The organism is Corallococcus sp. Z5C101001 (assembly GCF_007352635.1).
Taxonomy (GTDB): domain Bacteria; phylum Myxococcota; class Myxococcia; order Myxococcales; family Myxococcaceae; genus Corallococcus; species Corallococcus silvisoli.
Window position 1 is genome coordinate 1 of the sequence record NZ_VKLU01000005.1, and the last position, 57,671, is coordinate 57,671.

Here is a 57,671-nt window from a genome sequence, read left to right on the forward strand (position 1 = left end):
TCCGGTTCCACTCCTCCACCACCCGCCGCCTCTCCTCAGGCCCCATCCACTCCAGCTCCCCCACCCGCTGCTCTGGCTTCTCCACCAGCGCCTTCACCACCCGCTCGAAACCCTCCATCCACCGCTGCACTGTCCGCTCGTCGAACAGGTCCGTGCTGTACTCCACGGAGCCAGTGAAGCCGCCCGCCTGTTCGGTGAGGGCCAGCGCGAGGTCGAACTTCGACGCGTGACGCGACAGCGGATATGGAGCCGCTGACAGCTCTGGCACTGCCCACGGCGACGTCGGGGTGTTCTGCAACGTGAAGAGGACCTGGAACAGGGGATGACGGCCGAGGTCCCGCGCCGGCTGCAACGCCTCCACCAGCTTCTCGAACGGCACGTCCTGGTGCGCGTACGCCCCCAGCGTCGCCTCTCTCACCTGCCCCAGCAGCTCCCGGAAGCTCCTCCCCCCTTCCACCTTCGTCCGCAGCACCAGCGTGTTCACGAAGAAGCCGATCAGCCCCTCCGTCTCCACACGCTGCCGCCCCGCGATCGGCGTCCCGACGCTCACGTCCTCTTGCCCCGCGTGCTTCGCCAGCACCACCTGCCATCCCGCCAGCAACACCATGAACGGCGTCACGCCCTCACGCTTCGCCAGCTCCTTCACCGCCTCCGACACCTCACGCGGCAACCTCACGTCCAGGCTCGCGCCCGACGTCGAGGCCACGACAGGCCGAGGCCGGTCGGTGGGCAGCGCCAGGGCCGCCGGCGCTCCCGCGAGCCGCTGCCGCCACCACCCCAGTTGCTCCTCCAGCGCGCCGCCCTCCAGCCACTCGCGCTGCCACGTCGCCCAGTCCGCGTACTGCACCTCCAGCGCACCTTCCGACGGTGACTCGCCCTTCACCCGTGCCGCGTAAGCCTCCCCCACCTCCCTCACCATCACGCCCATCGACCAGCCGTCCGACACGATGTGGTGCATCACCAGCACCAACACGTGTTCACCTTCGCCCTCCTTCACGAGCAAGGCGCGCATCAGCGGCCCCGCCTCCAGGTCGAACGGGCGGCCCGCCTCCTCCGCGGCCAGCCGCGCCGTCTCCGCCTCCCGGTCCTCGCGCCCGCTCACGTCCACGTGAGTCAGCGAAACGCTTGCCTCGGAAGTGATGCGCTGGAACGGCCGTCCCTCCACCGCGCCGAACGTCGTGCGCAGGGATTCGTGCCGCTGGACCACGCGCGTGAAGGCGTGCTCCAGCGAGGCGACATCCAGCGGCCCCTTCAAGCGCAGCGCGGCCTGGATGTTGTACGCGGCGCTTCCCGGGGTGAGCCGATCCAGGAACCACAGCCGCTGCTGCGCGAACGACAGCGGCAGGAGTCCGTCGCGGCTCCGGGCCTTCAACGGGGCGAGGGCGTCGGAACCCGTCTCCCTCCGCGCACCCAGCGACGCATCCAGCCACTGTCCCAGCGCGGCCACGGTGGGGTGCTCGAAGAGCTCCCGGAGTGGCACGTTCACGGGGAACACCGCGTGCAACCGCGACATCACCTGGGTGGCCAGCAGGGAGTGCCCGCCCAGTTCGAAGAAGTCGTCGCCGCGACCCACCCGCGCCACGCCGAGCACGGAGGCCCAGATGTCCGCGAGCAGCTCTTCGGTCGGCGTCCTTGGCGCCTCGAAGGTGGAGGGCGTGTCGGCCTCCACCAACTCCGGCAGGGGCAACGCCTCACGCGCCAGCTTTCCGTGGGACGTGAGCGGGAACGCCGCGAGCGGCACGATCGCCTGCGGGACCATGTAGTCGGGCAGTCGCTCACGCAGCACGCGCCGCAACTCCCAGGGATCCACATGCGCGTCATCCCGCGCCGTCACGTAGGCCACGAGCCGCGCGTCCCCCGCCACCGTCCGCACCAGCACCGCCGCGTCGCGGACGCTGAGCTGGGCGCGCAGCGCGGACTCGATCTCCCCCAGCTCGATGCGGAAGCCCCGCAGCTTCACCTGGTGGTCGATGCGGCCCAGGTGGTCCAGCTCCCCCGTCGAGCGCCAGCGCCCCAGGTCACCCGTGCGATACAGCCGCGCGCCCGGGCGTCCGGAGAACGGATCCGGCACGAAGCGCTCCGCCGTCAGTGACGGCCGCTTCAGGTAGCCCCGGCCGGGTCCTTCACCGCCCACGAAGAGCTCACCCGGAACGCCCACGGGCGCCAGATCGCCTCGCGCGTCCAGCACGTACACCTGGAGGTCTGGGATGGGCACGCCCACGCTGCTGGGCTGCGCGCCGCTCGCGTCGTGGGCGGACAGCGGCCGGTAGGTGACGTGGACCGTCGTCTCCGTGATGCCATACATGTTCACCAGCCGCGGACGCGCATCACCGTGCCGGTCGAACCAGGTCTTCAGGCTGGAGAACTCCAGCGTCTCGCCGCCGAAGATGATCCACCGCAGCCGCGTCGGGGCACCGGGCGGCCGAGCGCCGTCCGCCTGCACGAACTGGAGGAACGCGGAGGGCGTCTGGTTGAGCACCGTCACCCCTTCCTCGACGGCCAGCGCGTGGAAGGCCTCGGGTGAACGGCTGACCAGATAGGGCACGACGACCAGCCGCGCCCCGTGGATGAGCGCGCCCCAGATCTCCCAGACGGAGAAGTCGAACGCGTACGAGTGGAACAGCGTCCACACCTCGTCCGGGCCGAAGGAGAACCACGGCGCCGTGGAGGTGAAGAGGCGCGTGACCTGGGCATGGCCAATCTGCATGCCCTTGGGACGCCCCGTCGAACCCGACGTGTAGATGACGTAGCAGCCGTTCTCCGCCGTCGCCAGCGGGGCCGGATCCTGCGTGGACTCGCCAGCGACGCGCGACCAGTCCGCGTCCAGCCGGAACACCGGGCGGTCCGCGGGCAAGGTCGCGACCAGCCGCTCCTGGGTGAGGAGCAGCGGCACGTCCGCGTCCTCCAGCATGAAGGCGAGCCGCTCCGCGGGGTACGACGGATCCAACGGCACGTACGCGCCGCCCGCCTTCAGGATTCCCAGCAGGCCCACCAGCATCTCCAGCGAGCGCTCCACGCACAGGCCCACGCGCACCTCGGGCCCCACGCCTTGACGGCGCAGGTGGTGCGCGAGCTGGTTGGCCCGGCGGTTCAACTCCCCATACGTCAACGAAGCCTGCTCGTACGTCACCGCCACGGCGTCCGGCGTCCGCGCGGCCCAGGCCTCGAAGCGCTGGTGCATGCAAGGCTCCCGGTCGAACACCGGGGCCCGAGGCTGTCCCCACGCGAGCACCTGCTGGCGCTCCTGCGCCGACAGCATGGGCAGGCTGTCCAGCCGCGCCTCCGCATGCGACACGAAGGACTCCAGCAAGGCGCCCAGGTGGCGCAACATCGCGTCAGCGGACTCCGGGGCGAAGCGCCCCGTGTCGTGCAGCAGCTTGAACTCCAGCTCCCGCCCCGGGACGACGACGCACGTGAGCGGGTAGTTCGTCCACTCGCTCACCACGAAGCCGCGGACCTCCAGGTCGCGCGCCCACTCCCACACCGCGGCGTCCAGCGGGTAGTTCTCGAACACCAGCAGCGCCTCGAAGAGCGACGCCCCCCGCGGCAACCCGCTCCAGCCCTGCACCTCCACCAGCGGGCTGAACTCGTACTGGCGCTGTTCGGCCTGCCGCTGCTGGAACGCCTGGAGCCAGGGCCCCAGCACCGCGTCCCCCGCCCCTCGGACGCGGACCGGCAGCGAGTTGATGAGCAGGCCGACCGTGGACTCCACGCCTTCGAGCTCCGGCGGACGCCCGGACACGGTCGCACCGAAGACGACGTCCTCCAGACCCGAGCAGCGCCCCAGCATCAGCCCCCACGCCGCCTGCACCAGCGTGTTGAGCGTGACTTGCTGCTGGCGCGCGAACTCCTGGAGCGCCGAGGTCGCGGTCGCGGACAGCGACAGCCGCCGCAACACGCGCGTGTCGCTGGAGCGGCCCACGCCCCGGTCCTCTGGCAACGGCGTGGGCTGGGTGAAGCCCGCCAGCGCCTCGCGCCAGTAGCGTTCGGCGCGGCCCAGGTCCTGCCGCTGGAGCCAGCCGATGTAGTCGCGGAACGTCGCGCCCTCCCCCTTCGGCAGCACCCGGCCCTGACCGAAGGCCTCGTAGAGGGCGAAGATGCGCCGCAGGAGCAGGCCCACGCTCCAGCCGTCCATCAGCAGGTGGTGGAAGCTCCACACCAGGTGGTGCACGCGCGCGTCCACGCGGATGAGCGACATGCGCATGAGCGGTGCCCGCGTGAGGTCCAACCCCCGCGCCCGGTCCTCCGCGCGAAGCTGGACGAGCCGCGCCTCCTGCTCCTCCGGCGGCAGGCCCCGCCAGTCCAGCTCTCGCCAGGGCAGCTCCCCGCGCGCGAGCACCACCTGCCGCGGGCGCTCCAGCCCTTCCCAGCGGAAGGCGGTGCGCAGCACCGGTTCGCCCGCCACGGCCTCCTGCCACGCGCGGTGGAAGGCCTGGACGTTGAGGGGCGCGTGGAAGGAACAGCTCACCTGTTCGAAGTACGCACCCGACTCAGGCGCCAGGATGCCGTGGAAGAGCAGGCCCTCCTGGAGCGGAGACAGCGGATAGACGTCCTCCACCGCCTCCCCCGGCGGCAGGATGCGCGCCAGCGCGTCGGACGAGAGACGCGCCAGGGGAAAGTCCGCCGGCGTGTAGCGCAGGGTCTCCGGGCTCGCGCGCAGGGCCACCAGCGCCCTCAACGTCTCCAGGCTCGCCCCGGCCAGCGCCTCCACCGTGGCGCGTTGGTGCAGGTGCTCGCTGTACGTCCACTCCAGGCGCAGGCGTCCGTCCAGCACCCGGGCCCCCACCGACAGCACCTCCGTCCGGGTCGCGTCAGGCGCGCGCGACAGGCCGGTGCTCCCGCTCGCGGGCTCCAGCAGCGTCATGCCCGCCGCCAGCCCGTCGAACTGTCCCAGGTAGTTGAAGGCCACCGCGGGCGCGGGCTGCGCCCCCAGCAGCCGTGCGACGTCATCCGTGCGCAGGTGGCGCAGCATCCCGTAGGACGCACCCCGGCCCGACACCGTCCGCACCGAGTCGCGCACGGCGCGCAGCAGGTCGCCCTCCGCCGCGTGGCCCGCCACGTCCAGCACCACCGGGTACGCGGCGGTGAACCAACCCACGGTGCGCGACACGTCCACGCCCGGCAGCGCCACGTCCCGGCCATGCCCCTCCAGGGTGATGCGCACGCGGCCCACGCGCAGGACCTGGCCCAGGGCGCGGGCGACCGCGGACAACAGCACTTCGTCCACGCGGGCGCGCCACGCCGTGGGCGCCTCGCGCAGCAGCAGCCGGGTCGTCTCCGCGTCCAGCTCCGCCGACACCGTCCGGGCGGAGGCCACGGTGTTCGTCCCCCCGGGACCCTCCAGCGGCAGGGGCTCCACCGGTATCCGCGACTGCGCCAGCCACGCCTCGGCGTCCGCGGACACCGCGTCCGAAAGGGCGTACGTCTCCAGCCGCTCCGCCCACGCCTTGAAGGACGTGGTGCGCGCGGGCAGCGCGGGCGCCAGGCCATCGCGCAGCGCCAGATAGGCGGCCTCGAAGTCCTCCAGCAACGTTCGCCACGACACGCCGTCCACCACCAGATGGTGGATGACCCAGAGCAGCCGCGCGGGCTGTCCCGCGCCCATCGAGAAGAGCACCGCCCGCATGAGCGGTCCCGCGCTCAGGTCCAGGCCCGACTGGACGCGGGTGGCCACCTGCGTGAGCCGCGCCTCGCGCGCGTCCTCCGCGAGGCCGGACAGGTCCTCGCGGACGAGGAACGTCACCGCGTCGTCCGGCGCGGCGTGCTGCTGCGACCAGCCGTCACAACCGGACGTGAAGCGCAGGCGGAGCGCGTCGTGGTGCCGCCAGAGCGCCCGCAGCGTCGCTTCGACGAGCCCCGCGTCCAGGGGTTCACGAGCGGAGAGGAGCACCGCCTGGTTGTAGTGCCCCGGCGAAGGAGACTGCTGCTCGAGGAACCACCGCTGGATGGGGGTGAGCGGCACCGTCCCCGAGACCGGTCCCGCATCCGGTGCGTCCGGGCTGGCCTCCAGCGGGGCGGCCGCGGCCAGATCCCGCAACCGCTGGTGCTCGAAGAGCTGCTTGGGCGTGAGGGCGAGGCCCGCGCGCCGCGCCTGCGCGACGACCTGGAGGCTGATGATGGAGTCGCCGCCCAGCTCGAAGAAGTTGTCGTCCGCGCCCACCCGCTCCACGCGCAGCACCTGCGCCCAGATGGAGGCCAGCAGCCGCTCCGCGGGCGTGGAGGGCTCCACGAAGGACGACGCCTCGCGCGCCGGGCGGCCACCGACCGCCGGAAGGGCGCCGCGATCCACCTTGCCGTTGGGCGACAGCGGCAACGCGTCCAGCACGACGAAGGCCGACGGCACCATGTGCTCCGGCAATCGCCGCCGGAGCCCCTCGCGCAGCGCGGTCTCGTCGGGACTGACGCCTTCGGCGGGCACCACGTAGCCCACCAGCCGACGCACGCCGGACGCCTCCTCGCGCACCGCCACCGCCGCCGCCTGGACGCCGGGCTGTGCGCCCAGCACCGCCTCCACCTCCTCCAGCTCGATGCGGAAGCCGCGCACCTTCACCTGCGCGTCCGTGCGCCCCAGGAACTCCAGGGCGCCGCCCTCCACCCACCGCGCCCGGTCGCCCGTGCGGTACAGCCGTGCGCCGGGCTCCGTGGCGAACAGGTCCGGAACGAAGCGCTCGGCGGTGAGCGCCGGGTGGCCCAGGTAGCCGCGCCCCACGCCCGCCCCGCCCACGTACAGCTCGCCGGGAACGCCCTCGGGCACCAACTCGAGCGCGGGAGACAACACGTACACACGCACGTTCGCGAGCGGCCCGCCGATGGTCACCCGCTCCGACGACAGCGGTCCGTCCGTCAGCGTGGCGCACACGGTGATCTCCGTGGGGCCATACGCGTTGATGAACCGCCGGCCCGGCGACCACCGCCGCACGACCTCCGGAGGGCAGGCCTCGCCCGCGGAGATGACCGTCTGGAGCGCGGGCAGCTCATCCGGGGACTGCTGCGCCAGCACCGACGGCGTCAGCGTCACGGTGGTGACGGCGTGCTCGGCCAGCGTCCGCGCCAGGGCGGGCCCCGGCAGGAGCGAGTCCTTCGGCGTCAGCACCAGGCACGCGCCACACAGCAGCGTGGAGAAGACCTCGCACACCGCGGCGTCGAAGCTGCTGGAGGCGAACTGCAACACGCGGCTGTCGGGGTGGACGCCATGCGCGCGCGCCACGGCCACGGCGGTGTTGCAGAGGCCACCGTGCGTCAGCAGCGTGCCCTTGGGGCGGCCCGTGGAGCCCGACGTGTAGATGACGTACGCCAGATGTCCGGGCGCGCCCGCGTCCTCCAACGGCGTGACGGGCAGCGCCGCCAGCCGGGCGGCGTCCTCGTCCAGGCACACGAGGTGGGCCCCCACCTCCGGCAGCTCATCCGCCAGCTCGGAGCGGGTCACCACGACGGGCACCGCGGAGTCCTCCAGCATGAAGGCCAGCCGGGAGCTCGGGTACGCGGGATCCAGCGGCACGAAGGCGCCCCCGGCCTTGAGCGTCGCGAGCATGGCCACGACCAGCTCCGGCGAGCGCTCCAGGCAGATGCCCACGCGCGTCTCCAGCCCCACGCCCTGCGCGCGCAGGTGGCGGGCGAGCGCGTTGGCCCGCGCATCGAGCTCCTGGTAGCTCACCGTGCGCCCCTCGAACAGCAGCGCGGGTGCGCCAGCGAAGGCCTCCACGGTGGCCTCGAAGCGCCGGTGGACGCGTCGCAGGTCCCCCGTCTCGAGCGTGGCGGAGTTCCACGTGTCCAGCAGCGTGGTCCGCTCCCCGTCCGTCAAGAGCGGCAGCGCGTCCAACCGGCCATCGGGCCGGGCCAGGGCCCCCTCCAGCAGCGTGCGCAGGTGCTCCTGCATCCGCGCCACCGTCGCCGCGTCGAAGAGGTCGGTGCTGTACTCCCAGAGGCCCGACAGGCCCTCCGGGGTGTCGCTGAAGGCCACCGTGAGGTCGAACTTCGACGCGCCCGGGTCGATGGACTCCACCCGCAGGGACATGCCGGGCAGGGCCAGCTCCGCGTCGCGCGCGTTCTGGAAGATGAGCTTGACCTGGAACAGCGGCGACGCGCCCAGGCTGCGCTCCGGGTTCAGGTCCCGCACCAGCTCCTCGAAGGGGAGGTCCTGGTGGGCATAGGCCCCCAGGGCCGCCTCCCGCACCTGCGCCAGGAGCGCCCGGAAGGCGAGCGCGGGGGCAGGGCGGGTGCGCAGCACCACCTGGTTGACGAAGAAGCCCACCAGGGCCTCCGTCTCCGCGTGGTGGCGGTTGGCGATGTCCGTGCCCACCAGCAGATCCGTCCGGCCGGTGTAGCGGTGCAGCAGCGCCTGGAACGCGGCCATCAGCACCATGAAGGGCGTGGCGCCCTCGCGCAGCGCGAGCTGGCGCACGGCCTCCGCCATGGCGCGCGGCAGCACGTGGGTGGCCTGGGCGCCCTGCGACGTGCGCACCTTCGGGCGGTGGCGGGCCACGGGCAGGTCCAGCACGCGCGGCGCGTCCCGCAGCTGTTCACGCCACCAGGCGAGCTGGGCCTCCCGCACGTCCCCCTGGAGCCAACCGCGCTGCCAGACCGCGTGATCCGCGTACTGCACCGCGAGCTCCGGCAGGCCGGACGCGCGGCCCTGCGTGAACGCCCCGTAGAGCGCCCCCAGCTCGCGGACGAGCACGCCCAGGGACCAACCGTCCGCCACGATGTGGTGCATCACGAGCACCAGCACGTGCAGGTCGTCCCGCAGCGCCAGCAGTGACATGCGCACCGGCGGTCCCTCGACGAGATCGAAGGGCCGCGCCGCGTCCTCGCGCGCCCACTCGCGCGCCCGGACATCGCGTGCGTCGTGAGCCAGGCCACGCAGCTCGACGTGGGTCAGCGCGCGTCCAGGCGGCGGAGAGACCCGCTGGACCGCGCCGTCCGGCGTTTCATGGAACGTCGTGCGCAGCACCTCGTGGCGCCGGAGGATCTCCGCCAGGGAGCGCTCCAGTGCCGCCGCGTCGAGCGCGCCCTCCAGCCACAGCATCGCGGGGACGTTGTAGAGGGCGTCGCCCGGCTCCAGCCGGTCGAGGAACCAGAGCCGCTGCTGCGCGAAGGACAGCGGCAGCGGCTGGGCGCGTGGCACCGGGACGACAGGGGGCCGCACGGTCTCCAGCCCCGTGCGGGACAGCGCCTCCAGCCGCCGCGCGAGCGCGCCCAACTTCGACGTCTCGAACAGCGCACGCAGCGGCAGGTCCACCCGGAAGACGGAGCGGATGTGGGACACCGTCCGGGTGGCCAGCAGCGAGTGGCCGCCCAGCTCGAAGAAGTCGTCCCCGGGGCCCACGTCGGGCACCCCCAGCACCTGCGTCCAGACGGAGGCGAGCAGCGCTTCGAAGGGCGTGCCCGGTCCGGAGGACTCCGCACGCACGGCCACGCCCAGCTCCGGCAGGGCGCGGCGGTCCACCTTGCCGTTGGCGGTGAGCGGCAGGGCCTCCAGCACGCCCACCGCGGAAGGAACCAGGTACGACGGCAGCCGCGCCTCGAGGAAGGCCTTGAGGGCGTCGGCGCCCACGCCGCTGCCGGGCGCTGGCACCGCGTATGCCACGAGGCGCCGCTCACCGGCCCCCGCCTCGCGAGCCACCACCACCGCCTCCATGACCGCGGGGTGCTGCTTGAGCACCGCCTCTACTTCACCGGGCTCCACGCGGAAGCCGCGCACCTTGAGCTGGTCGTCCTCGCGGCCCAGGAACACGATGGCGCCATCAGCCCCGAGCCGCGCGCGGTCGCCCGTGCGGTACATGCGCTCACCGGGCGCCTTCGCGAACGGAGACGGGATGAAGCGCTCGGCGGTGAGCTCCGGCCGGCCCAGGTAGCCCCGGCCCACCGTGCCGCCCGCGATGTAGAGCCCTCCCGCCACGCCTGGAGGCACGGGCCGCAGGCCCGCGTCCAGCACGTAGGCCCGGACCTCGGGCAGCGGCCGGCCCAGCGGCACGGTGACGGAGCGGGCCTCGCGCGCGATCTCCGACGCGGGCAGCGTGAGCACGCCCACGGTGGTCTCCGTGGGGCCGTAGTGGTTGAACACCGCGCAGCCGGGCACGAGCGAGCGCACCTGATCCACCAGCGCCCAGTCGGAGGACTCGCCGCCCATCACCAGCCAGCGCCGAGGCAGCACGCGCGCCGGAGACTCCGACGCCAGCAGGGCCCGCAGGTGCGAGGGGACGATCTTCAGCCCCTCCACGCCGTGCCGCTCGAAGTACGCGCCCAGCGCCGCGGCGTCGGAGGCGGTCTCCGTGTCCACCAGGTGCACGGTGCCGCCCCGCGCGAGCGTGGGGAACAGCGCGGTGTGGCCCAGGTCCGCCGCCAGCGTGGAGACGGACGCGAAGGACGCGCCCCTCGCCAGGTCCAGACGCCGCACGAGTCCGCGCACGTAGCGCACGATCTGACGGTGCTCGATGCCCACGCTCCGGGGCCGGCCGGTGGAGCCCGAGGTGAAGATGACGTAGGCGAGGTTGGAGGGCAGCGCGCCCTCCGAGGGCGGCGCGTCCGCGGGGAAGGACGCGAACGCGGTGTCCCCCTCCTCCAACAGCACGAGCGGACCCGCGTGACCGTCGAAGCGAGAAGCAAGCTCGCGGGTCGTCACCACGACGTCCACGCGCGCCTCGTCGAGCATCAGGCGCAACCGCTCCCCCGGGTTCGCCGGATCCAACGGAACATATGCGCCCCCCGCCTTGAGGATGCCCAGCAGGCCGCGCATCGCGTCGGCACGCCGGTCCATGCACAGGCCCACGCGCGAATCCCGGCCCACGCCCATCGCCCGCAGCGCGCCGGCGAGCTGATTCGCCCCCTGCTCCAACGCGCGGTACGTCAGCGACTGGCCTCCGCCCACCACCGCCACGGCGTCAGGCACTCGGGCCGCCTCGGCCTCGAAGAGCGAGTGCAGGCACGTGTCGTCCCCCGCGTCCAACCGCTCGTCCGGCCAGGCCTCCAGCACCGCACGCCGAGCGTCCGCGTCCAGCAGCGGCAGCGCCTCCACGCGCAGCTCGGGCCGCTCCGCCGCGGCCTCCAGCAGCGTGTGCCAGTGGCGCACCATCCGTTCGGTGCTCGCGCGGTCGAACAGCTCCGCGGCGCCCACCAGCGTCCCCGTGAAGCCCTCCGCGGTCTCGGACAGGTTCAGCGACAGATCGAACTTCACCGCGCCGGTGTCCAGCGGCATGGACCTCAGGGCGAGGCCGGGCAGCTTCAGCTCGGGCAGCGAGTCCTGCTGGAAGGCGAGCATCACCTGGAACAGGGGATGGCGGCCGAGATCCCGCGCCGGCTGCAACGCCTCCACCAGCTTCTCGAACGGCACGTCCTGGTGCGCGTACGCCCCCAGCGTCGTCTCCCTCACCTGCCCCAGCAGCTCCCGGAAGCTCCTCCCCCCTTCCACCTTCGTCCGCAGCACCAGCGTGTTCACGAAGAAGCCGATCAGCCCCTCCGTCGCCACACGCTGCCGCCCCGCGATCGGCGTCCCGACGCTCACGTCCTCTTGCCCCGCGTGCTTCGCCAGCACCACCTGCCATCCCGCCAGCAACACCATGAACGGCGTCACGCCCTCACGCTTCGCCAGCTCCTTCACCGCCTCCGAGAGCGAGCGCGGCAGGCTCGCCGTGACGGTGTGGGAACGGAACGTGGGGTTGACCGGCCGGGGCCTGTCCGTGGGCAGCTCCAGGGCCGCGGGCGCTCCCGTGAGCCGCTGCCTCCACCACCCCAGCTGCTCCTCCAGCGCGCCGCCCTCCAGCCACTCCCGCTGCCACGCCGCCCAGTCCGCGTACTGCACCTCCAGCGCACCTTCCGCTGGCGATTCACCCTTCACCCGCGCCTCGTACGCCGCCGCGACCTCCCGCACCATCACGCCCATCGACCAGCCGTCCGACACGATGTGGTGCATCACCACCACCAGCACGTGCTCGCCGTCCGACTCCTTCACCAGCGTCACCCGCATCAGCGGGCCCGTCTCCAGGTCGAACGGGCGCTCCGCCTCCGCCTGCGCCACGCGCGCCGTCTCCGCCGCCGGCGCCTCCCGCCCGCTCACGTCCACGTGGCGCAAGGCCACGGCCGCCTCGGAGGCGATGCGCTGCGAGGGAACGCCGTCCCGGCTGACGAAGGTCGTGCGCAGCGTCTCGTGGCGCCGCACGAGCGTGGCCAACGCGTGCTCGAGCGCCGGGATGTCCAACGGCCCCGCCAGCCGGACCGCGACGGGGATGTGATACGCGGGGCTGCCGCGGACGAGCTCGTCCAGGAACCACAGCCGCTGCTGGGAGAACGACAGCGCGGGCAGCGCCTCGCGGACCCGGTTCTTCAAGGGCGAGGGCCCCCAGGCGGCGGACCCCGCGCGCTGCGCGAGCACGCGACCGGCCAGCTCCGCCACGCTGGAGCCCTGGAGCAGCGCCTCCATGGGGACATGGACGCCCAGGGACTTCTCGATGTCGTGGCTCAGCTCCACGGCCGCGAGCGAATCCAGGCCGAGCCGGGTGATGGGCTCGGTGGAGGACACCTCGTCGGGCCGGACGCGCAACCGCGCCGCCACGCGGCCCCGCAGCCAGACGCCGAGCGATTCGGCCGTGTTGCCCGGAGCGAGCGCTTCGCCCTGGCCCGTCAAGGACTCGGCGACGGTGCCCTCGCTCCACTGCGCGACGGCGCGCAGCGACCCGTCAAGGAAGCCTTCACGGCAGGCGCGCCGCTGGATCTTCCCGCTGGAGGTCTTCGGAATGCTGCCCGGCTCCAGCAGGAGCAGCGCATGGGGTTGCAGCTCGTGCTGCTCGCTGAGCGCCTGGCGCAGCGCCGCCAGCACCACGGCCGGGTCCGTGCCCTCACGCAGGCCCGCCTCGTGGACGAGCACCAGCCGCTCCTCGCCCGCGACGTCGACGCTGAACGCGGCGCCCGAACCCGGACGGATCGCCGGGTGCGCGCGCTCGGCCGTCAGCTCCAGGTCCTGCGGGTAGTGGTTGCGGCCACGCAGGATGATGAGGTCCTTGCGCCGTCCGGTGACGTAGAGCTCGCCCCGAAGGACGAAGCCCAGATCGCCCGTGCGCAGGAAGGGACCGTCACCGTCGTCCGCGCGGCGCGCCTGGAAGGCCTCCTCCGTCTCACGCGGGCGCTGCCAGTAGCCCTGCGCGATGCTCTCGCCCCGGAGCCAGATCTCCCCCACCTCGCCGTCCGCGCGAGGCGTGCGGGCCTCGGGGTCGACGATGAGCAGCGACTGATCCGGCATCGAGCGGCCACACCCCACCAGCTCGCGCGCGCCCGGCGCTCCCGGCGCCACCCGCTCCGCCCGGAAGCGGCCCAGCGCCTCGCCATCCAGCGCGAGCGACTCCGCGCCCGCGCCCTGCTCCACGCCCGTGGCGATGAGCGTCCCTTCCGCCAGGCCGTAGCACGGGTACAGCGACCGGGCCCGGAAGCCCTGGGGACCGAACGTCCGGGTGAAGCGCTCCAGCGTCTCCGCCCGGATGGGCTCCGCGCCGCAGAACGCCACCTCCCACGAGGAGAGATCCAACCGCGCCCGGTCCTCCTCGGAGATGCGCCGCGCGCAGAGGTCGAACGCGAAGTTGGGGCCGCCGCTGATGGTGCCCCGGTGCTGGGAGATGGCCTCCAGCCACGTGAGCGGACGCCGCAGGAAGGTGATCGGCGACATCAGCACCGTGGTGAAGCCACCGTACAGCGGCTCCAGGATGCCGCCGATGAGCCCCATGTCGTGGTACGGCGGCAACCAGATGACGCCCGTGCTGTCGGCCCCCGCCCGGAAGCTGCGCCCGATGGCCTCCAGGTTGTGCAACAGGTTGCCGTGGGTGAGCATCACGCCCTTGGGCGTCCCCGTGGAGCCCGACGTGTACTGGAGGAACGCCAGCGTGTCCCGCCGCGCCACCGGGGCGCGCCACGCCTCCTCGGCCCCCGCCTCCAGGGCATCCGTGCCCACCCAGCGCAGCCCGCCCAGCTCCGGCGCCTGGTCCAGCAGGAAATCCTTCATCGACAGGATGAAGGACGTGGTCAGCACCACCGTCGCGCGCGAGTCCTCGATGATGGCGCGCAACCGGGGCAGCGTGCGCTCCAACCGCGACGGGTCCGGCGGATACGCCGGCACCGCCACCAGCCCCGCGTAGAGACAGCCGAAGAAGCCCGCGATGTAATCGAGCCCCGGCGGATACAGCAGCACCGCCCGAGCCCCAGGCTCTACCTCCGCGAGCGCCAGCGCGATGCGCCGCGCATGCAGCTCCAGCTCCGCGTGGGTCCACGACACCTCCACGTCACCGGTCTCACCCAGGAACGTGTAGCGGGACGCGCGAGCAGCCTCGGCGCTGCGTCGCTGGAGCAACTCCACCAGCGACTGAAACGGAGGGTGTGTCGAGTAATCCGGAAGAAGTGACGGGCTTGAGAAGACCGGGCTCATTCAACTGCAAGAAATAACTGTATTTCTGAGTTTCCTACAGAGGTTTTGATTCATTGATCAATGAGCCATCCGAGAAAACCTGGGTCGTTTCTTACTCAGCCGGAAAACAGCAGCCGGGTTGGTACTCGCGAGCCCCCAGCCCGTGTGTCACGGCGTCCTGAGCCGGCTCACGACGCGGCCAGCGAGTCCCGGGTGCCCCAGTCACTCAGGAGCCGTCCGGACTCGACGCGCAGCAGGCGGTCCGCCACGTCGAAGTAGCGATCGTCATGGGAGATGACGACCACGGCCTTGCCTCGCCGCTTCAGCTCCGGCAGCAGCTCCCGGTAGAAGACGGTCTTGAACGCCGGGTCCTGGTCCGCCGCCCACTCGTCGAAGAGGTAGATGGCGCGGTCCTCGAGCAGCGTCGTCACCAGGGCCAGCCGCTTGCGCTGGCCCTGCGAGAGCGCCGTGGTGGAGAACGCCTTCCCGTCCAGGCGGACCTTGTGCTCCAGCTTCAGGCGCTCCAGGAAGCCCTGCACCTGGGACAGCTCTCCGTCCATGCCCAGCAGCCGGTCGAAGAGGTGGAAGTCGGAGAACACCGCGGAGAAGTGCTGGCGGTAATGCTCCACCGTCTGGGCCGTCACCGGCTGGCCATCCAGGAGGATCTCTCCCTCCTGAGGCGAATACAGGCCGGTGATGAGCTTGGCGAGCGTCGTCTTCCCGCTGCCGTTGCCCCCCACGATGAACAGCAGCTCTCCCGGACGGAGCACCAGGTCGGCGGGCCCCAGGGTGAAGGTCTGGTCATCGTGCTCGCGCTGGTAGCGGTGGGTGACGCCCCTCAACTCCAGTGTCTGGAACGACGGCCGTGGCTCCACCGCCGCCTGCGCGTCCCGGGCTGACTCCGCGGATGACGACAGGGACAGGCCCAGGGTCTCCAGCTTCGCGTGCGACACCTGCCCCCGGGAGATGAGGGGCATGCCCTCCATCAGGGACATGAGCGGCTGCTGGAGGTAGAGCACCGCGAGCGTGTAGCCCACCAGGGAAGCCGTGTTCACCTCCGTGAGCTGGGGCAGGAGGAAGAGCAGCACGCCGATGACGACGAAGAACAGGAACATCCCCCAGCTGGAGCCCACCGCGAACGCCGTGGCGGCCCGCCGCTGGAGGTCCTTCACCCGTCCGGCCGCGTCCGCGACGACGCGGGACAGGAAGTCGTCGCGCCGCCGGGCATGCAGCTTGAGCTCCTTGATGCCGTCCGTCAGGCTCCGGAAGTGCAGCATCAGCTCGTCCTGCACCTCGCGCGCCCGGCGCATGTCGCGCAGCGCCCGCGCGGTGGACAGCCGGTAGGTGGCGATGCCGAGCACCAGGCACACGACCAACGCCAGCAGCAGCGTCCGGGACAGCAGCACCATGTAGATGAGGCACCCGAACACCGTGGACGCGTTGATGACCAGCCGCGGCAGCATCGCCATGGCGTTGGTGAGATGGAACAGGTCCTCGGTCAGCGCGGACAGCAGCCGGTGCGCGCCCTGCTCCTCCAACTGCCGCAGGGGCGCGCGGGCGATCTGCGCGCTCGTCTTCAGCCGCAGGTCGAAGAGCGCGTCCTGGTTGATCTGGCTGATCCACACCTGCGCGGCGATGCGCGACACCAACGCCACGGCGACCAGCCCGACGAAGAGCGCCACCTCCCGCGCCCCCTGGGCCTGCGCATGGGACAGGGTGCGGTTGATCATCGCGATCAGCCCGGCCCCGCAGGCGCCGGAGATGAGGCCGGACAGGACCGAGGCCAGGAAGCGTCCGCGAGACGCCTGGAACAACAGCGACAGCAGCTTCATGTGCCTTGCCTCGCACGCCACGCGTCCAGCGGACCCCGCGCGCCACCCACGGCTTCGATTGAGAGCGCGAACACGTCCAACGACTCCGACAACAGGTGCGATCCCAGCAGCTCCCGGGCCCCCGGGCTGTCCGGCCCCTGGCGCAGCACCCCCTGCGCCGCCAGCACCGTGAGGCCGTCCGCCACCAGGGGGTGACGCTCCGCCCCCTCATCCGTCGGAACCAGCTCGGACACCGCCGGCAGCCAGTCCCCCGTGGGAGGCGAGTCCGCCAGCGCCAGGGGGAGCAGGAGCGCCGCGAGGCGTGTCGGGTGGCCGAGGGCGCGTCCCTCTCCCTCCCAACGGTCCATCGCATCCCCCAGGGCGATCAGCTCATTCCACCCGGCGGCACCGAGCCGCGCGAAGGCCGGAAGCGTCTGCTTCAACACGTCCAGCTCCCGCATCCGCCGCAGGCAGAGTCCGGCCACGCCCAGGGCCAGGCACTCCAGCAGCTCATGGATGCGCAGCGAGAGCGGGCTGGACGGCAACGCGGCGACGCCGTCGCGCAACGCCTCCAACGTCCGGGGCTCCACGCTGAGGTCCCGCCGCGCGCCGATGCGCAGCGCCCGGTAGACCAGTGAAGGATCATCCTGGAAGCGCGCGGCGGGCTCGCCCAGGGACCGCAGCACGCGGCCGTGAACGTCAGCCACCCCGCCCACGAAGTCGAGCGTCCGGCCCTCGAACGGATCATGGAAGAGCGCGTTGACGGAGAAGTCACGCGAGGCGGCGTCCTGCGCCACCGTCCCCACGGGGACCTCGCGCGCCACCGCCACCAGGTCCGCGTCCATGGGCACCCTCGGCGTCGACGCGGGCGTGCGCACGGGGCGCAGCGTCGCCACGTCGAACCGCTTCCCACCCTGGAACACCAACGCCACGACCGACCCCCGGCCCCCCAGCAGCAGGCTCTCCTCGAAGAGGGCGTGGATCTGATCCGCCCGCGCGTCCGTGGCGATGTCGAAGTCCTTCGGCGTCCGCCCGAGCAGCAGGTCCCTCACGCACCCACCCACCAACAGGGCTTGGAATCCCCCGCCCCGAAGGCGTTCGAGGATCGCCAGCGCGTCAGGATCGATGCGCTGGGCATCAACATTCACGGACGAGGATGCGGCCTGGGACATGGATGGCGGGCTCTCTTTCGCGCGGCCCCGGGGTGGGCTCGGCGCGTTTTGAGCAACACACACGAACATCTTGAATTTCAAGGATTATTTATCATTCGAGACAGACTTGTCATGAACGTAATCCCTTAGGACGTGGATAAAAAGTTTAAACGGAATTAGTTCTCCGCGCTCGCTCGAGAGGCTGAACCGACATGCGCACCTTCCCCTTCTCCCTGTCCCTTTTGCTGACCCTGGCGGCGTTCAGTGGTTGCAAGAACGAAGACCCACCGGCGCCTACCTCTTTGAGGGCGACGATCCGCCGCACGTCGCACGGCGTTCCCCACATCCAGGCCGACGGGTACCGCGGCCTGGGCGCCGGCATCGGCTATGCGCAGGCGCAGGACGCGGTCTGTATCCTGGCCGACCAGTTCCTCAAGGTGCGCGGAGAGCGCGCACGCTACCTGGGCCGAGGCCCCCAGGACGCCTTCCTCGAGAGCGACTTCACCTACCGCGGGCTCGCGCTGAGGGCCCGCGCCGAGGCCACCTTCAACGAACAGTCCGCGGAGGTGCGCGAGCTCGTGCAGGGCTACGCCGCGGGCTACAACCAGTACCTCGCGGACGTGCCGGCGGCGCAGCGCCCCGAGGCATGCAAGGGCGCGGCCTGGGTGAAGCCCATCAGCGCGTACGATCTGCTGGCGTACCACCTGGACCTTTCGCTGTTCGACACGCTGGTGCCGTTGCTCGGATACGTGGGGAATGCGCATCCGCCGAGCGGCGAGGTGGGCAACCAGGCCCCGTACTCGCGGGGGCTCGCACTGCCGGCGCGGAAGGATGCGCTGGGCAGCAATGGCTGGGCGCTGGGCCGTGACAAGACGGCCAGCGGCCGGGGCATGCTCATCGCCAACCCCCATTTCCCGTGGGAAGGCAGCCTCCGCTTCCACGAGAGCCACCAGACCATCCCCGGCAAGCTCGACGTCTATGGCGTGTCCCTGCTGGGCGTACCGGCCATCAACATCGGCTTCAATCGCGACCTCGCGTGGACGCACACGGTGACGGCGTCGAGTCACCTCACGCTGTACCGGCTCAAGCTCGTGCCCGGCGACCCCACGGCGTACGTGTATGACGGACAGGTCCGGCACATGACGTCCCAGACCGTCACCGTCGACGTGCGCGGAGAGGGGGGCGCGATGACGCAGCAGACGCGCACCTACTGGCGCAGCCACTACGGCCCCCTCCTCGCGGGCCCGGGTGCCGACTGGACGCATGAGATCGCCTACACGGCGCGCGACGCCACGGAGAGCAACAACCTGTTCGCGGAGCACTGGCTGCGGCTGGACACGGCGCGCACGCTCGACGAGGCGGCCAGCGTGGAGCGCACCGTGCGCGGCGCGCCTTGGGTGAACACGCTCCTGGCGAGCGCGGATGGGCACACGCGCTACGTGGACGCGTCCCGAGTCCCCTCCCTGAGCCCCACCACCGTGGCGGCCTACCGCGCCTCGCTCGACACCACCCCGGACGCGCCCGTCTTCGCGGCGCTGGGACTCATCCTCCTGGATGGCAGCACGTCCCGCGACGAATGGGTGGGCCTGGACAGCGAGACGAAGGGCCTGGTGCCCATCAACGCCATCCCGCAGCTGTCCCGGACCGACTTCGTGATGAACGCGAATGATCCCGCGACGTTCACCAACCCCGCGGAGCCCCTGCTCAACCTGCCCTTCCTCTACGAGATCTTCGGGACGCGAGGCCGCATGAGCCCACGCTCGCACATGAACCTCACGCTCATCGCCGAGCAGGGCGAAGCCGCGGCGTCGGGGAGCGACGGGCGCTTCACGCGGGAGGAGGCGGAGCAGGCCATCCTGAGCAACCGCACCTGGGTGGCGGAGCAGCTGCGCGCGGCGGTGGTGCAGCGCTGCCAGGGCGCCGGGCCCGTCATGGTCGAAGGCAAGCCGGTGGACCTCACGGAGGCGTGCCGGTTGCTCGCGGCGTGGGATGGCCGGCTGGAGCTGGACCGCCAGGGCGCCATCGTGTGGCGTGAGTTCCTGAACCGCTTCAGCCGTTCGGACCTGGTGGACCAGGGCGTGCTCTTCGCACGGCCGTTCGATCCCGCCCACGCGGCCGTGACGCCGGCCGGGCTGGTCCCCGCGCCGGAGACCGGGGTGGATCCCGTGAACCAGAAGCTGGGTGAGGCGGTGGCGATCCTGAACAAGGCGGGCATCGCGGTGAACGCGAAGCTGGGAGAGGTGCAGTTCGCGCGCAAGGGCGACCACAAGGTGCCGCTCCACGGCGGAGCGGCCTTCGAGGGCGTCACCAATGTCGTCGGCTATCTGGGCGCGAACGCGACGCTGCTGCCCCAGTCCCAACCGCATGGCCCGCTGCTCTCCCCTGGAACGGGGCTCACGTCCGAGGGCTATCTGGTCGACTTCGGGACCAGCTTCCTGATGGTGATGGAGTTCACGCCCGAGGGTCCCCGCGCGAGCGCGGTCCTCACCTACGCGGAGTCCACCGACCCCGCGTCACCCCACTTCGCGGATCAGACCACGCTCTTCTCCGCCAAGCACCTGCGCCCCATCCTCTTCAACGAGGCGGACATCGCCGCGGATCCGAACCTCAAGACGACGGAGCTGCGGATCAACGCCACCTCCCGGCTCGAATGACCTCATCCGCCGGCAGGACTTCAAACCAGACACCGCCCCGCCCCCGTCGCGAGCCTCGCGGATGAGTCACCACGACGGGATGCGTCGTTCCTGGACGCATCCATCGTGCCCGCGACCTCGGCAATGTCTCACGGCGTGTGGGTGGCTCCGGATATCGGCAGACAGCTTCACTCATCTGTCGACATGCTATGACTCAGAGTATAAGTCCGACTGTCGCCGCGGGCCCAAGCGGGGACACCTCGGAAACCGAATGGCCACCATCCTCTTCGCTCCGCTTCCACTCGCTGGCCACATCAACCCCACCCTGAAGCTCGCGAAGGCGCTCCGGGCACGCGGGCACCGGGTGGTCTACTGCTCCCTGCCGGACATCGAGGCCGCGCTTCAGGGAGAGGGATTCGAGTTCATCCCTGTCTTCAGCTCCATCTTCCCAAAGGGCCTCGTGGCGGAGATGTCAGCCAAGGCGTCCCAGCTGCGCGGCCGCGAGCTGCGCCGCCTCGCGCGCGACCACATCCAGCGCCGCAACGCCGTGCTTCAAGCCGCGCTGGATGGTGAGTACGACCGCCTGCTCCAGGCGCTTCGACCGGACCTGGTCCTTTGTGATGACCGGGTGATCGACCTGTCCATCGTGTGCCATGGGCATGGGATCCCGGTGGCACGCCTGAACACCACCCTCCCCCAGCACCTGGTGCATCTGCTGCCGACGGGCGCAGGGAAGCCGCCGCTCAGCGGACTGACGACGGTGCTGCGCTGGCTCGAGTTCGTGCTCGGGCGTGTGGGGCTGGTGCCGCGCTTCCAGGAGTACCACCGGCGGCTGGCGCTCAAGCATGGCTGCCCGATGGAGTCCGTGGGTTTCCCCCCCTTCCAGCTTCCCCTGCTGCGGGACGTGGTGCTCTTCCCCAGGGAGTTCGCCACTCCCGAGACCCCCGAGGGTCGCGCGCGGGTGTACCACCTGGGGCCGTCCATCGATCTGGAGCGGCAGGAGCCGGAGTTTCCCTGGGAGCGGCTCCAGGACGACCGGCCGCTCATCTACTTCTCCCTGGGCACCCTGGCCTTGTCCGGCCAGACGCGCAGGGTGCTGGAGCTGGTGCGCGAGGTGGCCGCGATGCGGCCGGAGTGGCAGTTCGTCCTCGCCGTGGGAGCCCAGCTCGACCCGGCGAACTTCGACGGAGGTCCGGCCCGGATCGTGGCGGTGCGTCACGCCCCGCAGATCAAACTGCTGCGAAAGGCAGCGGCCATGATCACCCATGGGGGATTCAACAGCGTGAAGGAGTGCATCTATTTCGGCGTCCCCATGGTGGCGCTCCCGCTGAAGGACGATCAGCCAGACGTGGCGCGGATCCTCGTGCACCATGGGCTCGGAGTGCAGGGGACGGTGAAACACCTGACGTCCGGCGCCCTGCTCTCGCTCCTGGACTCCGTGGTGGGGAGCCCCCCCCATGCCCAGGCGCTCGCGAGGATGAGCCGCTGCTTCCGCGAGGCGGAGTCCACGGAAGCGGATGTGGCCACCCTCGAGCACTTCCTGTCCGGGTCACAGGCCGCGCTCGCCAAGGCGGGCTGAGACACCATCAAGGGTCACGCCACCTCCACCCGGGCCCCACGCTGTCCCCGCGCGAGGGTCTCCGCGGCCCGAAGTGAGAGCGCGATGATGGTGAGCGTGGTGTTGACGGCTCCCGCGCTGGGCAGGCTGGACGCGTCCACCACGTACAGGTTGTCGACCCCGTGGACGCGGCACTCTGGATCCAGCACGGAGGTCCTTGGATCCGTCCCGATGCGCGCGGTCCCGACCATGTGCCACGGCGCATCGAAGTGTTCCGAGGCATGAACCCAGCGAAAACCGGCTTTATGGAAGAGGGAGACGGCGGTCCGCCGCAGCTTCCGGTACGTCTCACGGCTGGGCTGGGGATTGTGGACCCGCGCGATCTGCTCATCGCTGAAGTCAAAGCCTGACTCCGCGGTCCCCACCGCCTCCGTCATCAGCAGACACACCAGACTCCGGCGCGCGACGAACTTGACGAACGGAGCGGTGAGCGGATGCACCTGTTGCCAGATGGGGATCTGCCCGGTCGCCTGGATGACCCCCAGCGGATAGGGCGAATCCTCAGACGCCTCGTAGAAGGCATTGATGGCGAAGGTCTTCTGATGGAGCTCCGGAACCGCGCGGAGTCCCACGAAGGGAAAGATGAAGCCGCTCGTATGTCCGGCCAGATAACGCCCCAGCGCACCGCCGGCGTTTCCAATGCCATTGGGATGAACGTCGCTCCGCGAGCGCCAGAGGAGCAAGGGTGACTCCTTGACTCCAGCGCTCACGACCACGACGTCCGCGTGCACCACGACCTCCTCGCTGCCGCGGCGGAGGAGGACGCCGGTGGCACGACGGCCGTCAGGGGTGGTGAGCACCTTGAGACATTCTGTTCCCGTGCAGAGCTCCACCCGGCCCGTCTTGAGGGCGGGCCTCAACGCCGCGACCTCCGCGTCCATCTTCGCGTCGCGATGGCAGTAGTAGCCATCGCAGGTCGAACACAGGACGCATCGGCCGTTGGGGCCCAGGTCCACGCCCTTGGGGATGTAGCCCACGGGAACGCCGCAGGCCCGGAGACGCTCCACCTTCTCCGCGATCCAGGGCTCGTGTTCGATGGGCCCGTGAGGGAAGGGCTTGGAGCGAGGCGGCTCGGTGGGATCTCCTTCGGGGGAACCGTGGACCGCGTAGAGACGCTCACCCTCGTCGTAGTATCGCTCGAGTTCGGAATAGGAGACGGGCCAGGCCGGCGACTCTCCATGCTCCGTGCGCTTCGCCCCGAAGTCGCTCTCTCGCAAGCGGTAGAGGGCCGCGCCATAGAACTTCGATTCGCCGCCCACGTTGTAGCGAATCCTGCGTCGCTGGTACTCGCCGATGAACGTCGTCTGCTGTCCGTCCCGAGTCGGTTCCGGCTTCAGGAAGTCGCCTTGCTCGACGACCAGCACCTTGCAATCACGGCGAGCCAACCCATGGGCGAGGGTGCTCCCCCCCGGGCCGCTTCCAATGACAATCACGTCGTACCCAGACTTGACCCAGCTCACGATGTCGACCTTCGCTTTGTGAAGTGTTTTCCAGCCGCGTGCTCAGCGAGCCGCGGCGCCGCCGCGCGCCCTTGAGACGGCCAACGCAAGGAGCTGACGACCCACCATCGGCATGTACCGCGGAAGCTTCGCGGGGTTTCTCAAGGCCAAGGCCATGCACTCCCCCCACGCTCCCTTTTGAAGGGGCCCCCGGAAGCGCGCGTCCTCCAGCTCCCCTTGCTTCCGGCCGCGATAGAGCCCCATCGCCTCGACGACCTGCCCATGCGCGTGCGGATCCAGGGAGCCCAGCAGCTCATCCGCCATGTCGAGGATGCGGGTCAGACACTTCACGGGATCCGCGGTCAGCGAATCCGCCCGGCTGCGGTAGCAGTACATCGCTTCGTGCGACACGACCATCTGGCCGCCCCCAAGCAGGCAGCGAAGCAGGAACTCGAAGTCCTCACCGGCCCTCAGGGCGGGTTTGTAGCGAAGCCCCCTGGCATCGAGGAGTGACTTGCGAAACATGGGTTTCAGGAACCCGTAGTCATCCACCGCCATCTTCAGCGCATCCACCTGGAACGGCTTCTCAATCCGTCCCCATCTCCGGGCCTGCGTCTGGAAGAAGGTCACCTTGGGGTGCGGCTCCCCTTCTGGGACCAGCAGCAAATCATCACAGACGATGGCCGCCTGGGATGTTTCAGCGAGCGCCAGCAGGCGCTCCAGACGCTGTGGCTTCCACCAATCATCGGCATCCAGGACGGCCACCCACTCACCCTGCGCGTGGTCGATGGCGATGTTCCGGCTCTGGGATGGCCCCTGGTTCTGCTCGTTCCGGAGGACGCGAATCCGGGCGTCCTGATACCGCTCGGCGACCTCCACGGTCCTGTCCCGCGAGCAATCATCGACGATGACAATCTCAAGGCTCGGGTGTGATTGCTCAAACACCGAGTCGATGGCGGCACCCAGATATGCCTCCACGTTGTATGCAGGGATGATGACGGACACGGATGGTTTCGTCATTCTCAGGTTCTCGATCTTCCGGTTTCCCCCGTTCTACCATCCTGATACCCTCCAGAGTCATGGCGAGAATCGTCTTTCTTCCCCTGCCGGAGGCCGGCCACATCCATGCGACCTTCGGGCTCGCCAGGCAGTTGGCGTCGCGCGGGCACGAGCTTCTCTACATGGCTCCACCAGACGGACAGACCTTCCTGCGCGGGCAGCCCTGGCCCTTCATCCCGGTGTTCGAAGAGGCGATGCCCCAGGGGCGTCAGGCGGAGCTGGACTCACAATTGGCCGCTCCCGATGTCTCCCCCCGAGCCCGCAAGGAGATCATCCGGGAAGTCCTCCACCGGCACGGGCTCCGCATCACGGAGGCGCTCTTCGGAGCCACGCTCGAGTCTCGCATCAGAGGGCTCGGCGCCGACCTGCTCCTGGTCGATGCGACCTTCCCTCTCCCGGTCCTGGCGGCCCACAAAGCGGGCGTGCCCGCGTTTCAGCTGTGCACCAATCTCGCGTTGAACCGGGATGTGTCGGTCCCACCGTTGAACTCGCACCACGTCCCGACGGGCGGCCTCGGCTCCAAGCTCCGGATCCGCCTCGCCTGGCAAGGGCAATACCTGCGCACGTTCCTGCCGTTCGAGGAGAAGATGCGTGAACGCCTCCGCGCGTTCTATCGCAGCCATCCAGGCGCACCTCCCGCCAACTTCAACACGCACCTCCAGATCGGCCCCCACCTCCAGGTCCCCACCCTGGTGATGAGCGCGCCCGAGTTCGACTTCCGTCGTGCGGCCTCGGACGTCCATTACCTGGGCCCCTGCGTGGATCTGGAGCGGGTGGAGCCCCCGCTCCCCATGGCATTGCCTCCGGGCGAGGCGCCGCTCATCCTGTGTTCACTGGGGAGTCATGGAGACCGGGTGCGTGGACACCATGCCTTCTTTCAGTCCGTCATCGCGGCCGTCGCGCGCAGGCCCCAGTGTCGACTGCTCATGGCCGTGGGAAAGCATCTGCGGACGGACTCATTCGGCCCACTTCCGCCCAATGTCACGGTGACGGATTGGGTACCGCAAATCGCCGCACTGAGACATGCCTCACTCATGATCACGCATGGCGGGCTCAACAGCATCAAGGAGTGCATCTGTCTGGGCATTCCGATGCTTGTGTATCCCCTCATGTTCGACCAGCCGGGCAACGCGGCCCGTGTCGTCCACCACGGGCTCGGGCTGCGGGGAGACATCCGGCAGGCCTCGGCGGAGCAGGTGGGCGCGCAGATCGACACGATCCTCGGCACCCCCGCCTTCCAGACCCGAACCCGTGCCATGCAACACACCTTCGTGGAGGCCGATGCCTCCAGCCGTGGCGCGAAGACGCTGGAGCAGTTGCTCCAACCCCCGCACCCGGTCCGGCCCAGCGTCCCGGAGCCGCTCGCGTCTTGAGTGGACCGCCCGTCAGGAGGCGCGATCCGTCACGGCCGGCTCGGAGGGAGGGACCAGCTTCCCGGCGTCGAGCCTGAGGATGCGATCAGCGACGTGGAAGTACCGGTCGTCGTGAGAGACGACCACCACCGTCTTGCCCTTGCGCTTCAGCTCCGGAAGGAGCTCCGTGTAGAACACCGCCTTGAACGCGGGGTCCTGGTCCGCCGCCCACTCGTCGAAGAGATAGATGGGACGGTCTTCCAGGTAGGCGGTGAGCAGCGCGAGCCGCTTGCGCTGGCCCTGCGACAGCTCCGTGGTGGAGAGGACGCCGGCCTCGACACGGACCTTCCGCGACAACTGGAGCAATGACAGATAGCTCTCGACCCGCGGGGCGAGCCCTTCTCCGACGAGTCCGAGCAAGCGCTCGAACAGGTAGAAGTCCGAGAAGACAGCGGAGAACAGCTGCCGGTAGGACTCCTGCGACGGCTCCGTCACAGGCTCACCATCCACGAGGATCTGTCCGGCCTCCGGCTGATAAAGCCCTGTGAGCAGCTTGGCCAGGGTGGTCTTCCCGCTGCCATTGCCACCCACGAGGAAGATCAGCTCTCCGGGGTGCAGTCGCAGATGAATGGGGCCCACGATGAAGTGCCCGTCCGACTCCTCGCGGTAATAGGTGTGGGTGACGCCCACGAACTCGACCGACTGGAAGGACTGGCGGACCAGCGCGTGGGTTGCCGGAGCCTCCCGCCCACCCGTCGCGAAGGAGTCGAGCGTGAGGCCCAGCTGTTGGACCTTCGTCCACGAGACCTCGCCCCGGCTCAGGATGGGCAGCGTCTCCATGACGGACTGGAGGGGCTGCTGGAGGTAGAGCGACGCGATGCAGTACCCCACCAGCGCCGAGGACTGCACCCAGCCCAGGCCGGGCAGCACGAAGATGAGCGCGCCGAGGAAGACGAAGGACAGGAGCATCCCCATGCTACCGGTCGCGGCGAAGACGTTGCCGATCCGGATCTGCAGGGTGCGCACGAGCCAGGACGTGGACTCGACCTCTTCGGTGAGGAACGCCGCGCGCCGGTCCTGGTGCAGCTTGAGTTCCTTGATGCCCTCCGTGATGCCGCGGAGCTGCTTGTAGAGCGCCCCCTGGTGCTCTCGCGTGCGCTGGAGGTCCGCGATGGCGCTGCGGGACAGGAGCCGGTAGCCCACCACGCTCAGCGCGACGAGGGCCAGGAGGCCGACGAGCAGCTGCCACGACAGCCACGCCAGGTAGACGAAGCAGCCCAGCGCGATGGCGATGTTGGTGAGGAAGCGCGGCAGCACGCCCAACGCGGTGCTGATGACGAAGAGGTCCTCGGTGAGCACCGTCATCACGTTGGGGATCCCGTGCTCCTCCAGGCGCCGCAGCGGCGTGGCGACGACCTGACGGGACAGGCGCATGCGCATGTCGAAGAGCGCGTCCCCGTTGAGCCTGTTGACCAGGGCCTGCGTCCCGTAGCGCAGCAGCAGCGTCAGCACGCAGAGCGCGACGAAGCCCAGGGCCAGGTCACGGCTCACCACCATCTGGGCCGCCAGCGCGTGGTTGATCAACGCGATGAGGCCCGCGTTGCTAGCGCCCGAGAGAAGCCCGCAGAGCGTCACCAGGATGAGGGACGCGGGAGACGTCCGGAACAAGAGGGCGAGGAATTTCATGGGTGACAGGCCCGGCAATCCTCGAAAACAGGGCCCGCGCCGGAATCTGTGAACAACTCTACATGAGTTCCCCACGACCGCCGCACACAGCTCGATTCACGGTGTTTCGAGGCGCGGAAAAAACAAAGGCCCTGGAGTCACCGGCTCGCACCGGAAACTCCAGGGCCTCTATTTGGTCGGGGCGACAGGATTTGAACCTGCGACCACTTGCACCCCAAGCAAGTGCGCTACCAGGCTGCGCTACGCCCCGAAAACCGCCGTCGTGAAACGGTGCGCCCTTATGCCCCCACACCATTCCGAGGTCAAGCAGGAGGTGAAGGGCGACGGTGGAAAACCTACTCCTCGCCCTCTTCCATTCCCTCGTCGAAGTCCTCGCCCCGGGCCTCCGCCGCGTCCGCCGCCGCCTCTTCCTGCGCGTCGATCTCCGCGTGGTTCTCCGGAGGCGCTTCGCCGTTCAGGGCGCTCTTCAACACCTGGCTCGGACGGAAGGTCAGCACCCGGCGCGCGCTGATCTCGATCTCCTTGCCCGTCTGCGGGTTGCGCCCCACGCGCGCCTTCTTCTGGCGCACCTGGAAGTTTCCGAACCCGGAGATCTTGATCTTGTCCCCGCGCTCCAGCGTCTCCTTCACGGTGTCGAAGACGAGCTCGACGATCTCCGCCGACTCCTTCTTCGAGAAGCCGACCTTCTCGTAGACCCCCTCGATGATGTCCGCTTTCGTCATGCGAGTCCTCTGGCACCCGTGAATGGCCGGTGAACGCGGGGCATGGTGTCAGCCTTCCCCGAACCGTGTCAACGTCCTGGTTTCACTCAGGAATTCAGGCGCGCAGCGCCGCCCCCAGCCGCTGGTTCACCTCCGTGATGATGCGCTGGTGGGCCGCCGTGACCTCCGCGTCGGTGAGCGTCCGCTCGGCCGAGCGGTACCTCAGCGCGTACGCCAGGTTCTTCTTCCCCTCGGGGATGGGCTTGCCCGTGTACACGTCGAACACCAGCGCGTCCTCCACCAGCGGGGCGCCCACCTCCAGGATGACCCGGCGCACCTCCTCGTTGCGCAGCTCCAGCGGCACCACCACCGCCAGGTCGCGCAGCACCGCCGGGTACCTGGGCAGCGCCTGCGCCTGCGGCACCAGCCGCGCCGCCGCGTACAGGGGCTCCGTGTCCAGCTCGAACACGAACACGCCCTCCGGCAGCCCCAGCGCCTTCGTCACGCGCGGGTGCACCTCGCCCACGTGGCCCAATACCGTCCCGTCCTTCAGGGACACCTGCGCGCAGCCGCGCGGGTGGTACGCCGGAGCCTCGGCCGGGGTGAACGCCACGCCCTCCACGTGCAGCGCGTGCAGGAGCGCCTCCACCGCGCCCTTCGCGTCGTAGAAGTCCACGCGCGAGTCCTTCTGCGTCCAGCTCCGGCTCCCGCCGCGCAGGCCCCACACCAGCCCCGCCACGCGCGGCACCTCGTGCGCGGCCGGGCGCATCCCCTGCCCGCCCTGCGCGTCCCGGAAGTACGCCCGCCCCGTCTCGTAGAGGCCCACCGACTCCACCTGGTGGCGCACGCTGCGCGACAGGTTCTCCAAGAGCCCCGGCAACAGGCTGGTGCGCATCACCGACTGCTCGACGCTCAGCGGGTTCATCAGCGCGATGGGCGCGTCCTTCCCGCCCAGCACCTCCAGCGACTTCGGCGCCACGAACGAGTAGTTCACCACCTCGTCCAGCCCCGCGCCGCCCAGCGCCTGACGCAGCCGGCGCTCGGCCTCCATCGACAGGGGCTCCGGCGCCAGCGTGTCCAGGCCGCGCGGCAGGCGCGCCGGGATGTTGTCATAGCCGTACACACGGGCGACCTCCTCCATCAGGTCCTCCTCGCGCTCCACGTCCACGCGCGCCCGGGGCACCTCGAACGTCGTCTGCCCCGCGCCCTCCTCCACGGACTTGAAGCCCAGCGCCCCGAGGATGCGCCGGACCTCCGCCTCCGGCACCGCCACGCCCAGCACCTTCTCCACCCGCGCGTAGCGCAGCGTCGCCCGGCGAGGGGCCAGCGGCTCCGGCTGCACGTCCACCCGGCCCGGCGCCACCGTGCCACCCGACAGCTCCGCGATGAGCTGCGCGGCCCGGTCCAGCGCCGGCAGCACCGCGTCCAGGTCCGCGCCGCGCTCGAAGCGGTGCGACGCCTCCGTGTGCAGCGCGTAGCGCTTCGCGGACCGGCGCACGCCGGAGCCGTGGAAGTGCGCGGACTCGATGACGATGCGCTTCGTGCCCTGCGTCACCTCGCTGTCCCCGCCGCCCATCACGCCCGCCAGCGCCTGCGCCCGGTCGCGATCCGCGATGACCAGGTCGTCCGCGTCCAGCGTGCGCTCCTTGTCATCCAGCGTGCGCAGCTTCTCGCCCGGCTTCGCGGCGCGCACGACGATCTCCTGGCCCGCCACCTTCTCCAGGTCGAACGCGTGCAGCGGCTGGCCGTACTCCAGGAGCACGTAGTTGGTGACGTCCACCACGTTGTTGATGGCGCGCACGCCGCACGCCTTCAGCCGGTCCTGCATCCACTGCGGCGACGGCTGGACGGTGATGCCCTCCACCACGCGCGCCGCGTAGCGCGAGCACCGCTCCTTCGCGTCGATGCGCACCTTCACCAAGTCCGCCACCGGCTTGCCGGACTCCGCGGGCTTCGGCTGGGGCGGCTTCAGCGCGGCGCCCGTCACCACGCCCACCTCGCGCGCGATGCCCAGGTGGCTCAGCGCGTCCGGCCGGTTCGGCGTGACGTTCACCTCCAGCACGGAGTCATCCAGCCCCAGGGCCTCCGCCACCGGGATGCCCAGCTTCGTGTCCGCGGGCAGGATGAGCAGGCCGGATGAGTCCTCGGTGATGCCCAGCTCCTTCGCGGAGCAGAGCATGCCGAAGCTGTCCACGCCCCGGAGCGCGGCCTGCTTGATCTCCATGCCGTTGGGCAGCTTCGCGCCCACCGTGGCCAGCGGCACCTTGTCGCCGACCTTGAAGTTCTTCGCGCCGCACACCACCTGGAACAGCGCGGAGCCGCCGATGTCCACCTGCGTGACGGACAGCTTGTCCGCGTTGGGGTGCTGCACCGACTCGCGGATCTGCGCCACCACCACGCCGCGCAGGCCCTCGCCGGGGCGCTCCACCCCTTCGATCTCCAGCCCCGCCGCGGTCAGCTTGCGCGCCAGCACGTCCACCGACGGCGGCAGCGCCACGTAATCACCCAGCCACTTCACCGAAATCTTCACAGGTCCACCCTCTTGCCCATCCGGCTGGAATCAGAACTGCTCGAGGAAGCGCGCGTCGTTCTCGAACATCATCCGCAAGTCGTCGATGCCGTAGCGCAGCATGGCCAGGCGCTCCACGCCCATGCCGAACGCGTACCCCGTCACCTCCTTCGGGTCGTAGCCCGCGGCGGTGAAGACGTTCGGGTGCACCATGCCGCTGCCCAGCACCTCCAACCACCCCGTCTGCTTGCACACGCGGCAGCCCTTGCCGCCGCACGACGCGCAGGTGACGTCCACCTCCGCCGACGGCTCGGTGAAGGGGAAGAACGACGGACGGAAGCGCGTGCGCGTGTCCGAACCGAAGAAGGCCCGCACGAACGCGTCCAGCGTGCCCTTCAGCTCCGCGAAGCTCACGTCCTTGTCCACCAGCAGGCCCTCCACCTGGTGGAACATCGGCGTGTGCGTGATGTCCGAGTCACGCCGGTACACCCGGCCCGGCATCACCGCGCGGATGGGCGGCTTGCGCGACAGCATGTGCCGCACCTGCACCGGCGACGTGTGCGTGCGCAGGAGCGACGGGCTGTCCGCCTTCTTCGCGTGCCCCAGGGTGGGCTCGTCCACGTAGAACGTGTCCTGCATGTCCCGCGCGGGGTGATCCTTCGGCAGGTTCAGGGCCTCGAAGTTGAAGTAGTCGAGCTCGATCTCCGGCCCGACCGCCACCTCGAAGCCCAGCCGCGCGAACGTCCGGACGATGTCCTCCATCGTCCGCGACACCGGGTGCCGCCCGCCGGGCAGCACCGAGCGCCCGGGCAACGTCACGTCCAGCTTCGGGCCCTTCAGCTGGGCCTCCAGCGCCGCCTCCTCCGCGCGCTTCGTGGCGTCCGCCAGGAGCTGCTCCAGCTCCGCCTTGACGGTGTTGGCCACCTCGCCCAGCGCCCGCCGCTCGTCGGGGGGCAGCTTGCCCATGCCGCCCAGTACCGCGGACAGCTCCCCCTTCTTGCCCAGGTAGCGGATGCGCAGCGCCTCCACCTGCGAGGGCTCCGACACGCCCGCGATCTCCTGGCGCGCCGCGTCCGCCAACGCCTGCAACCGGTCTCGCATGGTCCTCTTCCCGCCTTCCATTCACGCCCCGGACGCCTCAAGCGCCGGGCAAAAAAAAGGGCCGCCCCCTGGTTGGAGGCAGCCCGTTTCATCTTCGGGGGCCGGCGTCACCGCCAGCCGTGTCTCAGGCTGCCTTCGCGATGTTGGCGACGGCGGCAAAGCCCGCGGGGTCCGCGATGGCCATGTCGGACAGGACCTTGCGGTCCAGGCCGATCTTCGCCTTCGCCAGGCCGGCGATCAGCTTCGAGTACGAGAGGCCCAGCGTGCGGGCCGCCGCGTTGATGCGGACGATCCACAGCGAGCGGAAGTTGCGCTTGCGCACCGCGCGGTCGCGGGTGGCGTAGTCCAGGGCGCGCTCGACGGCCTGGTTCGCACGGCGGTAGCAGTTCTTGCGACGGCCGCGGAAGCCCTTGGCGAGCTTGAGAATGCGATTACGACGACGACGAGCCTTGAATCCCTTTTTGACGCGCATGACACACTCCTGACTGCTGGAAGGTGGCCCCGGGGCGCAGGCATCACGCCGCTCCGCCAGGACTCACGGATTGGTTCAAACCCGAGGAAGGACTTCAGGCCCCGTAGGGGAACAGCTCCTTGATGACCTTCTTGGCGTCCATGTCGCGCAGGTGGCCCGTGCCACGGTTGCCGCGCTTCTGCTTGGGCGTCTTGGAGAAGGTGAACAGGTGCTTGCTGAACGCCTTGCCGAACTTCACCTGGCCGCTCTTCTTCACGTGGAAGCGCTTCTTCGCGGCGCTGCGGGTCTTCAACTTGGGCATGATCCCAAACCTTCCTTCTGCTTCCTGTCGGCCGGCAGTCTTCGTGACTGACGGCGGTCCGGGGCACACGGTTCCCGGACGCTTTGGGCGGAAGCCTCTATCACTCTTTCGATGCGATGGGGGTAGCGTTTCCTACAATCCCTGCAGAAACCACCGCCACCGGAACCTCCGGCGCCCCCTCCCCGGTTCCCCGGGACCCACCTCCCCGCCCGCCTTCCGCCGGCTTGACGTCCGCCGGCCTGCCTTCCTGCTTCTTGCCGGCACCGTCCGCCTGCTGACGGACCAGCTCCCGGGCGCGCTGGGCCACCTTCGCGTTGGGGGCCAGGATCATGAACATCTGGCGCCCTTCCATCCGGGGGTTCTGCTCCACTACCGCGACTTCCTTCAGGTCCTTGGTCACGTCCTCGAGGATCGCGCTCCCCAGCTCCTTGTGGGTGATTTCACGCCCCCGGAACATGATGGTGATCTTCGCCTTGTTCCCCTCTTCCAGGAACCGGCGGACGTTGCGGACCTTGAACTCATAGTCGTGCTCCTCCGTCTTGGGGCGGAGCTTCACCTCTTTCAGGTGGACCACGACCTGCTTCTTCTTCGTCTCCGAGGCCTTCTTCTTCTCCTCGTACTTGAACTTGCCGTAGTCCATGATCTTGCAGACCGGCGGCTTGGCCATGGGGCTGATCTCGACGAGGTCGAGACCGTCCGCCTGGGCGCGCGTCAGGGCTGCTTCGATGGACATGACCCCGAGCTGCTCGGCGTTCGGTCCGACGACTCGGACCTCGCGGGCTCGGATACGGCGATTGGTTCTCTGATCGCGAACGATGGGAGGACCCTCCGACGACTCGGGGACGGAGGGCGTGCCTCAATCCCCGGAAGTCGGGCAAGTAGTCCAGCCCAGACGGGGAGTCAAGTCCCCCTCCACCCTCAGGGCAGCGCGGCTTCCTTGGCGAGGAGCGCCTCGAAGTCGGCGGCCTTCATGGTCTTGAGGTCCTCGCCGCCGTAGCGGCGGGGGGCCACGGCGCCGGCCTCCACCTCGTTGTCGCCCACCACCAGGGTGAACGGGACCTTCTGCATCTGCGCTTCGCGGATCTTCGCGTTGAGCGTCATGCCGCGCTCGTCCAGCTCCACGCGGAAGCCCTTCGCGCGCAGGTCGTCCCGCACCTTGCGGGCGTATTCCAGCTGACGGTCCGCGACGGTGACGATGGTGGCCTGCACCGGGGCCAGCCACGCCGGGAACGCGCCCGCGAAGTGCTCGATGAGGATGGCGGTGAAGCGCTCGAAGGAGCCGAAGATGGCGCGGTGGAGGACCACCGGGCGGTGCTCGGCGTTGTCCTCGCCCACGTACGTGAGGTCGAAGCGCTGCGGGGCCAGGTAGTCCAGCTGCATGGTGCCCAGCTGCCACCGCCGGCCGATGCTGTCCGACACCGCGAAGTCGATCTTCGGGCCGTAGAAGGCGCCGTCGCCCGGGGCCAGCTCATAGGGGAGGCCCAGCGACTCCAGCGCCGCCTTGAGCCCGTCCTCCGCGCGGTCCCAGAGGGAGTCATCTCCCAGGCGCTGCTCGGGGCGCGTGGACAGCTTCACCGCGTAGGTGAGGCCCACCGCCTTGTAGACGCGATCCAACAGCTTCACGAAGCGCCGCACCTCGTCGGTGATCTGGCTCTCCATGCAGTAGATGTGCGCGTCGTCCTGGGCGAACTGGCGCACGCGGGTGAGCCCGCCCAGCGAGCCCGCGGCCTCGTTGCGGTGGAGCACGTCCTGGGTGTGCAGGCGCAGGGGCAGGTCGCGGTAGCTGTGCTTCTTGAAGCCGTAGAACAGGTGGTGCGACGGGCAGTTCATCGGCTTGAGGGAGAAGTCGTGCTCGCCGGACTCGCTGTCGAGCACCAGGAACATGTTCTCCTTGTACTTGCCCCAGTGGCCGCTCGTCTCCCAGAGGCCCTTGTTGAACATCAGGGGCGTCTTGATCTCCACGTAGCCATCACCGGCCGTGAGCCCGCGCATCCAGTCCGACAGCGTCTGGTAGAGCGCGGTGCCCTTGGGCGTCCAGAAGGCGGCGCCCGGCGAGTACGGGTGGAAGTGGAAGAGATCCAGCTCCTTGCCCAGCTTGCGGTGGTCGCGCTTCCTCGCCTCTTCGATGCGCGTGAGGTAGGCCTCCAGCGCCTTCTTGTCGAAGAAGGCCGTGCCATAGACGCGCTGGAGCATCGGGTTGCGGTGGTCGCCGCGCCAGTACGCGCCGCTGGAGGAGAGGATCTTGATGACGCCGATCTTCCCCGTGCTGGGCGCGTGGGGCCCCAGGCAGAAGTCCACCCAGTCGCCGTGGGTGTAGAGCGTGAGCGTCTTGGCGCCCTTGGCGGCGATGTCCTTGACGATCTCCACCTTGAACTTCTCGCCCTTCTCCTCGAAGAGCCGGATGGCGTCCTCCATGGAGATCTCGGTCCGCACGAAGGGCGCGTCCTGCTTGAGCTCGGCGTTGGCGGCCGCCTCGATCTTCTCCAGCTCCTCCGGCGTGAAGGGCTTCTCGCGGAAGAAGTCGTAGTAGAAGCCCTCCTCCGTCGAGGGACCGATGGTCACCTGCGTGCCGGGGAACAGGCGCTGCACGACGCTGGCCACCACGTGCGCGGCGTCGTGGCGGATGAGGTCCAGGCCTTCAGGGCTCTTGGACGTGAAGATCTGCAGCTTCGCGTCCTCGTCGAGCGTGCGCGTCAGGTCCACGTCCTGGCCGTTGACCCGGGCGAAGAGGGCCGCCTTCGCGAGCCCCACACCGATGCTGCCCTTCACGAAGTCCGCGATGGTCGTGCCCCGAACGGTCTGCTTCTGGCTGCCGTCGGGGAGCGTCACCGTGATGGATTCGGACATGGCGGAAAACCCCTGCGCTGGAAAAAACCACGGGCGGCAGGCTTTTGGAAAAGCCGGCCGCCCGCGAGATGGAACGCTTACTGATGATGGGTCGTAGTGGGATCGAACCACTGACCCCTACCGTGTCAAGGTAGTGCTCTACCGCTGAGCTAACGACCCGTCGTGCGGATGGGCGCGGGGAATAACAGCGGGCTCCCGCACCTGTCAAGGAAACACGAACGCGGGGGGCTTCTGTTCCCTACGTTCGTTCCTCCAACAGCACCCGGACGCGTTTCAACACCGCGTCGAACATCGCGGGGGTGAGCCTCCCCGTCTGGGTGTTCTGCTGGCTGACGTGGTAGCTGCCCACGAGCCACCGTCCGTCCGGTAGCCGGAACTCGGCGCCGTGGCCGAAGACAGGCCGGGGCGTGGGCAGCGGACCGCCCGTGCGAGCAGCCGACGCCAGCGCGGCGTTCCACCCGATGGCCCCCAAGGCGAGCAGCACCCGGCCGGGCAGCAGCGCCATCTCCCGGTCCAGGAACGGCGCGCACCGGGCCAGCTCCTCTGGCAGGGGCTTGTTGTCCGGCGGCGCGCACCGGGCCGAGGCGACGATGAAGGCGTCCGTCAGCGCCAGCCCGTCGTCCCGACTTTCACTGTGGGGCTGACTCGCGAAGCCCGCGCGGTGAAGGCCCGCGAAGAGGAAGTCGCCCGAGCGGTCGCCGGTGAACATCCGCCCCGTCCGGTTGGCGCCGTGCGCGGCGGGGGCCAGCCCCACGATGATCAGCCGGGCCTTCGGGTCGCCGAACCCCGGGACGGGCTTCCCCCAGTAGTCCCAGTCGCGGTAGGCGCGCCGCTTCACCCGGGCCACCTCCTCGCGCCACGCCACGAGCCGGGGGCAGGCCCGGCAGGCGATGATCTCCTGGTGCAGCTTCTCCAGCTTCGTCACGGCCCGCGCCCGCTCCCCTTGTAGAGCTCCGTGCGGCGGTAGCGCTGGAGGACGACGCTCAGGACGACCTTGAGGATGGCGCTGGCCGGGACCGCCAGGAGGATGCCCACGAAGCCGAACAGCTCACCGAACGCGAGCACGGCGATGATGACCGCCACGGGCGCCAGGCCCACCTTCTCCCCCACGACGCGCGGGGTGATGACGAAGCCTTCGGCCAGCTGACCGATGATGAAGGTCGCCGCCACCACCGCCAACTGCCACGGCCCCTGCCACGACAGGAGCACGCCCAACACCGCCAGCACCACGCCAATGCCCGTGCCCAGGTAGGGCACCATGTTGCCGAAGCCGGCGATGAGCCCGATGGCGATGGCCAGGTCGATGCGCGCCACGGACAGCCCCACCGCGTAGAGCACCGACAGGATGGCCCCCACGGTGAGCTGGCCCTGCACGAAGGCGGACAGCACCTCGTCCACCTCCCGGAAGCGCTGGCTCACCAGCGCCACCGAGCGGCGCGGCAGCAGGTCCTGGATGCTCCCCATCAAGCGCGGGTAGTCCTGGAGGAAGAAGAACGCCAGCACCGGCACCACCGACAGGCCCAGCAGCGTGGCCGCGAAGCGCGCGGTGTTGCCGGCGAAGCTCGCGACGAGCCGCGCCGCGGTGGGGCCCGCGCTCTGGATCAGCTCCGACGCCTTCTCCCCCAGCTCCGCGGTGCGCTGGCTCACCAGGTCCGGCAACGACACGCCCAGGAGCGACTCCACCTGCGGCACCACCTGGGTGCTGGCCCGCTGGAAGAAGCCGGGCAGCTTCGCCGCCTCGTCACGGAACACCGGCACCAGGTACAGCCCCGCGCCCACCAGCAGGAGCGTGCCCGCGAAGAAGAGCACGGACGTGCCCCACGTGCGGTCCAGGCCGCGCTTCTCCAGGAGCGTGACCAGCGGGTTGAACGCGTACGCGCCCGTCAGCGCCAGCAGCACTGGCACCGCCACCCCGCCGGACACCGACAGGAGCGCGAACACCAGCGCCAACGAGCCCACCATCGCCCCGGACCACACGAAGTCGACCCGACGAGCCTCCGCCTCGTCCAACGCCGCGGGGTCTCCGGCCGGAGGCACGGGCTCCGGGTGCACGACATGCAACACCGGGGAGACCTCCGGGGACGCGGCGGACTGGGGGACCTTCACCGCGCGCTCACTGCCTTTCTTGCGACGTCCGATGACCGCCTCCTGTCCCCGCCCATCCTACGGCGTCTTGGGCTCCTGATTGCGGCTCACGAATGGGCCAAAGTCGTCGCCCGCCACCTCGCGGTCCAAGGCACCAGCCTTGACACGGCCCGGTTGCGTATCGCTCACCGCCCGCCGTTGGAGGGACGGAGGAACGTCTGCGTCCACTCCCCCAGCGTCACCTCGCGCGGACCGGGAACGCCTCGACCCTCACTTCACGGAGCGCCGCCGCCCTCGGGCGCCAGGGGCCGCAGCTTCACGTTGAGCGTCACCCGCGCCCCGCTGGGCGAGTAGTAGGTCGTGTACGGATAGAAGCCGCGCTTCTTCACCTCGACCTGGTGGAAGCCCGCGTCATGCAGCCGCAGGCTCCGGGACACCCCGGAGAAGTCGCTGCACTTGCCCTGCTCCACGCCGTCCAGCAGCACGTCCGCATCCGAGGGTTCGCACCGGAGCACCAGGTCCCCGCTCTTGCCCTCGGCGGAGGCCATCAGCTCGCGCGCACGGACCACCGTCGCCGGCTGTTCCTGCTTCGCCGCGCAGCCGCCCACAAGCACCGCGAGCGTCAACACTGCCGCCCACCCGACTCGCATCACGGCGCCACGTTCAGCTCGACCGTGACTTCCATCACACCGGCCGGTCGCGCCGGAGCGCCAGCGGCGGTCGTCTGGGGCTTGGAGGCGGCGGCCAGCGCGTCGGTCGCGAGGAGCAGGCAGGGCGCGAAACGTTTCAGGGACATCGTCGTTCCTCGGGCACTCGCGGCGGCGCTACTGCGTGACGATGACGACCCGGCCCTCGGCCAGGAAGCGCGTGTTCGCCTCGGTGAGCGCGCGGGCCCCTTCCGCGTTCAGGACCAAGTCGGAGCCCTGGAGTTGCGCGGCCTTCACCACCAGCGGCTTGTCGCCCACGCGCGCGGCCTTGCGAGCGGCCTCCAGGTTCTCGAACCAGGCCGCCACGCCCGTCGTGCCACGCGCCTCGTCCGTGAGCACCGTCGCGCCGTAGAGCGCCTTGCCCGCCGCATCCACCAGCCTGGGCGAGAGCACCGGCTTCACGCCCAATCCGCGCGCGTCCACCACGAGGCCGGTGTACTTCGCCGCGCCCTCCGCGTTGAGCACGATGGCCACGTCCTGCGCGGGCGTCAGCGCCGCGGTGAGCGCCGCGAGCGGCACCTCCACGTCCAGCTCCACGCCGCTGTCGGAGAAGTAGCGCCGGGCCACGACCTTGTAGCCGCGGATGGCGCCTTCCACGCGGGCCTTCACCTCGTCGCGGGACCACTCATCGCCCACGGTGCGGCCCGCGCTCACCTGGATGACCTTGGCCTGCTCCAGGAGGTTGCGGAACGCGTCCAGCTTCGCGGCGCGCTCGGCGCCCAGGCGCGCCTGGGCCGGGTTGGCGGCCTTGAGGTCCGGCGCCCCGGAGCCCGTGGCGCGCAGGATCTGCCCCTCCCAGTTGATGCCCGGCGAGCCAGCGCCACGCACGGCCTCGACGGCGGGTGCGGCGCTCTTCGCGTCCTTGCCCTGGCCCAGCGCCGTCAGCGGCACGACCAGCAACAAACCCCACAGCGAACGCCTCACGGAGCACTCCTCCCGCTGTCGCCGCGACACGTCGGCGAGCGCACAGGAAACCACTCCGGTCATTCAAGGGGGCCACTCCGCGCGAAGTCAAGGCGACCCGAAGGACGGACGGATCCACCTGACGTCCTCCGCGCGCATTCCGTGAACCGCCGGTGGCACCGCGCGGTCGCGGTGGCACACCCGGAGGATCACCTCGCGTGTCAGTTGCCTTCGGTGTGACGGTCCACGTACGCGTCGATCATCTTGCGGTGCCGCTCGGTGAGCAGCGTGAAGCGCACACCTGACTGCTCCTTGCGCCCCAACTCCTTCCACTCGCGTACGACTTCACCCTCGGCGTAGATGATCTCCTCGGAGCCGGGGAGCTGGAACTGGAGGCCCACGCGGCGCGCGTCGTGCTGGGGCTCGATGAGGCGCGACAGGCTGACGCCCTCCTGGCTGATGTCCGCCGCGCGGGTCATGTACGGCACGCCGCCCATGTACTTGTTGAGGTAGATGTCCAGGGGCGCCCGATTGGCCTTCCGCTTCTCGCTCATTGGCTCATGACCTCCGGCTGGTGCAACAGGCCGCTGCGTGGGTGAAGCGACCTGAAGGCACAGTACGGTCAGACGTCATGCGCGCAAGAAAACGGCGCCCTGCTCCCTCGGAAGACCGGCCTGGAGGCGCCGTCTTTTTTCGCTCGCTGGATTCTTCGCGTTGGCTTGTGCGTACGACCTGCCCGGAAGGATGACCGGCGGCGCATGCTCGGCCCTATAGTCCCCTCCATTCTCGTGAAAGGCGGAAGCATGCGGATGCAGTGGAAGGCGGCCCTGGTGCTGATGCTTGGCGCTCCGGGACTCGCGCTGGCGCAGTCCTCGACCAAGACCTCGAAGCCGGCCGCCGCGCCGGAGGCCCCCGCGCAGGCGGCCTCCCAGGCGCCGCCGGACCTCCAGACGGATGATCAGAAGGCCATCTATTCGCTCGGCGTGACGCTGGGCCAGAGCGTGACGGCGCTCGCGCTGACGCCCGCGGAGGTGCAGCTGCTCCAGCACGGCCTCCAGGACGCGCTCGCCGGCACGTCCCCCGCCGTGGATCCAAAGGAGTACACGCCGAAGATCCAGGCGCTCGCGAAGGCACGCCAGGCCCAGGTCAACGTCGCCACGCTGGACCGAGCCTCCAAGGAGCCTGGGGCCACCCGGCTGCCCTCCGGCGTCATCTACCGGGAGCTCAAGGCCGGCACCGGCAAGGTGCCCCGCGCCATCGACACCGTGAAGGTGCACTACCGGGGCACCCTGGTGGACGGCTCGGAGTTCGACAGCTCCTACGCGCGCGGCATGGCGGCGGAGTTCCCGCTCAACGGCGTCATCCCCTGCTGGACCCAGGGCGTGCAGAAGATGAAGGTCGGCGGCAAGGCGAAGCTCACCTGCCCCGCGAGCACCGCGTACGGGGAGCGTCCGCCCACCGGCTCGCGCATCCCGCCCAATGCCGTGCTCCAGTTCGACGTGGAGCTGGTGGACATCCCCGGCAACACCGCCGTCACCCCGTAGCGCGTCCCCCGCGACGGGGGCCCGTGCGAAACGGGCCCCCGCGCAGGCATCAGCGCACCGGCGAGCGCACCGACCGGCCACCGAAGGGCGGATCCGCCATGATGGCCTGGGCCATCCGGTCCGCGAAGGTGCGCCCCTCCCGCTCAAAGGCCGCCGTCTCCTCCTCGTTCAGGAGCACGCGAACCTCGAACTGGACGATGCCGCCCACCAGGACCTCGATGGACAGCGCTCCGCCCCGCCCGCGCAGCACGCGGTACAGGAGCGGACTCTGGAGCAGCACCTCCTCGTCGCTCACGGAATCTCCGCCACCTGCGCGTCGGCCACCGGCGCGTTGATGACCATCACCTCCGGCACGCCGCCAGACGTGTAGCCGCCGAACTTGAAGCAGTCCTTGTCCTCCGGCGTGGTGCACTTCCACACGCCCGGATCCGCGTCCACCGGCAGCCGCGTGCAGACCTTCCGCGCCCCCAGGTCCAGCGTCATCATCCGCAGCGGGCCCTCGAAGTTCTTCGCGGGCAGGCCCAGCGCCTGCCCCAGCACCGCCGGGTCATGCTTGCCGTCCGCCGTCTTCGCCTTCTCCACCGCGCCGTGGATGGTCGCCGACGGCGCCGCGAACAGGTAGCAGCCCGCGTCGTTGCAGCGGCCGAAGTTCTTCGCGGCCGCCTGCACCACGAACTTCTGGTACGCGCTGTCCGTCATCAGCCACGACACCTTGCGGTCCGGGAAGTTCTTGTCCACGTGCTGATCGATGCCGTAGGGGCTGGCCAGCGTGTCCGCCTCCTTGGAGATGCTCTTCTGCGCATCGTCACAGTTGTCCACCAGCGACGCGGCCGCGGGCTCCGACGGCTCGGACGGCTTCGAGCCCCCCTTCATCGAGGCACAGCCCACCACGGTCGACAGGGAACCCAGCAACAGCGCTCGGGAAATGAAATTCACGGTCACTCCTCCAGAGATGTGAAAATTGGAAGGCCCGGATATCACAGCGAGGCTGCGGTGGCGCGCAACAAAGCGTCCGCGCTGACGGGGGCGCCGGTGGCGTGGCGCATCCATTCATCTGGGGTGACGGAGCCGAAGATGGCCATGCGCTCGAACTCCGCGCCCAGCGGGCCGTGCTGCTTCAGGTGCTCTTCAATCTGGAAGGCGATGAGGTGCCCGAGCGGGTAGTCCGGCAGGTACAGCGGATAGCTGATCATGTGGCTGTAGATGCCCAGCAGCGGGCTGTCCTTCCCTCCCAGCACGGGCGCGTAGTACCGGTTCCAGATGTCGCGCGACAGGCCCGCCACGGCCTCGCGAAGCTGCGCGGGCGTGGCGTCCGGGTGGTCGTACATCCAGTGCCACGTGGCCATGTCCACCAGCGCCACGCCGGCGATCTCCCAGGCCTGCCAGAAGTCGTTGAGCACGCGCTCGCGTTCGCTCTGGGCATCCGGCTTCCCCAGGCCCAGCAGCTCCAGGTCGCGCGCCTGGAAGACGAAGGCCAGCGCCTCCGTGAAGGCGTTGTTGGGGACGCCGGACAGGAGCGTGTGGTCCACCTCGTACAGGCTGAAGACCTGCTCCACGTTGTGCCCCAGCTCGTGCACCGCGATGTTGTAGCCCTTGTAGTCCATGCCCCCCTTCTCCACGCGCGTGCGCAGGCGGGGGAAGTCGCCCCGGCGCAGCGCCGGCTGGGCGTGGCCGGCGCCGCGCGAGGCGTCCACGCGGATGCGCGACGTGAGCATGTCGGCCTTCTCTCGCGTGAAGCCCAGCCCCTGGAGGATGCGGGGGATGTCGCGCGCGAAGGCGTCCGCCGTGGGGTAGCGCTTGCGCGTGAGCGCGTCCAGCTGCGCCTCCGGCACCTTCGAGCCCGGACGGAAGCCGGGGTACCACAGGTCCTGCGGCTCCAGCGGACGGCCCAGGCGCGACTCGATGAGCTTCGCCACGCGCGGCACCAGCGGAGACTCGAGCAGCTGCGTGAGCAACGCGCGCACTCGCGCCTCCGGCAGGCCCCGGTCCAGGTCGAAGCTGCGCGCGATGCGCGTGGGGGCCACCGGCGAATAGGGATCCGCCCGCCGCGACGCCTGGAAGGTCGCGAGCAGCCGCGCGTAGCGCGTGTCCGGCTCCGGCGCGGGGTCCGCCTTCGCGGGGCGCTCGGGTGCGTTCGGCTCCACCGACGCCGCCGGGGCCACCGTCACCTGGTTGGTGAACGGATCCCAGTCCACGCGCGGGTTGTCGATGACCGTCGCGGGGATGGACTGGGTGACGATGCGCTCCATCACCTGGACGATCATCCGCTGCTTCGCCAGCCCCTGGGGATCCGTGTAGTCCGCCTTCAGCTCGTCGCGCAGGTTCCAGTGGCTGATGAGCCGCAGGCCCTGGGGGAACAGGCGCTGGCCCTTCGCGTCCACCAGGTGGTGCATCCAGACGTTGTATTCAGCGATGTAGAGGTTCGCGTCCGCGATGGCCTGCGACACCTTCTGCTCCACCGCCGCGGGCACGCGCCGGTTGAAGCGCGACGCGAGCTTCGCCTCCGCCCACTGCCGCCGCGTCCAGGCCGGACCGTCCTTCGTGCGCTCCTCCAGCGTGGTGAGCGGGAAGTTGAGCAGCACGACGAAGCCCGGCTTCGCCTGGAACAGGTCCGACGTGACGTTGGAGGAAGGGTCATACGCCGCGAGCAGCGGCTCCACCGGCAGCAGCGGCCCCAGGTCCAGGTCCGTGAACCACTGGAGCTCCCGGCCCAGCTCGTTCATGTGGCCGTCGAACTGCTCGAAGAGCCCTTCCAGGCGCTTGAACGTCGCGTCCAGCCGCGGGCCCTCCGGCAGGAACTGCTCTCGCGCGAAGGCCGCCAGGTCCCCGTCCTCCGCGCGCCACAGCGTGGCCACCTGCTCCACGCCGCGCTCGATGCGGGCCCGCTGGGCCTCACCGTGCTTCGCGACCAGCTCCGCCTCGAGGGAGGCCAGGGCCTCCTTCGACACGGGCGCGGATGACGCGGGCGCGGACGCAGCGCCTTGCGCGCGAGCGACGGACGCGGCGGGCGACGTGGGAGTGGACGGCGTGGCGCAGCCGAGGGCGGCCACGAGCGGCAGCAAGCGCAGGCGGGGGAAGCGGGTCGGCACGGACATGCGGGCTCCAGAACGGACAGAAGGCCCGACCCTGAAACGGATCGGACCCTCTGGGTGAATCAGGAAGTCGTCAGGATGACGACGGGCTCAGCGGGCTTCAGATGGGGCGAACGTTCTGCGCCTGCAGGCCCTTGGCGCCCTTGGCGACGTCGAACTCCACCTTCTGGCCCTCCTGGAGGCTGCGGAAGCCGTCCGCCTGGATGGCGGTGTGGTGGCAGAAGAGGTCCTCGCCGCCGCCGTCCTGCATGATGAAGCCGAAGCCCTTCGCATCGTTGAACCACTTCACGGTACCGGTCGCCATTGCCTTGTTCTTCTTTCATCGCGGACAGGGAAAGTCGCCATCCGGTCCCACAGAGTTCAACCCTACAAGACGGGGCGCACACTAGGCGGCCCGCTCCACGGAAGTCCACCACCCCTCCGGAAATAGGTCCGAAAGCCTGAAAGACAGAAGGCCCGACCCGGGGGGATCGGACCTTCTCGGGGTGCATCACGACGTCGTCAGGCTCAGGCCGCGCGAACGTTCTGCGCCTGCAGGCCCTTGGGGCCCTTGGCGACTTCGAACTCCACCTTCTGGCCCTCGGCCAGGGTGCGGAAGCCGTCCATGTTGATGGCGGTGTGGTGGCAGAACACGTCCTCGCCGCCGCCATCCTGGGTGATGAAGCCGAAGCCCTTCGCGTCGTTGAACCACTTCACGGTACCAGTCGCCATTGCCGTTCTTCTTTCATCGCGGACAGGAAGAGTCGCCGTCCGGTCCTACAGAGTTCAACCCTACAAGACGGGCGCGAGCCTAAGCGCCCGTCCCAGGCGAAGTCCACTTCCCGTTCAGGGCCTCACCACCCGCACTTCTGGCCCTTGTTCTGCTCCTGGAGCCAGCGGCGCAGCGGCGCGAAGTACTCCAGCATCGGCGTGGCATCCATCTGGCGGGTGCCCGTCATCGCGGCCAGCGCGTCCGGCCAGGGCTTGCTCGCGCCCAGCTCCAGCATCGCCTGGAGCCGCTGACCCGCGGCCTTGTTGCCGTAGATGGAGCACTCGTTGAGGGGGCCCTGGATGCCGGCCGCCTCGCACAGCGCCTTGTGGAACTGGAACTGGAGGATCCGCGCGAGGAAGTAGCGCGTGTAGGGCACGTTGGCGGGCACGTGGTACTTGGCGCCCGCATCGAAGTCCTGCTCCGTGCGGGCCACCGGCGCGGACACGCCCTGGTACTTCGTGCGCATCGCCCACCAGCTCTTGTTGTAGTCCGCCGGCTTCACCTTGCCGCTGAACACGTCCCAGCGCCACTGGTCCACCAGCAGGCCGAAGGGCAGGAAGGCCACCTTCTCCAGCGCGTCCTTGAGCTGGAGGTTGATGACGTTCTTGTCGTTCTTCTCCACCGCGCTCAGCAGGCCCGCCTGCTGGAGGTAGGCCGGGGTGATGGAGAGCGTGAGCGCGTCGCCAATGGCCTCGTGGAAGCCGTCGTTGGCGCCGGCCTGAAAGAGGACGGGGAGCTTGTAGTAGTACGTGTAGTAGTAGTCGTGGCCCAGCTCGTGGTGGATGGTGACCAGGTCCTCCTCGGTGGGCTTGATGCACATCTTGATGCGCAGGTCGTTGTCGTACGTCACGTCCCACGCGGAGGCGTGGCAGACGACGTCGCGGTCGCGCGGCTTGGTGAACTGCGAGCGCTCCCAGAAGGTCTGCGGCAGCGGCTTGAGGCCCAGCGAGGTGAAGAACTTCTCCCCCAGCTTCACCATCTTCTCCGCGTCATAGCCCTGCTTCACCAGCGCGGAGCCCACGTCCAGGCTGGCCTGACCGGGGAACGGCTCCACCAGCGGGTAGATGTTGTTCCACTCCTGCGCCCACATGTTGCCCAGCAGGTGCGCGGGGATGGGCTTGCCCGCGGGCACCTTCGCCTCGCCGTACTGCTTCGCGAGCCGGCCACGCACGTAGCAGTGCAGCTCGTCGTACATGGGCTTGACCTGGCCCCAGAGGCGCTGCGCCTCCTGCTCGAACTCCGCGGGCGTCATGTCGTAGGACGACCGCCACAGCGTGCCCAGGTCGCTGAAGCCGATGTCCTTCGCGCCCGCGTTGGAGAGGTCCACCAGCTGCGTGTAGAGCGGGCGCATGGGGCGGCTGATGGCGTGCCAGCCCTGCCAGGCCTCCAGCAGCTCATCCGCGTCGCGGCTCTCCGCCATCACGTCGGACAGCTCCTCCAGGTCGCGGCACTTCCCCTTGCCGTCCTTGCCGCAGTACTTGCCCTTGCCGTACAGGCCCTCCAGCTTCGCGGCGGTGGCGGCCAGCTCCGCGCGCTGGGCGGGGTTCGCCGGGGCGGGCAGCGTCTGGGACACGCGCAAGAGGTGCAGCATCCGCGCGGTGTCCGCGTCCAGCTTCAGCCCGTCGAAGCGGCGCGAATCCTTGATGGCGTTGTTGACGTAGGCCATCACCTCTTCGTTGACGGAGGCCGCGTTGCGCTCCGTGTCGTCGGTGATGTACGTGCTCTTGATCCACTCGGCGGTGGCCTGCCGGGTCCAGAGCTGCTTCAGGTCCGCGTTGAGCTTCTCGGCGAACTGCTTCGCCTCCGCGGGCGTGGCCTTCGCGGACTTGGCCGGCGGGGCCTTCGCCGCGGGAGCGGGCGTCGTCTGCGCGACCGCGGCGGGGGCCGCGAGCGACAGGGCGGCCAGGGCCGCGCGCAACAGGGACTGCGAGGTGGGGGAGCGGGTCATGGGCGCGGACACTATGGGAAGTGCCCTGCCCTCGCACCCGCGAAGTCATGGCGCCCGCGCGCCCTCGGCCCAGCGGGGATGACGCATCCGTGCATCCCGACGCAGTGCGAAAACCGCGCGCCGCCCACGTCCGCGCGCCGTGGCCGTCCGGGGAGCGGCCAGCCGCGACGGGCGAACCCTGCCGAGCTGATACAGGCAGTGACAGTTTTGCTTCATGTTGCTCGGACACACCCGGGATGCGCGGTGGCCCGCTCCCGCGGCGGCGCTGGAGCAGGCGCGCGAGTTCCTGGTGGCGTGCCGGGACCGGCACGTGCTCGTGGCCCCGCGTACGGACGTGGATGGGCTCACGTCCGGCGTGCTGATGCTGCGAGCGCTCCAGTCACTGGGAGCCCGTCCGACCGCGCGCCTGCCGGGCAAGGGGGAGGACATCCACCATCCGGCCTTCCTCGAGCGGCTGGCGGCCTCCTCGGTGGAGGCACTGGTCGTGCTGGCCATGGGCACCCGCGCCGACCCCTTGCTGCCCGGAGTGCCCACGCTCATCGTCGGCCCTCCCGCATCGGACGACGCCCCACCCGGCGCGCGAGTGCTCACCGCGCACGGCCACGAGCCCGTGGCGAGCACGAGCTTGCTGACGTACGTGTTGACGTCGTCGTTCGTCGTGCCCGGTCCGCTCGAGTGGCTGGCGGTGTTGGGGACGGTGGCGGCCCTGGGCGCGGACGCGCCGATGCCATTCCTCAAGGACGCGCTGCGACGCGCGAAGCGCACGGCCATCACGGAGTCGGTGGCCCTGCTCAACGCGGCCCGCCGTTCGAGCCGGTTCGCGGCCCCGCTGGCGATGCAGGTGTTGCTGCGCGCGGGCGGCGCCGCGGACATCGCGGAGGGGCGCGTGCCCGGCGTGGACGCGCTGCGCGACTGCCGCCTGGAGGTGCAACGCGAAGTGGCCCGGTGCGCGAGGACGCCACCGCGCTTCGCGGGCCACCAGGCGCTCCTGCTGTTCAGCTCCGAGGCGCGCGTGCACTCGCTGGTGGCGATGCGCTGGGTGCAGCGGCTGCCAGAGCACACCCTCATCGCCGCCAACACCGGCTATCTGCCGGGCAGGGTGGAGTTCGTGATCAGAGGCCGCGCGCAGGTGGAGCTGCCCGAGCCGCTCCGGGGCCTCGTCCCGGCAGCTCCGGGTGATGCGTTCGCGCGGGCCATACGAGGCAGCCTGCCGCCCGGCGAGTTCCTGCGCCTGATGGACGCGCTGGGCTTCCGGGGGCTGAGCAGCCGGGACGTCGAGCGGCGCGGCGTGGCGCCCGGGTGACGCGGAGGCCCGTTGCGATATGACGGGGCGGATGCTCCGCGCCCTCCCCGCCCTCCTCTTCTTCTCGCTGTGCCTCGCCTGCGGTCCAACGAACGACGACCCGCCCACGCCCGGCGGCGAGGGCTGCGAGCGCTTCTCCTTCCCGCTGTCCGACTCCAGCGCGGCCAACCACGTGAGTTCATGCAGCAGCACGGGGTGCGGCAACGGGGAGAACCCGCCCAACTCCGGCATGCACTGCCCCACGTGGCTGTCGTGCCGCAGCTTCGACACGGAGCAGCCGCGCTGCTCGTGGATCCACAACCTGGAGCACGGGCACGCGGTGTTCCTCTACAACTGCCCGGATGGCTGCCCTGACGACGTCGCGAAGCTGGAGGCCGCGCAGGCCCGGGCGGCCGTGGGCAGCAACGGCGTGCGCCGAGCGCTCGTCACCCCGGACTCGCAGCTCCCCAAGCGCTTCGCCGCGCTCCTCTGGCGCCGCACGTACCTGATGGACTCCGTGGATCCGGAGGCCCTCACGTGCCTGCTCGCGCTCCAGGACGTGGACGCCAACGAACCCGGCTTGAGCTGCCCTCCATGAAACAGCTGTGACAACTGGATAAAAGGCAGACACGTCGAAATCCTCCCTGCCAGGACGGTGGGGAGGCAGCCGACCTTGCGCGCGCTGCGTTAAAGTCTCTTTAATCCGAGACACGCGCCGCCCTCGTTGCATCCGCTTCCGTGTCCTGCGCGGCGGCACTGACTCCCCCCTCATCGTCGGGGTGGCGCGTCGACATGACCGACACCGTCGACGCCCCCCTTCCGTCGTCCAGCCTGTTCGCTCGAAGCATCGCTGAGGCCTTCGAGGCGCAGGTCGCCCTTCGTCCCCAGGCCATCGCCATCCGCTGTGATGGGCAGCAGCTCACGTACGCGGAGTTGAATGCGCGAGCGAACCGGCTCGCGGGCTGGCTGAAGGCCTGGGGCGTGGGCCGGGTGCACCCACAAGTGGGCGTCTGCCTTCCCCGCTCGGTGGACCTGCTCGTGACGCTGGTGGGCATCCTCAAGGCGGGGGGCGCCTACGTGCCGCTCGATCCGGAGTACCCGTCGGAGCGGCTCGCGTACATGGCCACGAACTCGTGCGTGCGGATCATCGTCACGCACGCCGCGTTGGGGTCGCGGCTGCCCGTGGGGGACTGGCGAACGCTCTGCCTGGACACCCAGGCGGACGCGCTGGAGGACTTCAGCGACCGGAGCGCTCCGTGCGACGTCGTCGAGGACGACCTCGCGTATGTCATCTTCACGTCCGGATCCACGGGGCGGCCCAAGGGCGTGTGCGTGACCCACCGGGGCGTGCTGCGGCTGGTGCTGGACCCGAACTACGGGCACCTGGGGCCGGACGAGGTGATGTTGCAGCTGGCGCCGGTGGCCTTCGACGCGTCCACGTTCGAGATCTGGGGCGCGCTGCTCAACGGCGGCTGTCTGGCGGTGTTCTCGCGGGGTGCGGCGGCGCTGGACGAGCTGGGCGACTTCCTGCGCCAGGAGCGGGTGACGACGGCGTTCCTCACCACCGGTCTGTTCAACACGCTGGTGGATCAGGGGCTGCTGGGCACGGAGCTGCTGCGGCAGCTCTACACGGGCGGCGAGGCGATGTCCCTGCCCCACGCCCACCGGGCGCTGGAGGCCCTGCCGCGGACGCGCATCATCAACTGCTACGGCCCCACCGAGAACACCAGCTTCACGACCTGCCAGACCTTGCGCGCGCCGCTCGGCGCGGAGTCCGTGCCCATCGGACAGGCCGTCTCCGGCACGAGCGTCCACGTGCTGGACGCCGCGGGCCGCGAAGTTCCCACGGGGGTCGTGGGCGAGCTGTACACGGGCGGCAGCGGCGTCGCGTGGGGCTATTGGGAACGTCCCGACCTCACCGCGGAGAGGTTCCTACCGGATCCCTTCAGCACGGAGCCGGGCGCGCGCATGTACCGCACGGGGGACCTCACGCGGCGGCTCGACGACGGCGCGCTGGACTTCATGGGGCGCGCCGACAACCAGGTGAAGGTGCGCGGCTTCCGCATCGAGCCAGGAGAGATTGAAGCGGCGCTGCGGCTCCAGGCCTCCGTCAAGGAGGCCATCGTGCTGGTGCGCGAGGATGTGCCCGGAGACCGGCGGCTCGTGGCGTACGTCACGGCCTCCGTGCCCCTGACGGCGCCGGTGCTGCGGGCCCACCTGAAGGCGCACCTGCCCGCGCACATGCTGCCCTCGGCGATCGTCGTGCTGTCCGCGATGCCCCTCAGCGCCAGCGGCAAGGTGGAGCGCAAGGCCTTGCCGGATCCACGCGACTGCCCGGGGGCGGAGGAGGACTTCGTCGCGCCAGGGACCGAGCTGGAGCGCACCGTCGCGCGGGTCTGGTCGGACGTGCTGCGCGTGGAGGCCATCAGCGCCACCGCGAACTTCTTCGAGCTGGGCGGGCAGTCCCTCCTGGCCACGCAGGCCATCGGCCGGCTGCGCGATGCGCTCCAACGCCCCGTGGCCATGCGCTCCTTGTTCGCGAACCCCATCCTCCGGGACTTCGCCGCGGCGCTGGAGGCGGCTCCGCCGGTGACGGAGCGCTCCGAGGCCCCCCTCCTTCCGTGCACCGACGCGGCACGCGAGCAGCTGTCCTTCGCGCAGCAGCGGCTGTGGTTCCTGGACCGGTGGATGCCGGGCTCGGCGCTGTACTCGCTGCCGATGGCGTTCCGGCTGGAGGGGCCGGTGGATGCGGCCGTGTTGGAGCAGGCGCTCCAGGCCGTCGTGGACCGGCACGAAGCCCTGCGCACCACCTTCCCCGGCGAAGGCGTCGCGGTGCAGCGCGTCGCCACGCGGATGCCCGTGACGTTGGAGCGCGCGGAGACACGGACGGAGGAGGAGACCCTCGCGTGCATGCAGCGCGAGGCGGAGCGGCCCTTCGACCTCGCTCAGGGGCCGCTGTGCCGCGCGTCGCTCTTGCGTGAAGCGGAGTCGAGCCACGTCCTGGTGCTCAACCTGCACCACATCGTCTCCGACGGCTGGTCGTTCGGGCTGCTGTATCGCGAGCTGTCCGCGGAGTACCGGGCGCGGACCCTGGGAAGCACGGCGGCCCTGGAACCGCTGCCCATCCAATACCCGGACTACGCGGCGTGGCAGCGCCAGTGGCTCCAAGGCGACGTGCTCCAGCAGGAGCTGGAGTTCTGGAAGCACCAGCTCGCGGACGTGCCGCAGGTGCTGGAGCTGCCAACCGACCGGCCGCGTCCCGCCGTGCAGCGGTTCGAGGGAGACATCCATCGCTTCACGATCCCCTCGCGGCTCCACGGCGCCCTGGTGGAGCTGGCTCGCGGCGAAGGCGCCACGCTGTTCATGACTCTGCTCACGGGCTTCCAGGTCCTGCTGTCGCGCTACAGCGGCCAGCGCGACTTCGTGGTGGGCACCCCCATCGCGAACCGGACGCGCAAGGAGCTGGAAGGCCTCATCGGCTTCTTCGTCAACACGCTCCCCCTCCGCGCGCGCTTCGACGGCGCACCCTCGTTCCTCCAGCTCCTGGCCCAGGTGCGCGACCGCGCGCTGGAGGCCTATGCCCACCAGCACCTGCCCTTCGAGAAGCTGGTCGAGGCGCTCCACGTCGAACGGGATGCAAGCCGGACACCGCTCATCCAGGTGCTGTTCGCGCTCCAGAACGCCCCCACGTCGGAGCTCCAGCTCCCGCACGTCGCCGTCACCCCGCTGACGCTGGACACGCGCACGTCCAAGTTCGATCTGTTCCTCGCGCTGGAGGAGTCCGGGAACACGCTCACCGGATCGCTCGAATACGCCACGGCGCTCTTCGATGCGTCCACCATCGCGCGACTGACGGAGCACTACCTCCAGGTCCTGCGATGCTTCGTGGAGGCGCCGGGGCGCGCCACGGGGGATGCGGTCTTCCTGTCGGAGCAGGAGCGGCGACAGGTGCTGCGGGATTGGAACGCGTCGGCGCGTCCCTACCCTTCGGACCTGTCCGTCGTGGACGCCTTCGCGGTGCAGGTGGCTCAGCGGCCCCAGGCCATCGCCTTGAGCCATGGCGCCGTGGCGCTCTCCTACGCGGAGCTGGATGCACGGGCGGAGCGGCTGGCCCGGCAGCTGCGGGGGCTCGGGGTCGGACGGCGCACGCCGCAGGTGGGGGTCTGCCTGCCGCGCTCCATCGACCTTATCGTGTCGCTCCTCGCCATCCTCAAGGCAGGCGGTGCCTATGTGCCGCTGGATCCGGAGCACCCCACCGAACGCCTCGCGTTCATGGCCCGGGATGCGCGGCTGGTCGCCATCGTCACGCAGGAAGCGCTCGCGACCGGATTGCCGCCGGGCCCCTGGACGTCCGTGTGCATGGACACTCCCTGGGAGGACACCCCGGGCCCGTCCGCGCCCGCCGCGGTGGCGCCGGTCGACCTGGCGCACGTCATCTACACGTCGGGCTCCACGGGCCAGCCGAAGGGCGTGTGCATCCCGCATCAGGGCGTCGTGCGGCTGGTGCTCAACCCCGACTACGTGCGGCTCGCGCCCGGCGACCGGATGGCGCAGTCCACGACCATCGCGTTCGACCTCTCCACGCTGGAGATCTGGGGCGCGCTGCTCAACGGCGCCACGCTGGTCCTGTTCTCCAAGGACGAGATCATCGACCCGGACGTGCTGGCGGTCCGGCTCCAGGAAGAGCGCATCACGCACATGGTGCTGGCCACGGCCCTGTTCAACCACGTGGCGCGCTCGCGTCCGGAGGCCTTCCGTGACCTGTCGTGGATGATCTTCGGCGGCGAGGCCGCGGACGTCACCAGCGTCAACGCGGTCCTCACGCAGGGCGGGCCCGCGGCGCTGATCAACGGCTACGGCCCCACGGAGAACACGTCATTCAGCACGTGGCATCGCGTGCCGCACGCGGGCGTCGACTCGGTGCCTATCGGGGGACCGCTCGCCAACAGCACGGCCTATGTGCTCGATGCCCGGCTCCAGCTGGTTCCGCCGGGTGTCGTGGGCGAGCTGTTCGTGGGCGGCGACGGGCTGGCGCTCGGGTACTGGGACCGTCCGGGCCTCACCGCGGAGAAGTTCGTTCCCCACCCGTTCAGCGACACGCACGGCGCGCGGCTCTACCGCACCGGAGATCTGGTCCGGCAGCGCCGGGATGGCGTCCTGGAGTACGTCGGTCGCCGCGACCATCAGGTCAAGCTGCGCGGCTTCCGCATCGAACTGGGCGAAGTGGAAGCGGCCTTGCTTCAGCACCCCGCCGTCCGCGAAGCCCTGGTCCTGCTGCGCGAGGACAGCCCTGGCGACCGCAGGCTCGTCGCCTATGTGGCGACGGACGTCCTTGCCTCAGCGCTCCGCGACTTCCTCCAGGCCCGGCTGCCGAGCCACATGGTGCCCGCCGCGTTCGTGGTGATGGCATCGCTGCCCCTCACGCCCAACGGGAAGATCGACCGGCGTGCGTTGCCCGCTCCTGAAGCGCCCTCCTCCGACGCGGAGGGGTTCATCGCGCCCAGGACTCCGCTCGAGGCCCGGGTGGCGGAGATCTGGTCCTCCGTCCTGGGAGGCCGCGAGGTGGGGGCGCACTCCCACTTCTTCGACCTGGGCGGCCATTCCCTGCTGGCCACGCAGGTGGTGTCGCGCGTTCGCGATGCGCTGGGCGTGGCCCTCCCCGTCCGCGCGATCTTCGAAGCGCCACGGCTGGAGGCGTTCGTCCGGATCGTGGAAGGACTGCTCGCGGCGGGAGACACGGGGGATGCCTCGCGGATCCCCGTGCTGCCTCGCGGCGATGAAGCGCTGCCGCTGTCCTTCGCGCAGGAGCGGCTGTGGTTCCTCGGCCGGCTCCATGACGCACCCGGCGTCTACAACATGCCCATGGCCCTGCGCCTGGACGGTCCCCTGGACGTCCCGGTGCTGCGCGCCAGCCTGGAAGCCATCCTCCTGCGGCATGAGGCCCTGCGCACCACGTTCCCGGACGGCGACAGCCCCACGCAGCACATCGACGGCCAGCCGAACCTCACGCTGGAGATCCAGAGCCTCGACGCGAGCGGACCGGACGATGCACGGGTCCAGGCACGCTTGAACCAGGAGGCGGTACGCGCCTTCGACATCGCACGGGGGCCCTTGTTCCGGGCGCTCCTGCTCCAGCTCGAAGGCCCGTGCTCGGTGTTGGTGCTCAACCTGCATCACATCGTGTCCGACGGTTGGTCCCTGGGCGTGCTGTACCGCGAGCTGTCCGAGGAGTACCGCGCCCGCCTCCAGGGCACCGAACCAGATCTGTCCCCGCTGCCATTGCAGTACGCGGACTACGCGGCGTGGCAGCGCCAGTGGCTCCAGGGCGACGTGCTCCAGCGGCAGCTCGACTTCTGGAAGTCGCAGATCGCCGACGCGCCCCATGTCCTGGAGCTGCCCACGGACCGAGCCCGTCCCGCGGTGCAGCGGTTCGAGGGAGCGACCTTCCGCTTCACCTTGCCTGCGCCCCTCCGCAAGGCGCTGGAGGCCGTGGCACGCCAGGAAGGGGCCACGCTCTTCATGGCGCTGATGGCGGGCTTCCAGCTCCTGCTGTCCCGCTACAGCGGCCAGCGCGACTTCATCGTCGGCACCCCCATCGCCAACCGCACCCGCCAGGAGCTGGAAGGCCTCATCGGCTTCTTCGTCAACACGCTCCCGCTTCGCGCACAGCTCCGCGACGGTGCCTCGTTCCGCGAAGTGCTTCGACAGGTGCGCGACCGGGCCCTGGGCGCCTACGCGCATCAGGAGCTTCCCTTTGAAAAGCTCGTCGAGGAGCTGCACGTCGAGCGCGCGCTGAGTCACGGCCCGCTGGTCCAGGTGATGTTCGCCCTCCAGAACGCACCCGGGACGCTGCCGCGACTTTCCGGCCTCCAGGTGCAGGCACTGGAGCTACCGCTCCAGACCTCCAAGTTCGACCTCAGCCTGATGCTGGAGGAGACGGACGACGGCCTGTCAGGTGCCCTCGAGTACGCGACCGCGCTGTTCGAGCCGGGCACCATCGAGCGCATGGCCCGCCACCTTCACCGCCTGCTCGAGGGCGCGACCGGCCAGCCGGACGTCGCCATCAACGCCCTGCCCTGGCTCTCCGAAGCCGAGCGGCATCAGGTCCTCTTCACCTGGAATGAGACCGCCCGGTCCTATCCGCGCGAAGCCTCCCTCGGCCGGGCCTTCCAGGCGCAGGTGGCGGCACGCCCCGACGCCATCGCCGTGCGCCACGGAGCCCAGGCCCTCACCTACGCGGAGCTGGACGCTCGCGCCAACCCGCTCGCGTGGGCCCTCAAGGCCCGGGGCGTCGGGCGCGACGCGCCTCGGGTGGGCGTGTGCCTGCCACGCTCCATCGACCTCATCGTGTCGCTCATCGCCATCCTCAAGGCGGGCGGCGCCTATGTCCCGCTGGATCCGGACTACCCCTCCGAACGCCTCGCCTTCATGGCCACGGATGCGCGGCTCGTCACGGTCATCACCGACGCGGCGCACGCGGCTCACGTTCCCGTGGGAGCATGGACGGTCCTGGATGCGCGGTCTCCGGAGCTGGAGGAGCATGGCCGGCACGCACCGCCGGACGAAGGCACCGGCGATGACCTGGCGCACATCATCTACACGTCGGGCTCCACGGGCCGCCCCAAGGGCGTCTGCATCCCGCACCGGGGCGTGGCCCGTCTGGTGCTCGACCCTGACTTCATCCAGCTTCGTCCCGATGATCGCGTGGCCCAGACCTCGACGGTCGCCTTCGACGCGTCGACGTTCGAGCTGTGGAGCGCGCTGCTCAACGGCGCCACGCTGGTCCTGCTATCCAAGGAAGAGGTCATCGATCCGCCCGTGCTCGCGAAGCGGGTCCGGGAGGAGGGCATCACGGTCCTCTTCCTGACCACGGCGCTCCTCAATCACGTCGCGCGCACGGACCCCTCCCTCCTGAAGGGGCTGCGCTGGCTGCTCTTTGGTGGAGAAGCCGCGGACCCGGCCTGCGTGCGCGCGCTGATCTCCCACAGCGCTCCCGGCCACCTCGTGCATGCCTACGGGCCCACGGAGAACTCGGCGTACAGCACGTGGTTCTCACCGACGCGGATCGAACCCGATGCGGTGGCGGTGCCCATCGGACGGCCTGTCTCCAACAGCACCGCCTACGTGCTCGACTCCCAGCTTCACCCCGTCGCGCCCGGCATCGTCGGCGAGCTCTTCGTCGGCGGCGACGGCCTCGCCTGGGGCTACTGGGAGCGCCCGGACCTCACCGCCCTCTCCTTCATCCCACACCCCTTCTCCTCCTCCCCTGGCTCCCGCCTCTACCGCACAGGCGACCTCGTTCGGCAGCGCCTCGACGGCTCCTTCGTCTTCGTCGGGCGCCGCGACCACCAGGTCAAGGTCCGCGGCTTCCGCATCGAGCCCGGTGAAATCGAAGCCGTCCTCCGCCTTCACCCCTCCGTCCGCGAAGCCCTCGTCCTCGTCCGCGAGGACTCTCCGGGCGACAAGCGCCTCGCCGCCTACGTCACCTTCCGCGACTCCCTCTCCGCCTCCGACCTGCGCTCCCATGTCCAGGGCCTCCTGCCCTCTCACATGGTCCCCTCCTCCTTCGTGCTCCTCGACGCACTGCCGATGACGCCCAATGGGAAGGTGGACCGTCACGCCCTGCCACGTCCGGTGGCCGAGGATGAACGGCCGTCGAGGACGCTGACCGCGCTGGAGCAGATGTTGAGCGCCATCTGGTGCGCGGTGCTGAACCTCGCGCATGTCCGCGTCGACGCGAACTTCTTCGACCTGGGCGGGCACTCGCTGCTGGCCACGCAGATCGTCTCCCGGATCTCGCAGGTGCTGGGCGTCCCCGTCCCCGTGCGGACCCTCTTCGAGTTCCCCACCATCGAGACCCTGGCGGCGGCCCTGGAGGCACGGACCCAGGACACGTCCCTCCCCGCCGCCCCCGCGCTCCAGGCCCTTCGCCGTGAAGGCCCGCCGCCGCTGTCATTCGCACAGGAGCGGCTCTGGTTCCTGAATCAGTTCCACGCGGATCGCGCCGCCTACAACATGCCCATGGCCCTGCGGCTGGAAGGCGCGCTGGAGGTGGAGATCCTGGAGCAGTCCCTCCAGGCCCTCGTGGACCGGCACGAATCCCTGCGCACCGTGTTCCCGGGGGAAGGGGTTCCCGTGCAGCACGTCGTGCCCCGGCTGCCGGTGTCCCTGCGTCGAGTCGAAGCCCTCTCGCGCGACGCGGCCGAGGCCCTGTTGCGCCAGGAGGCCGTCACGCCCTTCGACCTCGCGGAAGGCCCCCTGTTCCGCGCGCTGCTGGTGCGCGAGGACGCGCGTCACCACGTGCTGCTGCTCAACCTGCATCACATCGTGTCCGACGGCTGGTCCCTGGGCGTGATGTACCGCGAGCTGTCCGCCGAATATCAGGCGCGTCACGCGGGACGCCCTTCCAGCCTCGCCCCCCTCCCCGTGCAATACGCGGACTACGCGGCGTGGCAGCGCCAGTGGCTCCAGGGGGACGTGCTCCAGCGGCAGCTCGATTTCTGGAAGCAGCAGCTCGCGGACGCGCCCCATGTGCTGGAGCTTCCGACCGACCGTCCCCGTCCCGCCGTGCAGCAGTTCGCGGGCGCCACCCATGACTTCACCGTTCCGCGAAGCGTGCGCGAGTCCCTGACGGCGCTGGGCCGCCAGGAAGGGGCCACGCTCTTCATGACGTTGATGGCGGGCTTCCAGCTCCTGCTGTCCCGCTACAGCGGCCAGCGCGACTTCATCGTCGGTACCCCCATCGCCAACCGCACCCGCGAGGAGCTGGAGGGCCTCATCGGCTTCTTCGTCAACACGCTCCCGCTTCGCGCACAGCTCCGCGACGGTGCCTCGTTCCGCGAAGTGCTTCGACAGGTGCGCGACCGGGCCCTGGGCGCCTACGCGCATCAGGAGCTTCCCTTTGAAAAGCTCGTCGAGGAGCTGCACGTCGAGCGCGCGCTGAGTCACGGCCCGCTGATCCAGGTGATGTTCGCGCTCCAGAACACACCGGGCGCTCCGCCCCAGCTCCCTGGCCTCCAGGTACAGGCGATGGAGCTTCAGACCCCCACCTCCAAGTTCGACCTCACGCTCGCCCTGACCGAGGGACCGGAGGACCTGTGCGGCACGTTCGAATACGCGACCGCGCTGTTCGAGCCGCGCACCATCGAGCGGATGACCGGCCACTTCCTGCGCCTGCTCGAGAGCGCCCTTGGCCAGCCCGACACCGCCGTCCATGCCCTGCCCTGGCTCTTCGAGGAGGAGCGCCAGCAGGTCCTGTCCGAATGGAATGTCACCGCCCGGCCCTATCCATGGGAC

At 70.0% G+C, this 57,671-nt stretch carries 31 protein-coding genes, 2 tRNA genes and 1 pseudogene (1 of these 34 running past the window's edge); 7 read left to right on the plus strand and 27 right to left on the minus strand.

The window, feature by feature from the left end; all coding sequences use genetic code 11:
• The 3 genes from FOF48_RS10535 to FOF48_RS10545 form a co-directional block, all read right to left on the minus strand.
• The coding region (locus FOF48_RS10535; RefSeq protein ID WP_143900550.1) for a non-ribosomal peptide synthase/polyketide synthase at positions 1-14,404 on the minus strand (14,404 nt) is incomplete at its 3' end.
• Positions 14,405-14,571: 167 nt separating this feature from the next.
• A complete protein-coding gene (locus tag FOF48_RS10540) occupies positions 14,572-16,215 on the minus strand; it encodes a cyclic peptide export ABC transporter (protein WP_143900552.1) in 1,644 nt (547 codons plus the stop codon).
• Positions 16,212-17,366, minus strand: a complete 1,155-nt coding sequence (locus tag FOF48_RS10545) for a hypothetical protein (RefSeq protein ID WP_161666936.1) — start codon at positions 17,364-17,366, stop codon at positions 16,212-16,214. The genes FOF48_RS10540 and FOF48_RS10545 overlap by 4 nt, the downstream gene beginning before the upstream one ends.
• 191 nt (positions 17,367-17,557) lie before the next feature.
• Between FOF48_RS10545 and FOF48_RS10550 the strand changes: the two genes are divergently transcribed.
• Positions 17,558-19,999 carry a penicillin acylase family protein gene (locus FOF48_RS10550; protein ID WP_143900556.1) on the plus strand — a complete coding sequence of 814 codons (2,442 nt, stop codon included), beginning with the start codon at positions 17,558-17,560 and terminating at the stop codon, positions 19,997-19,999.
• A 250-nt stretch (positions 20,000-20,249) separates the two neighbouring features.
• Positions 20,250-21,557, plus strand: coding sequence for a glycosyltransferase (locus FOF48_RS10555; RefSeq protein ID WP_186001860.1), 1,308 nt, complete (start codon positions 20,250-20,252; stop codon positions 21,555-21,557).
• Positions 21,558-21,571: 14 nt separating this feature from the next.
• On the opposite strand, the gene FOF48_RS10560 is transcribed toward FOF48_RS10555, so the two are convergent.
• Both FOF48_RS10560 and FOF48_RS10565 read right to left on the minus strand, forming a co-directional pair.
• Positions 21,572-23,056, minus strand: a complete 1,485-nt coding sequence (locus FOF48_RS10560; RefSeq protein ID WP_143900560.1) for a GMC oxidoreductase — start codon at positions 23,054-23,056, stop codon at positions 21,572-21,574.
• Positions 23,057-23,098: 42 nt separating this feature from the next.
• A complete protein-coding gene (locus FOF48_RS10565; RefSeq protein WP_143900562.1) occupies positions 23,099-24,055 on the minus strand; it encodes a glycosyltransferase family 2 protein in 957 nt (318 codons plus the stop codon).
• Between FOF48_RS10565 and FOF48_RS10570 the strand changes: the two genes are divergently transcribed.
• Positions 24,043-25,467: a glycosyltransferase gene (locus FOF48_RS10570; protein WP_143900564.1), complete on the plus strand. Its 1,425-nt coding sequence runs from the start codon at positions 24,043-24,045 to the stop codon at positions 25,465-25,467. The two genes, FOF48_RS10565 and FOF48_RS10570, sit on opposite strands and share 13 nt — an antisense overlap.
• Positions 25,468-25,479: 12 nt before the next feature.
• Here FOF48_RS10570 and FOF48_RS10575 read toward each other — a convergent pair whose 3' ends face one another.
• From FOF48_RS10575 to FOF48_RS10645, 16 genes and pseudogenes are all read right to left on the minus strand, one after another.
• Positions 25,480-27,132: a cyclic peptide export ABC transporter gene (locus FOF48_RS10575; RefSeq protein WP_143900566.1), complete on the minus strand. Its 1,653-nt coding sequence runs from the start codon at positions 27,130-27,132 to the stop codon at positions 25,480-25,482.
• A gap of 173 nt (positions 27,133-27,305) precedes the next feature.
• Positions 27,306-27,382 (minus strand) — tRNA-Pro (locus tag FOF48_RS10580).
• A 193-nt stretch (positions 27,383-27,575) separates the two neighbouring features.
• Positions 27,576-27,854, minus strand: a pseudogene (locus FOF48_RS10585) (integration host factor subunit alpha); the annotation flags it as partial.
• A 94-nt stretch (positions 27,855-27,948) separates the two neighbouring features.
• Positions 27,949-30,363 carry a phenylalanine--tRNA ligase subunit beta gene (gene pheT / locus FOF48_RS10590; protein WP_143900568.1) on the minus strand — a complete coding sequence of 805 codons (2,415 nt, stop codon included), beginning with the start codon at positions 30,361-30,363 and terminating at the stop codon, positions 27,949-27,951.
• Positions 30,364-30,393: 30 nt separating this feature from the next.
• Complete coding sequence (gene pheS / locus FOF48_RS10595; RefSeq protein WP_143900569.1) at positions 30,394-31,443, minus strand: phenylalanine--tRNA ligase subunit alpha; 1,050 nt, start codon at positions 31,441-31,443, stop codon at positions 30,394-30,396.
• A gap of 124 nt (positions 31,444-31,567) precedes the next feature.
• Positions 31,568-31,915, minus strand: coding sequence for a 50S ribosomal protein L20 (rplT, locus tag FOF48_RS10600; protein ID WP_143900571.1), 348 nt, complete (start codon positions 31,913-31,915; stop codon positions 31,568-31,570).
• Between the two features lie 94 nt (positions 31,916-32,009).
• Positions 32,010-32,216, minus strand: a complete 207-nt coding sequence (gene rpmI, locus FOF48_RS10605; protein WP_014397248.1) for a 50S ribosomal protein L35 — start codon at positions 32,214-32,216, stop codon at positions 32,010-32,012.
• A 100-nt stretch (positions 32,217-32,316) separates the two neighbouring features.
• Positions 32,317-33,033, minus strand: a complete 717-nt coding sequence (gene infC, locus FOF48_RS10610) for a translation initiation factor IF-3 (protein ID WP_143900573.1) — start codon at positions 33,031-33,033, stop codon at positions 32,317-32,319.
• A gap of 101 nt (positions 33,034-33,134) precedes the next feature.
• Entirely contained in the window at positions 33,135-35,063 is a 1,929-nt protein-coding gene (gene thrS, locus FOF48_RS10615) for a threonine--tRNA ligase (RefSeq protein WP_143900575.1), read from the minus strand.
• Positions 35,064-35,150: 87 nt separating this feature from the next.
• Positions 35,151-35,222: transfer RNA gene (locus tag FOF48_RS10620), tRNA-Val, on the minus strand.
• Positions 35,223-35,301: 79 nt separating this feature from the next.
• Positions 35,302-35,988, minus strand: coding sequence for a uracil-DNA glycosylase (locus FOF48_RS10625; protein WP_143900577.1), 687 nt, complete (start codon positions 35,986-35,988; stop codon positions 35,302-35,304).
• Entirely contained in the window at positions 35,985-37,169 is a 1,185-nt protein-coding gene (locus FOF48_RS10630) for an AI-2E family transporter (protein ID WP_370456564.1), read from the minus strand. Before FOF48_RS10630 ends, FOF48_RS10625 begins: the two co-directional genes overlap by 4 nt.
• A 254-nt stretch (positions 37,170-37,423) precedes the next feature.
• Positions 37,424-37,798, minus strand: coding sequence for a PEGA domain-containing protein (locus FOF48_RS10635; protein WP_143900579.1), 375 nt, complete (start codon positions 37,796-37,798; stop codon positions 37,424-37,426).
• Complete coding sequence (locus FOF48_RS36425) at positions 37,798-37,944, minus strand: hypothetical protein (RefSeq protein WP_161664488.1); 147 nt, start codon at positions 37,942-37,944, stop codon at positions 37,798-37,800. The genes FOF48_RS10635 and FOF48_RS36425 overlap by 1 nt, the downstream gene beginning before the upstream one ends.
• Positions 37,945-37,972: 28 nt before the next feature.
• The gene (locus FOF48_RS10640; RefSeq protein WP_143900580.1) at positions 37,973-38,779 is read right to left on the minus strand and encodes an LPP20 family lipoprotein; all 807 of its coding nucleotides are present in this window, start codon (positions 38,777-38,779) and stop codon (positions 37,973-37,975) included.
• Positions 38,780-38,979: 200 nt separating this feature from the next.
• The gene (locus FOF48_RS10645) at positions 38,980-39,312 is read right to left on the minus strand and encodes a PilZ domain-containing protein (RefSeq protein WP_120566093.1); all 333 of its coding nucleotides are present in this window, start codon (positions 39,310-39,312) and stop codon (positions 38,980-38,982) included.
• Positions 39,313-39,561: 249 nt separating this feature from the next.
• On the opposite strand from FOF48_RS10645, the gene FOF48_RS10650 reads away from it, so the two are divergent.
• Positions 39,562-40,302: an FKBP-type peptidyl-prolyl cis-trans isomerase gene (locus FOF48_RS10650; RefSeq protein ID WP_143900582.1), complete on the plus strand. Its 741-nt coding sequence runs from the start codon at positions 39,562-39,564 to the stop codon at positions 40,300-40,302.
• Between the two features lie 49 nt (positions 40,303-40,351).
• Here FOF48_RS10650 and FOF48_RS10655 read toward each other — a convergent pair whose 3' ends face one another.
• The 6 genes from FOF48_RS10655 to FOF48_RS10680 form a co-directional block, all read right to left on the minus strand.
• A complete protein-coding gene (locus FOF48_RS10655) occupies positions 40,352-40,597 on the minus strand; it encodes a hypothetical protein (protein WP_143900584.1) in 246 nt (81 codons plus the stop codon).
• Complete coding sequence (locus FOF48_RS10660; RefSeq protein ID WP_143900586.1) at positions 40,594-41,238, minus strand: hypothetical protein; 645 nt, start codon at positions 41,236-41,238, stop codon at positions 40,594-40,596. The genes FOF48_RS10655 and FOF48_RS10660 overlap by 4 nt, the downstream gene beginning before the upstream one ends.
• Positions 41,239-41,279: 41 nt before the next feature.
• On the minus strand, positions 41,280-43,397 hold the full coding sequence (locus FOF48_RS10665; RefSeq protein ID WP_143900588.1) for a hypothetical protein: 2,118 nt from the start codon (positions 43,395-43,397) through the stop codon (positions 41,280-41,282).
• Between the two features lie 97 nt (positions 43,398-43,494).
• Positions 43,495-43,698, minus strand: a complete 204-nt coding sequence (locus FOF48_RS10670; RefSeq protein ID WP_143900590.1) for a cold-shock protein — start codon at positions 43,696-43,698, stop codon at positions 43,495-43,497.
• 203 nt (positions 43,699-43,901) lie between these two features.
• Positions 43,902-44,105, minus strand: coding sequence for a cold-shock protein (locus FOF48_RS10675; protein WP_143900591.1), 204 nt, complete (start codon positions 44,103-44,105; stop codon positions 43,902-43,904).
• Between the two features lie 122 nt (positions 44,106-44,227).
• Complete coding sequence (locus FOF48_RS10680; protein ID WP_143900593.1) at positions 44,228-46,093, minus strand: M2 family metallopeptidase; 1,866 nt, start codon at positions 46,091-46,093, stop codon at positions 44,228-44,230.
• A 214-nt stretch (positions 46,094-46,307) separates the two neighbouring features.
• Between FOF48_RS10680 and FOF48_RS10685 the strand changes: the two genes are divergently transcribed.
• The 3 genes from FOF48_RS10685 to FOF48_RS10695 all read left to right on the plus strand — a co-directional run.
• Positions 46,308-47,396 (plus strand): hypothetical protein, encoded by a 1,089-nt coding sequence (locus FOF48_RS10685; RefSeq protein ID WP_143900595.1) that lies wholly within the window; start codon positions 46,308-46,310, stop codon positions 47,394-47,396.
• A gap of 31 nt (positions 47,397-47,427) precedes the next feature.
• Positions 47,428-47,973 carry a DUF3105 domain-containing protein gene (locus FOF48_RS10690; RefSeq protein ID WP_255442051.1) on the plus strand — a complete coding sequence of 182 codons (546 nt, stop codon included), beginning with the start codon at positions 47,428-47,430 and terminating at the stop codon, positions 47,971-47,973.
• A gap of 194 nt (positions 47,974-48,167) precedes the next feature.
• Positions 48,168-57,671 carry the 5' portion of a non-ribosomal peptide synthetase gene (locus tag FOF48_RS10695; RefSeq protein WP_143900599.1) on the plus strand. Its footprint extends 2,610 nt past the window's final position, so only the first 9,504 of its 12,114 coding nucleotides appear in the window; its start codon is at positions 48,168-48,170; the stop codon falls past the right edge of the window.

What these genes read in the sequence shown, in the direction of transcription:
- FOF48_RS10540 (WP_143900552.1), bottom strand. Translation starts at nt 16,215, where the DNA reads ATGAAGCTGCTGTCGCTGTTGTTCCAGGCGTCTCGCGGACGCTTCCTG.
- FOF48_RS10545 (WP_161666936.1), bottom strand. Translation starts at nt 17,366, where the DNA reads ATGTCCCAGGCCGCATCCTCGTCCGTGAATGTTGATGCCCAGCGCATC.
- FOF48_RS10550 (WP_143900556.1), top strand. Translation starts at nt 17,558, where the DNA reads ATGCGCACCTTCCCCTTCTCCCTGTCCCTTTTGCTGACCCTGGCGGCG.
- FOF48_RS10555 (WP_186001860.1), top strand. Translation starts at nt 20,250, where the DNA reads ATGGCCACCATCCTCTTCGCTCCGCTTCCACTCGCTGGCCACATCAAC.
- FOF48_RS10570 (WP_143900564.1), top strand. Translation starts at nt 24,043, where the DNA reads ATGGTTTCGTCATTCTCAGGTTCTCGATCTTCCGGTTTCCCCCGTTCT.
- FOF48_RS10565 (WP_143900562.1), bottom strand. Translation starts at nt 24,055, where the DNA reads ATGACGAAACCATCCGTGTCCGTCATCATCCCTGCATACAACGTGGAG.
- FOF48_RS10575 (WP_143900566.1), bottom strand. Translation starts at nt 27,132, where the DNA reads ATGAAATTCCTCGCCCTCTTGTTCCGGACGTCTCCCGCGTCCCTCATC.
- pheS (WP_143900569.1), bottom strand. Translation starts at nt 31,443, where the DNA reads ATGCGAGACCGGTTGCAGGCGTTGGCGGACGCGGCGCGCCAGGAGATC.
- rplT (WP_143900571.1), bottom strand. Translation starts at nt 31,915, where the DNA reads ATGCGCGTCAAAAAGGGATTCAAGGCTCGTCGTCGTCGTAATCGCATT.
- rpmI (WP_014397248.1), bottom strand. Translation starts at nt 32,216, where the DNA reads ATGCCCAAGTTGAAGACCCGCAGCGCCGCGAAGAAGCGCTTCCACGTG.
- thrS (WP_143900575.1), bottom strand. Translation starts at nt 35,063, where the DNA reads ATGTCCGAATCCATCACGGTGACGCTCCCCGACGGCAGCCAGAAGCAG.
- FOF48_RS10635 (WP_143900579.1), bottom strand. Translation starts at nt 37,798, where the DNA reads ATGCGAGTCGGGTGGGCGGCAGTGTTGACGCTCGCGGTGCTTGTGGGC.
- FOF48_RS36425 (WP_161664488.1), bottom strand. Translation starts at nt 37,944, where the DNA reads ATGTCCCTGAAACGTTTCGCGCCCTGCCTGCTCCTCGCGACCGACGCG.
- FOF48_RS10645 (WP_120566093.1), bottom strand. Translation starts at nt 39,312, where the DNA reads ATGAGCGAGAAGCGGAAGGCCAATCGGGCGCCCCTGGACATCTACCTC.
- FOF48_RS10650 (WP_143900582.1), top strand. Translation starts at nt 39,562, where the DNA reads ATGCGGATGCAGTGGAAGGCGGCCCTGGTGCTGATGCTTGGCGCTCCG.
- FOF48_RS10665 (WP_143900588.1), bottom strand. Translation starts at nt 43,397, where the DNA reads ATGTCCGTGCCGACCCGCTTCCCCCGCCTGCGCTTGCTGCCGCTCGTG.
- FOF48_RS10670 (WP_143900590.1), bottom strand. Translation starts at nt 43,698, where the DNA reads ATGGCGACCGGTACCGTGAAGTGGTTCAACGATGCGAAGGGCTTCGGC.
- FOF48_RS10675 (WP_143900591.1), bottom strand. Translation starts at nt 44,105, where the DNA reads ATGGCGACTGGTACCGTGAAGTGGTTCAACGACGCGAAGGGCTTCGGC.
- FOF48_RS10680 (WP_143900593.1), bottom strand. Translation starts at nt 46,093, where the DNA reads ATGACCCGCTCCCCCACCTCGCAGTCCCTGTTGCGCGCGGCCCTGGCC.
- FOF48_RS10685 (WP_143900595.1), top strand. Translation starts at nt 46,308, where the DNA reads ATGTTGCTCGGACACACCCGGGATGCGCGGTGGCCCGCTCCCGCGGCG.
- FOF48_RS10690 (WP_255442051.1), top strand. Translation starts at nt 47,428, where the DNA reads ATGCTCCGCGCCCTCCCCGCCCTCCTCTTCTTCTCGCTGTGCCTCGCC.